This window comes from Achromobacter sp. RT286_PF, assembly GCF_059760425.1.
Genome location: NZ_JCBAMR010000009.1, coordinates 57,672 through 112,928 on the forward strand (window position 1 = coordinate 57,672; position 55,257 = coordinate 112,928).

Genomic DNA, 55,257 nt, shown 5'->3' on the forward strand with positions numbered 1-55,257 from the left:
GCATCATTCAAAAGATGCAATGCGACGGATCGGGCGGATACCGGAAAACGGTGGACGACAAGGAAGCACGGCTGACTTCCGCGCAGGCGGAAAATGCGATGTTCCGCGATTCTCTGAGCGCATTGGAGGCTCAGCGCGCATCGATCGGACAGTCCGTTAAAGAGCAGGAGAGGGCGCGTGACAACGTCGTGGCGACCACCCGCAAACTGCTTGACCGGGTTCGACAACAAAGCGGCTCGAATGCTCGGCTAAACGTGCAACTGCAATTGGCGGAGAAAGATCTCGCGGCGTTGCAGGCCCAACCCATCGCGCATGATGACAGCAGCCAAGAGATCGCGGCGCGTCAACGCAAGGTTCAAGAACTGGAACAGATGGTAAAGCGCATGCGCACCAGCGTTCTGCAAGCCCCCTAGGGCGGGAGCCGATGAGCGAGACATCGCCTCATCGGCCGAATCTATTATCAGACCAAAACTGTGCAGCGATTTAAGCGGGATATAAATCCCAGTGGTTCAACTTCAGAGCACCTCGTACGCGGCTTCGACGATCGCGTGGCAATCATCGAGCGGCATTTTCCGCCTAGTGTTGCCCAGGTCTATGCCATTCCCAAACCGGGTCGCGACGGGGCCATTGAGTGGTGGACGACACAGCAGGGGCAAGTGACGCCGTTCGCGCAGTTATCGGAGCAAGAGCAGAGCGCTCTGTTGCAACGGCATGCACAACACCTAACCCAGCTTGGCAGCCTGGCCCATACGCTGGAGTCTCGTGGCATGCAACCGCAGGCCGAATTGCTGCGCGGATTGCTGACGCCCGCCGAGCCGGCGACGATGTATAGCGTTGAAGGTCGGCTGTTGATGACGTGGTGGCCAAACAAAACGCCTGTGGCCGCCGAACCCGCGTCAAGCCCGCCGACAAACCCGATGCGGCGATGGGTGTGGCTCGGGTTGATCGCACTGCTGGCACTGGTGCTATTGCTGGCATTGCTTTGGTGGTGGTTCATGATTCGAGCAAGGGTTCCCGTGGTTCCGGTAGCCAAGCCAGTGGCTATGGAGGTAGCGAAGCCCGAGCCAGAGCCGGAGCCGACACCCGAACCCCCGCAACAATGGCCGACGCAGGTCGCCTTTGTGCTGGATACGTCCGCCGCCATGACGCGCCGGACCGGTTTGAGTTCGACCCCGCGCAAGGAACTGGCCAAGCGGGAAATCGAGCGAATCATCGGTGTGCTGCCACCGGCGACCGAAACACGTCTTGTGCGGTACGCCGGCAAAAAATGTGTAGCGGACGCGGGCCATGGAGCATTTGAAGCCAGCAGGCGCGGCGAGTTGCTGGCACTCGTACGGCAAGCCAGGAACGAGGGCAACGCTCCCTTGGGCGCCAGTCTGCGAGCGGCTGCGGCGGAAATGGATGGCAAGGAACGAGATGGATTGATTTTTGTGTTCGCGGGTGGCGATGATTCTTGCGGAGAGGACGTGTGTGCCACGGCGAAAGAAATACACCGCGAGAAGCCGCGGCTACGGATCAACCTGGTGGACTTGACCGGGTTGGAAAAGCTGGACGTCTGCATGGCGTTGTCCACGGGCGGTAGCGCATATAGCTGGGGCGAACAAAAAAGCGAGGGGGGCGGCGTCGACTTGTCTAAAGAGGCTGAACGGATGTTGAAACCTTGATCTAAGACGGCAGGTTTCGCCGAACCCTGCCGCCTTGGCGTATTACGCATAATGTGTATTATGTAAAGTACAAAATTGACCTGGTTCTGAATTCCGTCCCGTAAACGCAGACCGCACCCTCCACATTCCGACACTTCAACAATTGTTGTAGTATCCGCGAATGGATAAAACCACCGCCGTCACTGTCTTCGAATCGCTGGCCTCCGGTGTCCGGCTGGACATCTTTCGCCTGTTGGTGCGCGCGGCGCCCGACGGCTGCGTGGCTGGCCAGATCGCGGCGGAACTTGACTTGCCCCCGACCAACCTGTCTTTTCACCTGAAGGCGCTGACGCAATCGCGTTTGCTGACCGTCGAACAGGAAGGACGCTACATGCGCTATCGCGCCAACACCACCCTGATGTTCGGACTGGTTGATTATCTGACCGCCGAATGTTGCAGTGGCGTGGCGTGCGCCAAGCCGCACGACTTAACCGAACCTCACAGGACACCATGAACCCCGTCACCATCTATCACAACCCCAAGTGCGGCACCTCGCGCAACACCCTGGCGCTGATTCGCAACGCCGGCATCGAGCCGCAAGTCATTGAATATTTGAAGACGCCGCCGGATCGCGCAACGCTGGTCGATCTGATTTCCCGCGCCGGGCTGTCGGTACGAGACGCGATCCGCCAGAAGGAATCGGCGTACCAAGCGCTGGGCCTGAATGACGAATCGCTGTCCGACGCGGCGCTGATCAATGCCATGCTTGAAAACCCCATCCTCATCAACCGGCCCTTTGTCGTCACCGCTGCGGGCGTGCGGCTGTGCCGGCCATCGGAACTGGTGCTGGACATTCTTGACCAGCCGCAGCGCGCCGCGTTCACCAAGGAAGACGGCGAAGTTGTGGTCGACGACAGCGGACGCCGCGTGCGCTAGACCGTCGCCAGGCCGTCGCGGCTGCGCGCCTTCCACCTGCCCTTCCCCATCCCGTTCAAACGGAGCTCTACCCTCGATGGACGACCGCTTGCCTGCTTCAAACGAAGCCAATTACGCGTTGGACGACGCCCTGCCCGCGTTGGACGAAGCCCTGCTGGACGTGCCCAGCCACGACAAGCTTTCCCTGGCCCATGGCGCCTCCCATCCGCCGCGCATCCTGTTGCTGTACGGCTCGCTGCGCGAGCGTTCTTACAGCCGGCTGCTGGTCGAAGAAGCCGCTCGCATTCTGAACCGATTGGGCGCCGAGACGCGCATTTTCGATCCGCGCGGCTTGCCGTTGCCGGACGGCGCGCCTGCCGATCATCCCAAGGTGGCCGAGCTGCGTGCGCTGTCGCTGTGGTCCGAAGGCCAGGTGTGGTGCAGCCCCGAACGCCACGGCACGTTGACCGGCGTCTTCAAGAGCCAGATCGACTGGCTGCCGCTGGAGAGCGGCAGCGTGCGCCCCACGCAAGGCCGCACGCTGGCGGTCATGCAGGTGTCGGGCGGGTCGCAGTCTTTCAACGCGGTGAACGCGCTGCGCGTGCTGGGCCGCTGGATGCGGATGGTCACCATCCCCAACCAATCATCGGTGGCCAAGGCGTTCCAGGAATTTGACGATGCCGGGCGCATGAAGCCGTCCGCCTACTACGACCGCGTGGTCGACGTGATGGAAGAACTGGTCAAGTTCACCTTGCTGGTGCGCGACCGCAGCGACTACCTGACGGACCGGTACAGCGAACGCAAAGGCGTGGCCCAAGAGGTCGCGCGCTTGGCGCGCGAAGCAATGGCGCCTTGAAAACCTTGATCTTTGTCCAAGACTTTCGCCGGATGCAGGCCTATATTCATCGAACAATTCGGTGACAGAGAGGGTCGCGGTATCCCGTCACCGCAGAGGCATCTTGATGGCCGGTTCCATCAACCACGTCGACAGCGCTTGCCCGGACCCATGCGCGCGCTGAACCCGAAGGAGCAAGATGCGCGCGATCAAGCTGACACTGGTTTTTTCCTTGCTGCTAGTCGCGCTGTTGTGGGCGCTGGCCGATTCCCGGTTGTGGGGCGCATCAAGTCCTTATATGGTGCGCGCCGCGCTGATCCAGTTGTCCGGCTTGCTTGCCCTTGCCTGTATGAGCCTGGCGCTGGTGCTGGCGGCGCGCCCGCGCTGGCCCGAGCGACCGCTGGGCGGCCTGGACAAGATGTACCGGCTGCACAAATGGTTGGGCGTCGGCGCCCTATTCTTCTCGCTGCTGCACTGGTTGTTCAAGAACGGCTTTCGGCCGGCGATCCAGTGGGGCTGGTTCGAGCCCGGCGCCCGGCCGCCGCGCCAGCCCCCGGTTGATGTCGTCGACACGTTTCTGCATCGGTGGCGGCACGACGCGGAAGCGCTGGGCGAATGGGCGTTTTACGGTGTCGTGGTGTTGGTGGTGCTGGCGCTGCTGCGCTTTTTTCCCTATCGGCTGTTCTACAAGACGCATCGGATTATCGCGGCCCTATTCCTGGTGCTGGTCGCGCATGCCGTGGTTCTGCTGGACTACGGCTACTGGACGCAGCCGGTGGGGTGGCTTGCCGCCGCATTGATGGCGGCCGGCAGCGTGGCCGCCGTGCTTTTGCTGCTGCGGGCTTCCAACGCTGGGCGACAAGTGTGGGCGAAGGTGGTCGGCTTGACGCATTTTCCGGGGGTGGAATCGCTGGAAATCGAGTTGGAAACCAGCCCGGGGTGGCCGGGCCATCGTCCCGGTCAGTTCGTCTTTGCCATGTCGAATGCGTCGGAAGGCCCGCACCCTTATACGATTGCTTCCGCCTGGAAACCCCACGCGGCCCGCATCACCATCATCGCCAAGGCGCTGGGCGACCATACCCGCCGCTTGCCGCAAACCCTGAAACCGGGCCAGGCGGTACGCATCGAGGGCCCTTACGGCGACTTCACGTTTGACGACGGCATGCCCCGCCAGATCTGGGTGGCGGGCGGTATCGGCATCACGCCCTTCCTGGCCCGCATGGACTCGCTGGCCGATGCCAAGGCGAATGTCGATGCGAATGCCAACGGCAACGGCAACGGCAACGGCAACTCCCACCCTGCCACGCCGCCAGCAATCGACCTGATTCACGTGACCAACGAAGTCGATGACGCCGCGCTTGCCCGGCTACGGGCGCGCGCCGAGGCAGCCGGTGTGCGGCTGCACCTATTGATTCGCGCGCGCGACGGCAGGCTCAATGGTGAAAGGCTGCGTGCGCTGGTGCCCGCATGGCGCGAGGCCAGCCTCTGGTTCTGTGGCCCCTCCGCATTGGGCGAGGCGCTACGCAAGGATCTTGCCGCCCACGGCTTCCCGGTCGCGCGTCATTTCCATTTCGAGCTGTATAGGATGCGTTAGCGCATTCGTCCGGGCGCCACCGAGGCCGGTGCCCGGTTATCAAAGGAAGCGCGTGACCGTGTGCCTCCGATCACGCCTCCTTTCCCGCCGCAGTCAATCGATTGCGGCGCCCGCGGTTTTCACCACGTTGCCCAGCCGCGTGTATTCCTCGGCGCCAAAGTCCGCCAGCGACTGGCGCGATGTGGGCGACGGGATGGCGCCGCGCGATTCCAGGGCCTTCTTGACCTCGGGCTGTTGCAGCGTGCGCTTGACCGCGGCGTTCAGCTTGTCCAGCACGGCGGGTGGCGTGCCTTTCGGCGCGTACAAGCCGTCCCAGGCGAAGAATTCATAACCCTTCACGCCCGCCTCGTTCATGGTTGGAATGCTCGGGTTGGACGCGACCCGTTCAGGCGTGGTGACGGCCAGCGCGCGCAATTTGCCGGCGGCAATCTGGCCCGACACGTTCGGCATGACGTCGATCAGGAACGAGATGCGTCCGCCCAGCAGGTCCGTCATGGCCGCGCCGCCGCCCTTGTAGGGGATGTGCATGACCTTGATGCCGGCCATCTGGTTCAGCAGTTCACAGGCCAGGTGCGACGACGTGCCGTTGCCGGCCGACCCACAGGTCAAGTCACCGGGGTGCGACTTGGCGTAGGCCAGCAACTGCTCCAGTGTCTTGAAACGGTCATCCGTGCCGTTTACGACCAGCGCGGCCGCAATGACGGTAAAGCGCGAGATCGGTTCGAAGTCGCTCGGCGTGTAGCCGGGAGATTTGTACAGCCAATGGTTGGTGGCCTGCGTGCCGTTGGTGCCGTACGACAGGGTGTAGCCATCCGGGTTGGCCCGCGCCGCGATGGAGGTGCCGATATTGCCGCCCGCGCCGGGGCGATTTTCCACGATGATGGACTGGCCAAGTTCACGCGATAGCGGTTCGGCCACCAGCCGCGCCAGCGTATCGCCGCCGCCGCCGGCCGCAAACGGCACGACCAATGTGATGGCGTGCGTGGGCCAGGCGGCCTGTTGGGCTACGGATTGAGTGAACGGTGCCGCTGCACAGGCGGCGGCCACCATGAAAATCAAGGGCTTAGAGGGTTTCACTGCTTGTCTCCTGTGGGGATATCGAACGCGCCTGCGCTTGGGGTTTAGGGATATCGGGCGCGCTGTTGTGATGCCGGTGTCAAACAAAGCGACAGCTGACCGAACCAAGTGGGCCGTAGTCCACATGGAACGTGTCGCCGGCGTCGGCAAAAACGGGCCGGGTGAACGAACCGCTAAGAATGATCTGGCCGGGTTCCAGCGACACGCCGTGTTCGCCCAGCTTGTTGGCCAGCCAAACCACGCCGTTGGCGGGATGGTTGAGCACGCCTGCGGCCAGGCCCGTTTCTTCAATCACGGCGTTGCGCGACATCATTGCGCCGACCCAGCGTAGGTCCATGTCGCCCACGCGCACCGGGCGGCCCCCCATTACCACGCCCGCATTGGCGGCGTTGTCGGCAATGGTGTCGAAGACCTTGCGGGGCCGCTTGGAATCGGGGTCGATCTGGTGCGACCGCGCATCAATGATCTCCAGCGCCGGAATCACGTAGCGCACCGCGTCCAACACGTCGAACAGGGTCACACCGGGGCCTTGCAGGGCGCGGTCAAGAATGAACGCGAGCTCGACTTCCACACGCGGCACGATGAAGCGGCCGCGCGGAATCTCGGCGCCGTCGGCGAACAACATGTCGTCAAGCAGTGCGCCGTAATCAGGCTCGTCGATCTGCGATGACAGCTGCATCGCACGCGAGGTCAACCCGATTTTGTGGCCGACCAGACGGCGGCCCGACGCAAGCTTGTGCGCGACCCATTCGCGCTGAATCGCGTAAGCGTCTGCAATGGTGATGTCGGGATGGTCCAGCGATAGCTGGCGCACCTGACGGCGGCTTTGCTCGGCTTCGTGCAGCCGTAGCGCCAGTGTTCTTATGGTTGTGGCATCCATTGATGTCTCCTTGGGGGGCTGAATTTGTCTTTTTATGCGTGGGAGGGTCGCCGGCTTACTCCGGTGGCAGATGGCGGCGGCTGCTCTTGTCGGCCAGGCGCCAGCCCTCTTTTGTTGCCACAAGCACGTCCTGGCACTCACGGATGGACACCAGCCTCGGTGCCCCGCCCTGCTCTTGCGGCACGCTTTCGTAGGCGGTCAGGAAGTAGCCCACCGTGGCGTGCGTGCGGTCCGTCGATACCAGCCGAAGGTTGGTGATGACATGGCAGGTGCTGCGCTCGGGCGCGCGGGCCTCCAGCGCCGCCAGGACTTCCTGCGGGCCACTAAGCTTGCGCCCCTGGCGCATCCAGACGCCGTCTTCGGCCATCAACGCGGCGGCGGCGTCATGGCGGCGGGTGTCCAGCGCATGAAAAAAACTCAGAACGACCGCTTCGCAGGCGGCTTTGATCGGCATGACTTCTGAAAGCGGTTCCATCTGGCTTCGGCTCCGTTAGCGGATTTCGGCATTGGCCAGCGGCACGTCGGGCCGCTGCAACAATGCGGGGTTCACAAGCGCACGTTGGGCGATCCACTTGCGTAGCTGCCGCAGATCGCGCGGCGCGTTCACGGTGACGGCTGCCACTACCCGACCGCCGCCGTCCAGCGCCACCGACACCAAGGCTCCCGCGTCCGTTTGCGGGCGCAGCACTTCGCTTGCGGCAAGCGCGGGAAAGCCCACGATTTGCACCATGGCGTCGTATTGTTCGGACCAGACTGCGCCGGTGGGCAGATACGGCGCGGGTTCGCCGAGCGCGGACAGGGCCGCCGCCGTGCCTTGGTCTTGCGCGTTTTGCCAGGACTCCAGGCGCATCGTTCCCCCGGCTTCAGCATGCGTGGACACCGCCACGTCGCCCGCCGCGTACACGTCTGGCGCAGAGGTGCGGCAGTATTGGTCGACCAGCACACCGCGCTGGCAGGCGATGCCGGCCTCGCGCGCCAAGGCATCATTGGCTTGCAGGCCCACGCCCAGCACCACGGCGTCGGCGACAAGGCGTTGCCCATCGGTCAGTTCGGCCACGGGGTGGGAGCCAGTCAGCTCGGCTACGGACCGGGACTGGGACTGCGATTGGGACGGCCGCCCCGCTTGCGATTCCCCTGGTTCGCGCAGCACCGCGCGCAGCCCCACGCCCAAACGAACGTCGACGCCCTGCGCGGCGTGCATCGCGGCCAAATGCGCGGACACGGCGGGAAGCACGCTGCGGGCGCATAGCCGATCCGCTTGTTCCAGTACGGTGACGCGGGTGCCGGCCTGGCGTGCCGTGGCGGCGACTTCCAGCCCGATCCATCCGCCACCCACGATCACGATGTGCTTGCCCGGCCCCAAGCAGGCGCGCAGGCGCAGCGCGTCGTCTCGGGTCCGCAGCACGTGGACGCCATGGGCGTCCGTAGAGGCCGCTGCGCCCTCGCCCCATGCCACGCCGGGCAGCGGCGGCACGATGGGCCGGCCGCCCATGCACAGGATCAGCTTGTCGTAGGCGATTGCGCCACCGTCGGACGTATCCACCTGCTTGGCCGCCAGCCGCAATCGCGTGGCGGCGATGCCCGGGCGAAAGGAAATATCCAGGGCGGCCAGGCGTTCGGCGGAGAACAATTCGGTGCTTTCGGGCGGCACACTGCCACTCAGTACCGCCTTGCTCAAGGGTGGGCGCTCGTAAGGCGGGTGCGCTTCGTCACCTAACAAGATGATGCGGCCTATGTAGCCCCGTTCGCGCAAGGTGGTGGCGGCCCAGCCGCCCGCCTGCCCCGCGCCGACGATGACGATCGTGCCGGCGTTCACGGCGTTTGCGCCTTCAAATAAACCGTATCCGCCTCGACGCGGACCTCGTAGCGGCGCAGATCCGTGGTGACCGGCGGGCATTGCGGCTTGCCGGTGCGGATGTCGAACACGCCCTGATGCAGCGGGCATTCAATCGTGCCGTTCTCCAGGTAGCCGTCGGCCAGGCTGGCGTTGCCATGCGGACAGCGGTCCTGCGTGGCGCAGATTTCGTCGGGCAGCTTGTACAGGCAGACCGCGTCGCCCTCGTGCATCACGCGCAATGTGCCGGTGTCGGGCGAAATGTCCGCAATCCGTGCAACAGGTTTCCAGGTATCCATATCAAAGCCCCATCGCCTTGCGGTAATAGTCATAGAACGACCGGATCAGCACTTCGGTCACCATGTAGTCGGCCGGCTCGGTATCGCGCCCGCCCATCTCGACAATGCCGCGCGCCTCGGGGTATCCCGTGACGCCGATCTGCACCTGGTTCAGCATTTCGCTGTCGTCCATGGACACGAAACCGGCGGGGCCCAGCAGATTGGCGTGCTTCAAGCGCAGCCGGGTCATTTCCTCGTCGTCATCCTCGTAGCCGTAATAGGTAAAGACCAACTCGTGCTCGGTTGGACTGCGGGGGATCACATGGCGCGTCTTGAGCGAATTAGCCTGGATGCCGAATTGTGCGGCGGGAAATACCCAGGCACCCCCTACGCGGCCTCGGTTGAATTCAGCTCGCGGGGTCACGGTCTCCAGGTCCAGGAGTTCCAGGTCGTCCCGAAAACGGCTCATTTCGGTGGTGGCTTCGGTCTTCTTCTTGCCTTCGTTGTGCGACACCATGACGCTATGCGCGCCGCCGCCCGTGGGGATGCACTCGGACTTGGAATCCGCGCGCCACAGGCCGAACGTGATGTAGAACGTGTGCAGCAAGGTGGCGTGGTACGGGTCTTTCAGGTTTTCCAGGTACATCTTCCAGTTGCTGGGAATCAACTGGCGGCTGTATCCCAGCAGCTTTAGCGGCTTGCCCGGCAGCATGTGGTCGATTTCGGCCAGCACTTCGGGGCCGCAATAGTCTTCAAAGCTGGGCGCTTCTTCAGAGAACGTGGCCCAGATGGACCCGCCCCGATTTACGCTGCGCAGCTTGCGGATGCCGTTCTGCTTGGGGTCGAAATCGCGCGGCATGCCGCCCTTGCCCATGGCGCCACGTCGGAACGGCACGCCTTGCAGGTTGCCGTGCAGATCGTAATTCCATTGGTGATACGGGCAGGTGAAGTCGGTGACGCGGCCGGTGTTCTGCCAGCAGATCTGCGCGCCGCGATGGGCGCAGCGGTTTTCCAGCACATTCACATCACCGGTTTCGGTACGCACCATGATGACCGGGCGGTTGCCGATCCAGTTGCGCTTGTAGCTACCGGTCTCGGGCACTTCGCATTCCAGGCCCACGTAGTTCCAGGTCTGGCCCGCGAAGAACACGTCCATTTCTTTTTGAAAGATCGCGGGGTCGGTGTAGACCCAGTTGGGAATACGCGTGTAGCCCTCTTTGGGCCAGCGGCGTTCCAGGTGAATGGGGGCCGTGGCAGCGGTGTCCAGCACGGCGGAATCGGAACAGGTCATGGCTTTTCCTTAGCAGATTCAGATGGGCACGATCAGCGACGTGCGCACGCGATAGTTGTCGTACACGCAGTCGCGGCGGCTGATCGCCAGGCCGTCGGGGGTGACGCGCAGCACGTCCAGATAGCGCCCCACCATGTTCAAGGTGGGTTCGCGGTCGGACAGCGACTCCATCACGGCGAAGTTCGCTTGCGACACGATGTGGTCGCCCTGTAATTCCATGACGCGCACGCCACTGATGAAATGGCGCAGCGAACGCGGTTCGAACATGGTGGTTTCGCGCAGCGCGGTCACTCGGTCGCGCACCATGTTCTTGTTCATGCAATAGATCAGGCCCAGCGGCAGGCCGGCGTCGTGGTTCTCGCGAGACAACACGCGGTAATGGCAGTCTTCGGTGAAGAAGTCGGGCCACTCTTCAAGCCGGCCTTCGTCCAGGCAGAAGGCATAGTCGTCGTAGAAGTCCCGTAGTTGGGCGCGCAAGGCCGGCGCGTCGGACAGGTCAGTCAGAGTCATGGTGGATCCGGATGGCGTTGGATGAAAAGGCGCGGTGATGGCCGGGGTGTGGCGGTGCCCGGCAGTGTTTGACGACGACTGTCAGGACGCCGCGGCCAGCTGCGCGCGGTTGCTTTCAAAGCCGCTCTGGCTGCCCAGCGCCAGGATGGGTTCCTGCATGCGCTCCTGCCAGATCAGCGATTCCATGGCGATCTGCAGCGGGTGGTCCTGTACCGTCAGCGCGGACGTGGTCTCGGTACCGGAATGGTGCGAATGCATCGCCCAGCCGGGCGCCGACAGGATCAGGTCGCCCGCCTTCCAGTCCAGCCGCACGCCGTTGACCTTGCTGTAGCCGTTGCCGCGCAGGTAGTAGTTGATGGCCGACGAGCTGTGCCGATGCGGCACGTGGTGGTTGTCCGGCGGTGATGACGAGATGGTGGCGAAGAAACTGTGCGTGGTGCCGATGCGCCGCTCGGTGGCCGGGTTGTACAGCACGAACAGGCGGCGGCCGTTGTAGCCGCGTGCCATGTCTTCCACCGTCGGCAGATAGCGCGACACCGCCTGCCACGGCCAATGCAGCGCCTTGGATTCCAGCACGTCGATATCGATCAGCCATTCGTATCCCATCAGCCAGGCGCCCTCGGGCGTGATCTGTTCGCGCAGCGCCAGATCGCGCGAGCGAGCCGCGTCAGGGGCGCGGGGCGGCACGGGGCGGGTGTTGGCGTCCGCAGGCGGCACGTCGCCGTCAAACTCCTCGACGTAATGGATTTCGAGCTTTTCCAGTAACGGCGCGTTCGAATACGACAGCCGCACCCAAGGGGTCTTGCCCTCGTTGCGGTAAGCGTGCACCTGCATCGCGGGCGTGTTCCAGACGTCCCAGTGCCCCACGCGGATATCGCGCCCGGCCACCGTCGCGATGCCCTCGCCGCTGATACAGATTTCCAGCATGTTGGAGTTCTTGCGCAGGTTGTAGGTGCGTTCGCCGGGGTTGACGACGTTGATGGTCACATCGGTACCTGGCGCCAGGCCCAGGCCGGGTGCGGTGGCCTGTGGGTGCGTAATGAGCGAGGCGCGGCGGCCGTTGTCGGGCCGGGGTGCGTCAATCAACCGCGCGATTTCCAGATCGATGTCCTCTTTCGGGATCACGATCGACGGCCACTTGTTCTGTTCGCGGGGGCTGGCCCCACTGACGTCGACGAACATGTTTGTTTCCTCTGTTTTGTTGATGGATCGGGGTCAGGGCTGCGCCAGCAGCAGGTTTTCGCGGGTCTGCGGGGGCAGCGCCACGCCCAGGCCGTGTTCGCGGGCGTGCTCATAGACCACGCGCGCCATCGCCAGGTCGGACAGGCCCATCCCCATGCCCTTGAATATCGTCAGCCTCGCGTCCCTGGGTCGTGCCTTGCCGTCCGCCAGCCACTGGCCCAGCACCGACACGCTGTCCCACGGCGCGGCATCGGATCCAAAGCGATCGCGCAGTTCGCGCGAGCCCTTGCGGGCGTTTTCAAGGTCGTCGACCACTACCTCGTCGGCAAGCTCGAACACGTCCTGGGCAAACTCGGCCTTGGCGGGCAGGATGGCGCCCACGGCGTTCAGGTGCCGGCAATCGGCCAACATGGCAGCATTGACGAACGGCTCGACGGCGCGGGTGATCAACGTGACGATGTCGCCGCCCTCCAGCGCGTGCTCAAGGCTTGGCGACTCCTGGACGTCGAACCCATACTTGTCCGCCATGCTGGCCACGAAGGCGCGGCGCTTGTCGGGGGTGGGGCTGTAGACGCGGACTCGTCGTAATGGACGCACCGCCGCCAGCGCAGCCAATTGCGTGACGGCCTGCGGGCCGGTGCCGATCAACGCGGCCCGCGTAGCGTCGGCCGGGGCCAGCGCCCGTGTGGCCACGCCGCTGATCGCCGCAGTGCGCAACATGCCCAGCGCCCGCGCTTCGATCACGGCGCGCAAGGTGCCGGTCTGCGCGTCGAACAGACTGAACAGCGACCCGCCGCCCGCCTTCGTGTGCACCCAGGTCTTGAAACCGGCGTAGCCGCCCCGCCCCGTCTGCACGGAACCCAATGCATGCATTGAGCTGCCGTCGCCCCAGGTGGCCAGTGTTTTGGGCAGGTTGCGGGCTTGCTCACGGGCTTGCGCCACCAGCATGCTGTGCAGCGCGTCGATGGCGCGGGGGATGTTCAACGCCGAGACGACGTCCCGCTCTGTCAGATACAGCAGCGCATCATTCATGCGCGTCTCCCGATGCATGGGCCGGTTCGTCGGCCACGGTGTTGACCAGCGTGCCCACGCCGGGAATGTCCACTTCCAAGGTGTCGCCCGCGGCCATGAATCGCGGCGGCTTGCGGCTGGAACCCACCCCTTCGGGCGTGCCGGTGGCGATGATGTCGCCCGGCGATAAAGGGGTGAATGCGCTGATGTAGGCGATCAATTCTGGAATGGGGAAGATCAGGTCCGACACGTCGCCCTGTTGCATCAGTTCGCCGTTCAACCGGGACTGCACCTGCAATCGGCTCGGGTTGCCCACTTCGTCCGCCGTGACCAGCCACGGTCCGACGGCGCCGCTGCGTTCGAAGTTCTTGCCAGGCGTGACCTGCGCGTTGTGCTTTTGGAAGTCGCGCACCGAGTTTTCGGCCATGCAGGTGTAGCCGGCCACATGCGCCAGCGCGTCCGCGGCAGCGATGTGGCGTCCACCACGCCCGATTACCACGGCCAGTTCGCCCTCGTAGTCGAAGCGGTCGGAGGCGCGCGGCTTCCACACCGCCTGCCCATGGCCCACCACGCTATCCGCAAAGCGCACAAACAAGGACGGGTGCGCGGGAAGTTCGCGGCCGGCTTCGGCCACGTGGCGTCCGTAGTTCAGCCCGACGCACAAGATTTTGCGAGGGGCCGGCACGGGCGGCAGCCATTGCAGATCAGCCAAAGACCGGCGCGGCATGCCGTCGGCCTGTGCAGCGCCCGCGATCTGGTCCACGCCGGCTTCCAACGCCGCGATGACGTCGGGCCATACGTGAGTCAACACCACGACGTCGGGTCCCTGTACCACGCCCCAGGCTTGGCACCCGGCATCCAGGAAGCTGATCAGCTTCATTTTGTCTCCTGTACGTTTGGCGGCTAAGGCATGCAGCGGAATATCCCGTTGCATGCATTGGGCTGGTTATTTGCCCGCCTTCCGTTGTTTTTCCGAATTATTGCATGCAATTTTGAGGAATCGCAATACGCAACCTGTTTTTATCCGTGCGATTGCATGCAATTTTCTGGGTACACTTGAGCCCTTCCGACACTCTTCAGCCTTTGCCACCGCTCTATGGCCGCTCAGATCGATAAAGTCATTTCAGAACTTCGGGACATGGTGCTTTCGGGCGCGTTGCAGCCCGGCGAGCGTGTCGTGGAATTGCAGTTCTCGGCGCGTCTGGGCGTTTCCCGCACCCCGCTGCGCATTGCCCTGACCGAACTTGAAAAAGAGGGCCTGCTTGAACGCCTGCCTTCGCGCGGTTTTCGCGTGCGGGCCTTTACCGTGGACGAGATCGGCGACGCCGTAGACGTGCGCGGCGTGCTGGAAGGGATGGCGGCGCGGCTGTTGGCTGAGCGCGGGGCTTCGCAAGAGGTGTTGGATCAACTGACGCAGGCGGTGGATGAAGGCCGCGCGCTGTTGGCCCCGGCGCGCCGCGACCCCAACACCACGGTCGACGCCCGCGCCTGGGGGCAAATCAACCGCCGGTTCCACGAAATCCTGTGCGCCGCCGCAGGCAATCGCGCCTTGTTATCGGCGCTCGAACACAACAACAAGACGCCGTTGGCAGGCCCCGCCGCGCTGACATTGCCGTCGACCCCTTCGCTGTTGGAAACGCCGTTTGTGCTGCGTGCGCAAGCCGATCACGAAGATCTGTTGCGCGCCATCTCGCGCCGCGAAGCGGTCCGCGCTGAAAATCTGATGCGCGAACACGCCTACCGAAGCCGGGAGAACAAACGCGTATTGCTGGAATCCCTGCGCGGCGCGTTGCCTGCGCAACCCCTGCTGGCCGACAGCAGCGCGTAGGCGGCCGGCGTCTATGCGCGCGCAGTCAAGCCCGGATCTGCGCGCGTATTTGAGACCGTATTTGAACTCGTATCTCAGGGGCCACACGGCCCCACAGGCACAACATTTGCTGCTTCCTCGGCATCGCCGCCCCAGCGCGGCTTAGGTGTTGTCGCCACGATGTCGGATATTGCTGAAATTTTTGCGCTTCAAGCCGGGTTCGCGGAAATGATTGTCCGCGGCACCACCATGTATTGGGTGTTGTACGCGTTGCTGCGCATATCGGGGCGCCGCGACATGGGCTCGTTGGGCGTGGCGGACATGCTGGTGTTGGTGCTGGTGGCCGACGCCGCGGGTAATGCCATGTCGGGCGATTCTTATTCCATGGGAGACGGCATCATCGTCGTCACGACGATTGTCGGGTGGAGCTATCTGCTGGATCGCCTGTGCTATTACATCCCGCCCTTGCAGCGCTTTCTGGAACCGCAGCGTATCTGCCTGATCCGCGATGGCCGCATCCTTGTGGCGGGCTTGAAGCGCGAACACATCAGCCGGGGCGAACTGATGGAACAACTGCGTCTGAAAGGCGTGGGCGACATCAGCCGCGTCAAGCGCGCGTACCTGGAACCTACCGGCGAATTCAGCGTGATCAACCAGACCGAACACCCCGCGCCCGAAAATTCCACGCTTGAGGAATCCGAGAACAAGCCATGACGGCGGGAACGCGGTTTGCTGGATAGCACAAGGGTAGTTCTTATCAACGGCGCGCCGCGCCACCCCCTTGGGAGACGTACATGAAAACTCGCACCCTTACTGCCGCCCTGCTTTCGGTTGCCGCGATTGGCGTGGGCACCGCCGCTGTTGCGCAGCAGACTTCGCCCACCGCGCCCGCCGCGCCGATGGCCGCCGATTCCAAGCTGGACAGCAAAGACCGCGATTTTCTGGAAAATGCCGCACAGTCGGGTCATATGGAAGTGGAAGGCAGCAAGCTTGCCCTGCAGAAGTCGCAGAACGCTGAAATCAAGAGCTTTGCGCAGAAGATGATTGACGACCACGGCAAGGCCGGAGAGAAACTGGCCAGCTTGGCCAAAAGCAAGGGCTATGACGCGCCGACCGAGCCGTCGTTGATGCAGCAAGCCAAGCTGAAGACGCTGGGCATGCGCGACGACGGGTTTGACAAGGCCTATGCCGAAGGCGTGGGCGTGTCGGCGCATGAAGATGCGGTCAAGCTGTTTGAAGACGCATCCAAGAATGCCAAGGACCCGGAGATCAAGCAGTTCGCGACCGAAACCCTGCCCACCTTGCAGCAGCATCTGCAAATGGCAAAGACGCTGGAACAAGGCGTGAAAAAGTAGCCTTGAAGCCAGGCCGCTAGCCGCAGGCGGCAACCAGGAAAACCGGCACGGTCTGCCAAACGACCGCCAACGCCGACAACACGCACAACGCCCCGGTCAGCCAAGCGCGAAAGCGCGCGCCGTCCGGGGCGTTTTCATGCCTGGACCGGCGGGCCGCGTGGCGCGCGGCCACCGCCATTGCCATCCACGCGGCGATGCTCGCGGCAATGATCACCCAGGACGACACCGGCAGGCCAGCCGCCTGCATCGCGAACGCGGAATCGGGCCGCGCGCATGCCAATGCGTTGACGATGTAGATACCTAGAAAGTGCACCATCCAGATGAGGGGGCCGGCGATCAGCAGCAACAAGTCGCGGCCGAATGGCGCGGTCAGGCGCGGGGTCAGAGGCAGCTTCATTGCCCTACCCCACCAGCCGAGGAAAGGCGTGCACCAGCCCCAACCCCAACAGACCCTGTGCCACGGTGTAGTGCCACATCATCATCGTGGCGTGATAGCAGGCGCGCCGTGTGTAAGACAGCCTGCCCGCAACCGAGCGTGCCACCGTGAACGCGCCCATCGTCATGGCGATCAATGCAAAAAATGCCTGCAAGCCAGACACCGCGTACACGGCCGCCGCATAGGCAGAGGCCTGCGGCCGCAGCCCATGTGCCCAGTGTCCATGGAGCTCAAGCCCGGAGGCCACGCCCAGCAACACCGCGCCCGTCACCATGCCGGCCCTGAACAGGCCATGCTGTCTCACGCGCAGCCAATGCCCGCAGCGCGCCACCAGCGCGGAGCCGCCCAACAGCAGGCAGGCCGATAGCACGGGGCGCCCCACGCCGGCCAGTTCCGCAACGTCCGGCCAGGCGCCGGGCGCCGTGGTCCACAGGAACAGATACGCAAAGCACAACGATCCGAAAATGCTGGCGCAGACGATCACCAGCAGCGTCATGGCCCAGCCGTAATGGGATGCCGCGCCCGAGCACATCATTGGCACGCGCTCGCCCGCCCCGATGTCTACGGGCGCGTAGTCCGGCTCGGTGTCGGCGTCCCACAACCAACGCCACAACGATGCCACCGCCAGCACGCCGCAGGCCGCTGCCAACGCATGCATCTTGAAGGTAAGCAGCAAGAAGAATCCCGCCGTGCCCAGGGCAGCGAACAGCGGCAACCACCCTGGGCCGGGCAGCGGCAATACGTAGTCGGGCTGCGCGTCCACGGCGCTGGTTACCAGCGTTGAGCGCGTTCCCGATGGTGCGGAAGGCAGGAAATAGCGGCCGGCGGCCACGTCGCGCGCCAGGCCAGGCTGGTCCCACAGAGGTTCGCGCGAGGTCACGCGTGGAATGCTGCGCACGCCATAGATTTCGCTGGGTAGCCATTCCAGCGTGCCCGCGTTCCAGACGTTGCCGGCGTTACGGCCGATGGCCGGGCGGAAGTTGCGCGCCAGGTCCCAGATGAACACCAGCACGCCGGCCGCGATCAGGTAGGCGCCCACGGTGGACACCATGTTAAGCAGGCCCCAGCCTTGGCTCTCGGCGTAGGTATAGACGCGGCGCGGCATGCCGGCCAGGCCCGTGAAATGCATGGGAAAAAACGTGACGTTAAAGCCCACGAACATCAACCAGAATGCCCAGCGCCCCAGGCGTTCGGACAAGGCGCGCCTGCTGACCAGCGGCGTCCAGTAATAGAACGCCGCGAACAGCGGGAACACCATCCCGCCGAACAGCACATAGTGCAAATGCGCGACGACGAAATACGAGTCGTGCGCTTGCAGGTCGAACGGAATCACGGCCACCATCACGCCGGTCAGTCCGCCCAGCACAAAGATGAAGAAGAACCCCAGGATAAACAGCATCGGCGTCTTCAAAGGCCGCAAGCGCAGCGCCGCCGCTATCGTCGCGATCCAGGCGAATACCTGGATGGCCGTGGGCACCGACACGGCCATGCTTGCCGCTGACGCAAAGCTTAGCGACAGCGCCGGGATGCCGGTGGCGAACATGTGGTGCACCCACAGGCCGAAGCTGAGAAACCCGGTGCCGACCACCGCCATGACCACCCAGCGGTAGCCCACCAGCGGCACGCCCGTCATGGCGGGCACCATCATCGACACCATGCCGGCGGCGGGCAGGAAGATGATGTAGACCTCGGGGTGGCCAAAGAACCAGAACAAGTGCTGCCACAGCAAGGGGTCGCCGCCGCGTTGCGCGATGAAGAACGGCATGTCGAAGGCGCGTTCCAGTTCCAGCAGCGCCGTGGCCACGATGACCGCGGGAAACGCAATGATGACCATGCCGCAGAACACCAGCATCACCCACGCAAAGATCGGCATCTTGTCCAGGCTCATGCCCGGCGCGCGCGTGCGCAGAATACCCACGGCCAGCTCGATGGCCCCCGCGATGGCCGATATTTCGATGAAGCCGATGCCCAGCAGCCACAAGTCCGCGTTCATGGCGGGCGAATATTGCGAGCCGGTCAGCGGGGGGTACATGAACCAGCCGCCGTCGGGCGCCAGGCCAAAGAAGATGCTGCAAAAAAACACCAGCCCGCCCACCGCATAGGCCCAGTAGGCATAGGCCGATAACCTGGGAAACGGCAGGTCGCGCGCGCCCAGCATGTTGGGCAACAACAATACGGCAATGGCTTCCACGGCGGGCACGGCGAACAGGAACATCATCACGGTGCCGTGCATGGTGAACAGCTGGTTGTACAGCGCGTGCCCGATCAGGTGGCTATCGGGCGCGGCCAATTGCGTGCGCATCAATAGCGCCAGTACGCCGGCTAACAGGAAGAAGAGAAAGGCCGTGGCGATATAAAGCAAGCCAATCGACGCGTTATCCACCACGGTAACCAGGCGCCAGCCACTGGGCCGCCACCACGCCCGCAACAGCGCGCCCTCTTCTTCCTGCGGGCGCGGCGAAGGATTGGGCAGCTTGGGGGTCAACAAGGCGCCCACGGGTGGCGCTTGTGGGGTGGCGGTCGCGGGGGGCTGGGCGTTATCGCTCACTTCAGGCTTTCCAGGTAGCGGGCCACGGCGCGCAGATCTTCGCCTGGCAGTTGGTTGAAGGACGGCATGGGGTTGCCCGGTTTGATGTGTTGGCTGTCGGCGATCCACCCGGCCAGCGCGCCTACGTTGTTAGGCAGCACACCGGCTGCCAGTGACAGGCGGCTGCCTACGTGGGTCAGGTCTGGGCCCAGCGTGCCCCGGGCCGCCGTGCCGCGCACGGTGTGGCATTGCGCGCACGCTTGCTGGAAGACTTGCTCGCCCTGATGCAGCGTGGGCGCGGACGCCTCAGCCGGCGGCGCCTCAGCCGGCCGCACCTCAGCCGGCCGCACCTGAGCCGGCCGCACCTCAGCCGGCCGCGCCTGAGCCGGCCGCACCTGAGCCGGCCGCACCTGTGCGTCTTGCCATGCTTGGTACGCGTCGGGTTCCAACGCCACCACGTTGAACTTCATGTTGGCGTGTTGCGCGCCGCAATATTCGGCGCATTGCCCGGTAAACGTGCCTGCCGCCTGCGCGCGTACCCGCAGGCGGTTCACGCGGCCGGGAATCATGTCCAGCTTGCCCGCCAGTTCGGGCACCCAGAAGCTGTGGATGACGTTGTCGGAACTCAGCTCGAACTCAACCCATGCGCCAACGGGTATGCGAATGTCGTTGGCGGTGTCGAACAAGACGGCGCCCGACGCGTCGTGGTAGCGCACCCGCCACCACCATAGTTCGCCCTTGACGGCGATACGCACCGCAGGCTTGGCGCCGTCGCCGGCCATGGAAGACCCCGTGCTCAACACGTAGACCAGCAACGCAGTCAGCGCGACTACCGGAAACGCGATGCCCGCGCCGACGATCAGCGCGGGGCTGGACAGACGCCGACGCGCGGCGGCCGGGCCAAACAGCGCCACGGCCACCAACGCGAACACCACCACGAAAATCGCCGTGGCGCCGATGAACAGGACTTGGCTGATGTCGGCAATGACATGCGCGCCGTCGCCTGCCGGCCCGCGCGCCATGGCAGCGGGCAAGCGCGTCCCGGCGGAATCCGCCTGCGCGGTGGCAAGCACGTAAGAAAGGATGGCGGCCATGCCGCGCGTCAGCACGTGGCATACCTGGGCAGCCTGTGGCATACCCCGGGGCCTTGCAACGCGTTGTATTTTCACGCTGCCGAACGCGGTGAGCGCGCGAGGTCAGCGTCGGGCGGCACGACACTTGCTGGCGCTCGGCAGGTATCTCAGCCGCTGGACGTCAGACCCTCTTGCGCCTTACCGCTCGCCCTCCCCTCATCCTGCTTGGCGCTGCCGCGCTGTCGTTGCTGGCGGCGTGCGGGGACGAGCGTCCGCCATTGGCGCAGAACCTGTCCGCTAACGCCCTGCCCAGCACTGCCAACGCGGTGCGCGGGCGGCAACTGGTGTCCAACCACGGTTGCCTGGCCTGCCACGCCGTGCCGACGGTGCGCGGTCCGGCATCCGCCGTGGGGCCGCCCTTGGACAATCTGGGGCGGCAGGCCTATTTGACTGGGCTGCTGCCCAACACGCCCGCCAATCTGGTCCGCTGGTTGATGGACCCACCCGCCATCAATCCGCGCACCGCCATGCCGAACGTCGGCCTGAGCCAGGCCGAGGCGCAAGACATTGCGGCGTTCCTGCTGAGCTTGCCCAAGGGACAGGAGGCGCAATGAGACGCTGGCCACGTATCGCTGCCTGGTGTGTCGCTGCGTTGGCCGTTGCGGGCGCGGCGGTCGGCGGCGCGGTTGTCTACTTCGGCTGGTATGACGTCAGCGCCACCGGCCCGCACACCATGCCCGTCTATGCCTTGCTAGACGTGGCGTCCACGCGGTCGGTGAAGTTGCGGTCGGCGGACATCAAGGTCCCGGACCTGGACAGCCCGCAGCGCATACGACGCGGCGATGCGCTGTACCGCGCGCAATGCGCGCAGTGCCACGGTGGGCCGGGCCAGGCGCCCGAACCCTATGCGCTGGGGCTGAATCCCCCGCCCCCGCCGCTGGTGACCAGCGCTCGGGAGCGTCCGGCGGCCGAGGTCTACTGGATCATTCGCCAGGGCATCAAGATGACCGGCATGCCGGCCTGGCAGTACCGCATGACGGACGAGCAGATTTGGGACGTGGTGGGATACCTGCGGGTGTTGCCGACGCTATCGGCGCAGCAATATCGCGACGCCGCGCCGCCCGGTGACCCGGCTTCGGGCGCGGCGTCCTCCGCGTCGATTGCGCCTACAGAGGCGCGGCCAAGCGACGGGCGCGCAGGCGAAATGGGCGTAGGCAACATGCCCGCAGGCGACGTGCGCGTAGGCGACATGCGCGCAGGCGACATGCGCCTGGGCGATGCCAAGGCCGGGCGCGATGCGTTGCAGCAGTATCTGTGCGTGACCTGCCACGCCATCCCCGGCGTGCCGGGCGCGCGCCACTATGTTGGCCCGTCGCTGGATGGCATGGCGGACCGTTCGCGCATCGCCGGCGTTGTGCCGAATTCGCCTGATTCCATGCAGCAGTGGTTGATGGACCCGCAACGTATCAAGCCGGGCACTGCCATGCCCGCCCTGGGCCTGCGCGAACAGGACGCGCGCGACATCGCGGCGTTTTTACAGACCCTGTCCAATGTTGAATAACTTTGAATAGCGGGCACGCGGCGGCTCAGGCTTGCAACGCTTCCGCCCCAACCTGCAACAACTTTCGGTCGGCCACGCGCAGCGCCGTCAGCACGCCTCCCGTCACGCAGCCCGTGTCCAGGCAGGTGACGTCACGTCGTACCAATAACCCTAGCGTGGCCCAATGGCCGAACAGGATGGGGGTGTCGACGCAGGCCCGCCCGGGCACGTCGAACCACGGCAAGGTGCCTTGCGGCCAATGGCCCGGGGTGGCTTTGGCGCCCAGCGCCATGGCCCCATCGCGCGAGCACAGCCGCATGCGCGTGAACGCACCTACGATGAATCGCAACCGCGAGTCGCCATGCAGTTTTGGCGACCAGGCGCGCGGCGAGCCGCCGTGCAATGCGTGCATGACGGCCCGCCAGCGATCTGCGCGCAGCGGCGCCTGCGCTTCATCCGCCAGCGCCTGGGCGGTGCGCACGTCCCAGCTGGGGTAGATGCCGGCGTGCACCAGCACGTGGCCGGCTTCCACGTGCATCAGGGGCCGCTGACGTAGCCAGTGCAGCAGCTCGTGCGCGTCGGGTGAGGCGAACAGCTCGTCCAATGTGTCGCGCCGCCCGGGGCGGATGCAGCCGGCAGCAATCCCCAGCGCACGCAGATCATGATTGCCCAGTACCACTGTGGCTCGTTCGCCCAGCGCCATGACGCGCCGCAATGTGGCGGCGGAATCCGGACCCCGGTTGATCAAATCGCCCACGAACCACAGGCGGCAATGCGGGTCATCGGCGATCTCGGGGCGTGCCAGCAAGGCGTCCAGCGAATCCGCGCAGCCGTGGACGTCGCCGATCACCCAGATCGACGGCGCATTTGGTGGTGCCTGGATGTCCATGTTTGCCCCGCCGTCGCCGCGAGTCCGTCAGGCGAAATCGCCCTCGCCCAACTGGATGGGGCCGTCGGCGGGCACCCCCTTTGCGCGTTGGGCGGCGTCTTGCAGCGCCTGGGCGGCGTTTTCGAACGCGTGCAGCAGTTCGGTGGCAGTGTCGTCCGCCGCGCCAAAACGGCGCCGCAAGACGTCGCCCGAGATCTCGAATTGCCGCGTGACGCCGGCCGTTTCCATGTTGAACAGGACAGCGTCGCCTTGCGTGTGCGCACCGGTGGCTTTGGTGAATTTCATGGGATCGATCCTCCTTGATCGTTAGGGCTGGGCAGATTGGTTGTTGCTTGTGGCGGGTGGCTTGTCGCGGGTTGCTGGCTTGTTGCTGGACTTGTTGCTTAGCTCGTATGGCTTGTGCCGGCCGCTGCGCTACCCGCCTTCGTCGGCCAGCCGCTTGGCGCGCGCCAACGCCTTGACGATCGCCTGGTAGGCGGCGTCCCGGCTGTCGTGGCTGGGGCTGCGCAGCGCAAATGACGGATGGTAGGTGGCCAGCACCCGGCTGTTGCCGCGCTTCATCACGTGGCCCATCGCGTCCTTCAACGTCCGCTTGGCGTCCTGCATGACGGCGCCCAGGGCCGTCGCGCCCAGCGCCACGATGACGCTGGGCCGGATGTCGTCCAGCTCTTGATCCAGCCAGTACGAACAGGCGCGAATCTCGACCTGCGCGGGCGACTTGTGCATGCGGCGCTTGCCGCGCAGCTGCCATTTGAAGTGCTTCACGGCGTTGGTCACATAGACGGCCTGGCGCTCTACCCCGGCTTCGGCCAAGGCCTTGTCCAGCAAGGCGCCGGCCGGGCCAACGAAAGGTAGCCCGGCCAGGTCTTCTTTGTCGCCGGGTTGTTCGCCGACCAGCATGATGCTTGCGCGGCGTCCGCCTTCGCCCCCCACCGCCTGCGTGGCGTTGCGCCACAGGCCGCAGCGCCGGCAGTCGTCCAGGGCGCGGGGCTGCTGATCGGGGTCGATGTCCCCGTCAGCGCCGTGGGTGGGGGTGGGCTCGGCGTTCATGGCATGGCCGCCGTTATTCCCGGCCGCCGCCAATGGCGGTGTCGCCGGTGGCGGTTGATTCCCCGGCGCCGCCCTTGCCCGCGATGCGGATGCGGTTGTCGACGTCTTGCACGCCCGCGCACGCGTCGGTGCAGTCTTCAATGCGGTGCTTGGTGCGGCGGTCCGGCGCGGTGCCTTCCAACGTGACGCGGCCATCGGTCACGCTGACCGACACGTCGCTGACGTCCAGACCGCTGTGCGCCAGGTATTCGCAGACGTTTTCGCGCACGCGCTCGTCAGACCGGGTGTAGCCCTTGGGGTCGGTGCGAAACGAGCCCCGGTCGCGCCAGGCGGTGGGCCCACGGTTGTAGCCGCCGCGTTCAGCCGTTTCGAAGGACACGCCGGTCTCGTCGCCCCAACGCGGGCGGTCGCCGTAGTAGCCGCCTTCTTCGTCGCCATAGGACGTGGGGCCGGAGTAGGACGGGTTGCGCGATCCATACACCTGTTCACGCTGGTAGGACGGGTCTTCGTTGCGAAACCCGCCGTAGCTGCTTTGGCCGGGGTCGGCGCTGCGGCTGCGCAGGCCGCCGCGCGACTCGCGTGCACCAGGCGCGGGCCGATTGCCATCGCCCTGGTAGCCGTACGAGGGCGCGGGGTCGTGCCAGGGTTCCTGGTCACCCGCGCCCCGGTTGCCCCGCCCTTGGCCTTGCGAGCCGGGATTGCGATAGGGGTCACGATTGGGATCACGATTGGGATCACGATATGGGTCGCCCTGCGAGCGCCCGCGCTGGTGGGCCTGCCGGTACGGATCACCCCGCCCGGCGTCGGCGCCCGGATCGCGTTCGAAGTCATCGTCATACCGGGGCGTGTACCTGGGGTCACGGTTCATTGTGAGTCTCCTGTGAAGGTGGGTCCTGCCTCGCACGAACCGGGGTGTGGCCCGTGCGGGCGCCTGCCGGGTACGCAGCAAGTGGTGTGCCGCGCAGCGAGGCAACATGCGTTGCGGGGTGCGCCGGGTCCCTTCCGGCCGCCGGGGCCGGTTGGTTTTTGGCGGGGCTACCCTGCCCTGCACTTCTTACAACGGCGGTAATAAGTGCCGGGTCGGCCGGGGGGCTACGAGCGACGGCACTACGCGAGTGGGCTGCGCGAGTGGGCTGCGCGAGTGGGCTGCGCGAGTGGGCTACGCGAGTGGGCTACGCGACTGGACTACACGACTGGACTACGCGCGTGGTGGCGTCCAGCCTATCGGCACCACGCTGCCGTGAACGCAGGCGGCCAACTGCTGTCCGCCTTGCCCCGTCCGCCCCGCCTGCCCCGCCTGCACGGACACGGCGTGGCCCCCTGTGAAATCCGAGAACGCCGGCAGCACGGTGACACCCGCTTGCAGCCAGAACGCGGGCCAATGGCGGGGCACGCCGGGCAATCGGGTTTTGGGATGCACGTGGCCCGCGATCACGTGGCGGCCTTGCGCGTCGGGCTTGGGCAGGTGCCGGAACAGAAACGGGCCGTCGGCCTGCTCGTCGCCCAGTTGTCGCATGCCCAGCACATCGCCCTCCAGGGCGCGGTCGTGATTGCCGATCAGCACGGCCACGTCCAGCCCCGCGTGGGCGCGCCGCCATTGCGCCCAGTCAACGCGCCAATCGGCTTGCGACATCGGCCCATGCAGCACATCCCCCACAATCCACAACTGCCGCGCGCCCGTGTCGTGGACCAGGCGCGTCAGCCGGTCCAGGTCGGCCTGCGTGGCGCCGCGCGGCACGGCGATACCGGCCTGCCGAAACACGTGGCCCTTGCCCAGATGCAGGTCGGCGATGACCAGCCGCGCGCGCGCCGGCCAATACAACGCGCGCTCGCCCAGCAGCAGCACCGGCTCGCCGGCCAGCGTCGTGGGCAAGGCGTGCGCCGAGGGGTCATCCTGCAATTCGGGCATAGCGTTTCTCTAGTTGGGCGGCAGCGCGCTTGACCCGGGCCTGCCAGGTTTCGGTACTGAGTTGCCCGCGCAGGCTTTCGGTCCACAGCGGAAACGACAGTGGCGTCAGCGCGCGCGGCGTGCAGAGGTCCAGCGTACGCGTCTGGCAATCTTGCAACGCCGCCATCAGCCGGGGCGCTTCCAGCTGGTTGTCGAACACCTCGCGTTCGGCCTGCGCCAGCAAAAGATGGTCGGGATCGTAGCGGCGCAGCACGTCGTACAGCAGGCCGCTGGACGCCTGCACCTGGCGCAACGAACGGGCGGCCCTGCCCGGCAGCGACGGCGTCAGCAATCCGGCCACGCGGGCAATCTCGCGAAACTGCCGCCGCGCCAGTTCGCCCAGGTTCACGCCGTCGCGCAAATCAGCGGCCATGTGTTCGGGGCTGAGCAATTGGCGCAGCAAGGCGTCGTCCAGCAGCGCGGGCTCGGCCAACGTCAGCATCAGGCCGTAGTCATTGACCGTATAGGAAAAGGTATTGGGATGGCGCCGGCCCCAGCGCAGCGCCATCATGGCAGCCATGCCTTCGTGCACGGCGCGGCCCGCGAACGGGAACAGGAACAGATGCATGCCGCGCCGCGTGGCAATCTGTTCGGCCAGCAGGCGGCCCGGCGCCGGCAGCGCACTGGCCTGGCGCTGGATGCGCAGCAGCGGCTCAACGGCGCGCATCTCGGGGTGATCGCCGGGATCGGCATACAGGCTTTGCACTTCGCGCGCCAACTGGGTGGACAGCGGCATGCGGCCGCCCTGCCACGTGGCCACCGGCCCGTCGCCGCCCTTGGCACGCCGCACGTAGGCCGTCATGCCTTCCAGCCGCGCAAGCTCCAGCGTGCGGCCGGCGAACTGGAAGCGGTCACCGGGGCGCAGCCGGGCCAGAAAGCCCTCTTCCACCGACCCCAGGCTGCCGCCGCGCAGGTACTTCACCGACACCGCGCCGTCGGCCGTGATGGTGCCGATGGACAGCCGATGGCGCAGCGCGATGCGGCGGTCGTGCACGCGGTAGCAGCCGTCGTCGCCCCTTTCCACGCGGCGAAATTCCGGGTAGTTCGACAAGGCGCGACCGCCCTGCACGATGAAGTCCAGCACGGCCTGCCAAGTGGGCACGTCCAGGGCGGCATAGGCGTGCGTGCCGCGCACCTCTTCGTACAGCGCATCCGCCTGGAAACCGCCGCCCAATGCCAGCGTGACGGCGTGCTGGGCCAGCACGTCAAGGCTGCCACGCGGCGGTGGCCGCGACTCGATATCGCCGCGCGCGATGGCCTGGCGGGCGGCGGCGTATTCGACCAGTTCCAATGCCTGCGCCGGCACGCACACCACATGGCCTGATTCGCCGGGCCGGTGTTTGGCGCGGCCGGCCCGTTGCAGCAGCCGGGCCACGCCTTTGGGGCTGCCCACCTGCAAGACCTGATCCACCGCCGGAAAATCCACGCCCAGGTCCAGGCTGGACGTGGCCACCACGCAGCGGATGCTGCCGTCGCGCAGGCCCTGTTCCGCGCGGGTGCGCAGCTTGGGGTCCAGCGAGCCGTGGTGCAGCGCCAGCGTGGCCGGGTCTTCGGGCCAGATCGATTCCAGCGCACGATGCCATAGCTCGGCCTGCGCGCGGGTGTTGGTGAACAGCAGGCTGGCGCGCACGTCGAACAGGCGCTTGTACACGCGCGCCAGTTGCGACAGGCCCAGATGCCCCGCCCACGGCAACGCGCCGCTGCGCTCGGGCAGCAAGGTGGACAGCGTCACCTTGCGCGGCCGTGCGCCGGACACCACCGCGCTGTTCGGCTGATGCGGCAACAACACGTCGCGCGCTTCATCCAGATTGCCCAGCGTGGCGGACAGGCCCCACATGCGCACGTCGGGCGACAGGCGCCGCAGGCGCGCCAAACACAGCTGCAACAACACGCCGCGCTTGTTGCCCAGCAGCTCGTGCCATTCATCCACCACGATGCACCGCAGCGCCCGAAAGCGCGACGACGCGTCCGCGTACGACAACAGCAGCGCCAGGGATTCGGGGGTGATGACCAGCACATCGGCCTTGCCCTGGCGCGCCAGCCGTTTGTCGCGGGCGCTGGCGTCGCCGGTACGCAGGGCCACGGTCCAGCCCAGGTCCAGGTCCGCCACCGTGTCGGCCAGGGCGCGCGCCGTGTCGGTGGCCAACGCCCGCAGCGGCGTCACCCACAGCACGCGCGGCCCCGCGCCGGCCGTGGGTGTGGCACCGGCCCGATCGGCCAGCGCTTGCAGCATCGGCCCGCCAAACGCCGCCAGCGTCTTGCCGCTGCCGGTGGGGGTATGCAGCAGGCCGGATTCCCCTGCCAGGTAACGCTTCCAGGTCTCTTTCTGAAAAGCCGCCGGGCGCCAGCCGCGCGCTTTGAACCAGGCCGACAGCGGCGCGTCCCAGCCGCGCGGGGGAGCCGTCATCGCGCCAGCGCCTTCAGCGTGTCGAGCTGGTCGGCCTGATCCGCGGGCTTGTCGCGCCGCCATCGGAGGATGCGCGGAAAGCGCACCGCCACGCCCGATTTATGGCGCTTGGACAGGTTGACGCCTTCAAACCCAAGCTCAAACACCTGTACCGGGTCCACCGAGCGCACGGGGCCAAAGCGTTCGCGCGTGTGGGCGCGCAGCCAGCGGTCCAGCTCCAGGATTTCCTTGTCGTCCAGGCCCGAGTAGGCCTTGGCGATGGGCACCAGCGCATCGCCCTGCCACAGGCCGAAGGTGTAGTCGGTGTACAGCGTGCTGCGGCGGCCATGGCCCGATTGGGCGTACAGCAGGACAGCGTCGATGGTCAGCGGGTCGATCTTCCACTTCCACCAGTCGCCGCGCCGGCGCCCGCTTTGGTAGGGGGCCGACGCCCGTTTCAGCATGAAGCCTTCGACATCGCGTTCGCGCGATTCCATGCGCAAGGCGGCGGCCGCCTCCCAACTGGCGGGCGACACCGCCGGCGATAAGGACAGGCGCGGGTCGGGGTGCTGCCGCAGCAGCGTTTCCAGCATGGCGCGGCGTTCGGACTGGGGCCGGTCGCGCAGGTCGGCGCCGTCTAGCTCCAGCAGGTCATAAGCCAGCATGCGCACGGGCGCTTCCGCCAGCCACTTGGGGCCGGGCTTAAGCCGCTGGATGCGGGTTTGCAACGCGGAAAACGGCATCGGGCCGGCGGCGTCCTCCTGCCAGGCCAGCAGTTCGCCGTCCAGCACGCAGTCCACCCGCAAGGCGTGTGCGGCGGCCTCCACTTCGGGGAACCTTCCGTCCAGCCGCTCTTCTCCGCGCGACCACAGCGCCACTTCGCCATGGCGGCGAATGAGCTGGGCGCGGATGCCGTCCCACTTCCATTCGATCAACCAGTCGTCGATGGGGCCGAGCGTGGCCGGGTCCGCTTCCAATGGCGAGGCCAGGAAGAACGGGTACGGCTGCTGGCGGTCGCCGGGCAGTGCTTCGGCGCTGAGCAGATCGCGCAGGAACGCCGGGCTGGGCGTCCATGTGCCCAGCATGCGCTGCGCGATCCGGGCGATGGGCACCCCCGACATTTCGGCCAGCGCCTGCTGCACCATGCGTTGCGACACGCCGACCCGCAGCGCGCCGGTCAGCATCTTGTTGAACACCAGCCTTTCCGACAACCCCATGCCGCGCCAGGCGGTCACGATGATGTCGCGGCGTTCGGACTCGTCGCGGTTGGCGATGGGCAGCAGCACTTCTTCGATCCAGTCGGCCAGGCCGCGCTCGGGGTCGGCATGGGCGGGGTCCGGGTCGGGCATCAACAAGGCCAGCGTTTCGGCCAGGTCACCGACCTGGTCATAGCTGGCGTCCACCAGCCACGCCGGGGTATCCGAGGCGGCCGAGATCCACGCGCGCAATTCGGCCGACCCCGCGATCTTGCGCCGCGCGCTGGTGATCTTGCCGCCCGCCAGCAGGTACAGCGCCCACACGGCGTCGCGCGGCGGTGCGTCGCGAAAATACGTGACCAGCGCCGCCCGCTTGTCCAAGGTGGCGGTACTACGGTCCAGTTCCTGATACAGCGCTGCAAATCGCTTCATGCCGGGGTTGGCCTCCTGGGGGTGGGCTTCGCCGTGTTAGTCATCTTCGCCGTACTGGGTCGCCAGGGTTTCGGCCGCCGTACCGGTCTCGTTCAGGATGCGGACCAGTGCGTCCGTGTCGCCATGCGTGGCAATGACGCGGCGCGCGCCGGTCTCGCGGATGGTGCGCAGCAAGGCCGGCCAGTCGGCGTGGTCCGACACGACAAAGCCCCGGTCCATGTTGCGCCGCCGACGGTTGCCGCGCAGCCGCATCCAGCCGGACGCAAACCCATGCTGCGCCTTGCGAAAGCGCCGCAGCCAGCTGCTGCCAGCGGCGGACGGCGGCGCCAGGATCAGTTCACCGGCAAAGCCGGATTTGGCGACGTCGGCCGCGTCGGTGATTGCGTCAGCGACGGCTGCCGCAGCATCGGCTGCCGCAGCGTCGGCTGCCGCGACCCCCGCCTGCGCGGGTGCGGCGCGCGTACCGCTCGCGTCAATCACCAGGCGCGTGTCTGCCATGGCGATGCCGGCTTGGCGGTACACGTCCACCCCGGCCGCGATGGCGCCGTGCAGGTAGACGGGCCGGTCGATCCATGGGGCCAGTTCCGCCAACACCCGCTGCGCCTTGCCCAGCGCGTAGCAATACAGGATGGCGGCCTCGCCACGGGCCGCGCAATGGTCGCGCCATTGAACGATGTCGCGCGCCACGTCGGACGTATCGGGCCACCGGTAGATGGGCAGGCCGAAGGTGGCTTCGGTGATGAACGTGTCGCAGGGCACGACTTCGAACGGCGCACACGTGGGGTCGGGCTGGCGCTTGTAATCGCCCGACACCACCCACACCTGGCCGTCGACTTCGATGCGCACCTGGGCCGAGCCCAGCACGTGCCCCGCCGAATGCAAGGACACGCGGGCGTTGCCCAGCGTGAAGGTTTCGCCGTATTCATGCACGCGGTAATCCTGCTGCCCCAGGCGCCATTGCAGAATCGGCAAACCCTGCGCGCTGGTGTGATAGCAGCCCATGCCCGCGCGGGCGTGGTCGCCGTGGCCGTGCGTCAACACGGCGGCGTCCACCGGCCGCCAGGGGTCGATATAAAACCGGCCAGCCGGACAGTACAGGCCTTCAGGCCGTAGTTGCACGACGTCTTGCATCGAACGCCTCCGGGCATGAGTTGTGCTGATAACGGGGTTGTCTGTCTTTGTCACGATACTTCAAGAGGTCTTATGCGCACGAAGCACATCCTGCTGTTCCTGGTACTGGTTGTCGTTCTGTCCGTGGCGATGTCGATGGCGCCATGGTGACGTGAGCGGCGATGCGGGTGCGGGGCGCTAGCTGGTGCTGTCGCCCGCGCTCCAGCCGCCGCGCAGCGCGCTGGCAAAGCCGCCTTCCACACGCGAATGCGGGCGTGCACTGGTCACGACGCGAGGCAGGTTCGACCAGGCGATGCGCGCCCCACCCTGCTGCAATCGGTCTACCAAGGCCTGGTCTTCGCTGCACGGCAGCGCATCAAAGCCCCCAATGCGTCGGTACGCCCGCGCGGCCACGCCCAGGTTGGCGCCGTGCACGTGGCGGTGGCCATCCTTATCCTGATAAGCCCTTTCAAACGCTTGTCGCGCGTGCTGGGCATGCACGCCGTGTTCGCTCCAGCCGGACACGCCGACCGTGCCGCAAACCACCTCTGCATTCAATGACAACTGATCCACCAGCCAGCGTGGCGACACGCGGGTATCGGCGTCGGTAAACGCCAGCCACCGCGCGCCCGCGCGCAGCAGGTGGCGGGCGCCCCGGGCACGCGCCACGCCAACGTTACGCGCGTCAATTGCCAGGCAACGCACGGGATGGTGGCGCAGCCGTTCGGCCGTGCCGTCTACGCAGTGGTCCAGCACCACAACGATGCGCACCGTCTCGGCACGCAGTTCAGGGTGCCGCGCCGCGCGCAGCACGGCCTGCACACAGGCGTCGATGTGCTGCTCTTCGTTATGCGCCGGAATACAGATACCGATCATGCGTCATCCTTGTGCTGTCGTTGCCAGCCGTTCAACAGGAAAACGTCTTCCCGGTGTTCGAACAGCGGGCTCATGCCGGGCAGCGAGCCCAGCGCCTGGTGCAAGGCGTCGGTGCCCTGCTGGCGGTCGTCGAAGTCAAGCCGCAAATGGCAGGCGACCAGTTCCCCGCCGGGGGCGAGGCAACCGTCGATGCCTTGCAAAAACGCCGCCAGGGCGGAGTCGTCAAGGTAGTACCCCAGTTCGGACACGATGATGAGGTCGAAGCCGCCTTCAGGCACGGGCGGCCATTGGCGGGGCAGATCCAGCGCCAGCGCCTCGACGTGGGCCATGCCCTGCTCCTGGGTGCGTGCACGGCATCGTTCAATGGCGATGCCGGCAAAATCCACGGCGCAAACCTGCCCGCACCGGCCAGCCAGCGGCAGGGTCAGGTCACCGTTGCCACAGCCCGGCTCGAAGGCATGCGCGTATTGCTCGCGGCTCAGCGAGGCCAGCAGCAATGCGCGCTTGCGCCGTTCGTACCAGGCGCTGGCGATACGCCAAGGGTCGGGATGCTGCCGGTACAGGGCCTCGAAATGGTCCACGCCTACAGTTGCCATGGTGTCTGCTCCGTGCGCACGATTTGGCCCAGCGCGGCCTGGTCGCGTTCGGCGTGGCTTTGCCGGATGAACACCGGCAGGTCCGCCATCACCTGGGCAAAGCCGGCGTCGCGGCACAACGGCCCGGCGCCCAAGGCCCGCCCTGCCCGGGTGATGACCTCGGTGGCGGCGGCTTCCACCGCCAGTCGCGCGCGGCCACAGGCCAGCGAGCAGGCGTCATGGGGGTTTGCATCGATGGCGGCGGCGGTCTCGCGCAGGACGGCACGCGCCTGGTCCAGCGCGACGTCGATCGCACCCAGATGCGCCAGACGGTGCGGGTCGGCGGACTGCGCCGGTGTTGCCGCCTGGACGGCGGCGGCGATCCGCGTCAGCGCGCCATACCAGCACGCCGCCACACCCGCGCCACCGTGCTGGAAGCCGGGTCTGTCCACGTACGCGCCGGGCGCGCCCACCGGCACACAGACGGCGTTGTTGAACACCACATTCACGCTGGCCGATGCGCGCATGCCCACGGCTTGCCAGCCGTCTTCGGTGACGCTAACGCCAGGCTGGTCCATCGACACGGCGGCCAGGCAGGGCCGGCCGGCCTCGTCCCACGCGCTGACCAGGGCGTGGCTGACCGTGGCCGCGCCGGAACACCAGGCTTTCACGCCGCGCAGGCACGCGGTGGTGTAGGGGTCGGGGGTGTGTGGGTTCCCGCCCTCAGCCCCAACATGCAGGCTGACACGGAAGTCCGGCGGTTCGGCGCACCACACGCCCCAGATACTGCCCGGCGCGGCGAGGTCCGCTGCGTTCAATTCGGCCAGAATCGCCAACGCGTCAGTGTGACCTTCAACCAGTTTGACCAGGCTCAGGTCGACGGCGGCCACCGCGGCCAAGGCCTGCCAGCGGGCCAGCGTTGCGCCGCCACCCGGCAGCGGCAGCTGGTCATATCCCGCCTGTACCAGCAGGCGCAATGCCCGCCCGGGGTCGACCGGAGCGGTCAGTTCGCCAAGCAGTCGGGTGATATGCGACGGCAATCTTGCGGCGCTCGTCATGAGGCCCCGCGCTTGAAACCCAGCGCGTCCATGGCCTGCCCCACAGATTGCGGCGCATAGTCGTCCCACGGCGCATTGGCGGCATCCAGCCGTTCGTGAATGTTGCTGATGGTCCAGTGCGCGCCGCTGGAAAGCTTGTCCAGTTCGTCCCATGCCACAGGCACCGACACGCCCAGGCCGGGCCGGGCGCGCGCCGACCAGGCCGACACGGTAGTGGCGCCAAAGCCGTTGCGCAGGTAGTCGACAAAGATCTTGCCCACGCGATTCTTCGGCCCGCTCTTGGACACGAATAACTGCGGCAACGTACGGGCAAGATGCACCACGATGGCTTGCGCGAATGACTTGATGGTGTCCCAGTCGTATTGGCGGCGCAGCGGCACGACGACGTGCAGGCCCTTGCCGCCGCTGGTTTTCAGCCAGCTTTGCAGGCCCAGTTCGTCCAGCATGGTGTGCACCAGCCGGGCGGCCTGCTGCATCGTCGCCCACTTCACCCCTTCGCCCGGGTCCAGGTCGAACAGGACACGGTCGGGCTTGTCGATGGCCGTTTTCACGGCATTCCAGGTATGGAATTCCACCACGTTCATTTGCACGGCCGACATGATGGCTTCAGGCGTGGGCACCTCCAGCAACGGCGGATGATCCGGGTCCAGCCGCTTGGGCAAGGGCTTGACGCCCGGCATCGCGGCTTCCAGGTGCTTCTGAAAGAACAGCTGCCCGTCGATGCCGGCGGGCGCGCGCAGGAAAGACACGGGGCGGCCCTTCAGATGTTCCAGCATCAGCGGGGCAACCAGCCCGTAATAGCGCGCCAGGTCCAGCTTGGTAAGTTTGGTGGACGGGTCGATCACGCGGTCCGGGTTGGTCAGCCGCGCGGGCTTGGCGCGCGTGGGCGCCGCCGCCGTTGACCGGGCCGGCGCGGGACCGGCAGCTGTCTTTGTGTTTGTCTGTGTTTTTGCTTTTGCTTTTGCCTTCGCCTCTGTCTCTGTCTTTGCCTGGCGCGCGGTCTTTTTGCCCGACGCGGACGCCGGCTCCTCCTTGGGCGGGGGCGACGGCCGCTCGCGGGTAATCTGGCGGGCGGGTTTATCCTGCCGCAGCCCTCGGAAGACGGAATGGCGGATATGCCCGCCACTGGTCCATTCGCTGAACGAGACCTCGGCCACCAGCTCAGGCTTGACCCACTGCACGCCGCTGGCCTGCGCGCCACTGACCGTTTTTTTGTCGGTCTGGATGGCGGCAAGCTGCTTGTGCAAGGCAAGCAGGCCCTGGGTATCAAAACCGGTGCCGACCTTGCCCGCATAGCGCAGCGAGCCATCGTCTTCATGCACCGCCAGCAACAGCGCACCCAGCCCTTCCCGGGAGCCCTGCGGCGCGGTGTACCCAACGATGACGAACTCCTGCCGCTGCGCGCACTTGATCTTCAGCCAGCTGTCCGTGCGCCGCGACACATAGGGCGCCGACGGCCGCTTGGCCATGATGCCTTCCAGCCCCATCTTGCAGGCCGAGGCCACCAGGTTCGACGGCGCTTCCTTGAAGGCCGCGCTAAAGCGCAGGTGGTCGTCGTCAGCGGTTTCCATCAACTGCGCGAGCAGGTCGCGACGCACGGTCAGCGGTTCGTCGCGCAGGTCTCGCAAGCCGATATAGGGCAAGTCGAAGGCGTAAAAGACGATGTCGCCAGTGCGGTCGTTGTCGAACGCGTTTTGCAGCGCCTGGAAGCTGGGCACGCCCTGCTCATTCAGCACCACCACTTCGCCATCCACCCATGCCCATTTGGCGGGAAGCTTGGCAAAGGCCTGGACGATGTGCGGCAGCTTGGCGCTCCAGTCGTGGCCGTTGCGGGTGTATAGCCTGACCGAATCGCCCTCGATGCGCACCAGCAGCCGGTAGCCGTCGAACTTCAATTCGTACAGCCATTCTTCGGGGCTGGGCGGCATCCCCTCGACCAGCGTGGCCAATTGGGGCTTGAACGTGTCTGGCAGGTCGGACGGGCGGCCGGGCAGCCGGGCGTCGGCGGCGGAATCCGTGCCGGAGCCGGGCTTCTGCGCGTCGGGAGTGGCCCGGCGAGCGGCGGGCTGGGTGGTGGCGGCGTTGTCGCGCAGCGGCACCACGCTGTCCGGCATTTCGTCGACCACGCTGAATTCGCGTTCGGGGCGGGCATAGGCGTCGCGGTCTTTGATCAGCAGCCAGGGCGGCTGTTTGTCGCTTTCCTTGCCCTTCATGCGCACCAGCGCCCAGCGCCCCTGCATCTTTTTGCCTTGCAGGTCGAACTTCAGGTGGCCCTCGCGATACCCCTTGCGGGCGTCGCCCACGGGGGCCCACACGCCCTCGTCCCAGATGATGACTTTGCCGGCGCCGTACTGCCCTTCAGGTATCTGGCCTTCAAACTGGTTGTAGGCAATCGGGTGGTCTTCGACCTGCACCGCCATGCGCTTGACCGACGGATCAAAGCACGGCCCCTTGGGCACCGCCCAGCTTTTCATGGCGCCATCCAGCTCCAGCCGAAAGTCGTAATGCAGCCGGCTGGCCCAGTGCTTCTGGATCACAAACGCGCGCGCCTCCTCATTGGCCTGCCCGCCCTCCATTGGCTCGGAGGTCACCTGGAAATTGCGCTTTTGACGATAGGTTTTCAGGCTGTCGGCCATATCACGCCGCCTTGCGCGACCGGGTCGAGGTCTTCGCGCTCTTGGTGGTCTTCTTTGAGGTCGACTTGGTGGCCGAGTTAGTGGCGGTCTTGGCGGAGGCTTTGGTGGCGGTCTTCGCAGAGGTCTTGGATGGCGTCTTGCCCGACGCCGATTTCTTCGCGGCGGGCTTTTCCTTGCTGCCGTCCCCGGTCGTATCGCCGGACTTCTTTGCCCCACCCTTCAGGCTGCGTTGCAGCAACTCCGTCAGGTCGATGACGTTATCCGCGTACGCGGGCGCCTCCTCTTGCGGCTCGATCACCGTTTCGGTCTTGCCGGCCTTCACCTTCTTGTCCACCAGCTCCATGACGGCGGCCTTGAACTCGTCCTTGTATTGCTCCGGGTCCCATTTGCCCGCCATATCCTCGACCAGCATCTGCGCCATTTTCAATTCGCTGGCGCTCGGCGACATGGCCTTGGAGCCCGCCTTGGGCAGGTCCAGGTCGTCCATGGATTTGACTTCGTCGCCCCACCGCATGAGGTTCAGCACCAGCGCGTCGCCAGACGGGATCAGCGCGGCCAGATGCTGCTTGGTCTGGATCACCACCTTGGCGATGCCGATCTTGCCGGTCTTGGTCAGCGTGTCGCGCAGCAAGGCGTACACCTTCTGCCCTTTGTTGATGGGGGCGATGTAATAGGGGCGCTCCAGGTAGACGAACGGCACGTCGCCGGCATCCACAAATTGCTGGATCTCGATGGTTTGCGTGGTGCGCGGATAGGCGTCGTTGATTTCGTCAGGCGACAGGATGACGTACTGGCCGTCTTCGTATTCCACGCCCTTGACGATGTTGTCCTTGTCGATTTCCTTGCCGGTCCGCTTATTGATGCGCTTGTAGCCCACCGGGTCCATCGAGCGCTTGTCCAGCCAATCGAAATCCACGCCGGAGTCCGTGGTCGCCGTGTGCAGGCCAACCGGGATATGGACGAGGCCAAACGAAATTGCCCCTTTCCAGATGGTTCTAGTTGCCATGATCAGCTCCTCTTTTTTACGCCCCTCTCAGCAAGTGGCGTGCCTGCGCCCGCGCGTAAACAAAAGGAAAAGCAGAACGATTGTCGGGCCAAGCAGCCATGTACAGGCCAGGTACAAGCCATGTACAGCCCTAGAAATTACTTTAACTATTTCACTTCAACAACATCATTTATTAACGTTGAATCAATGGGTTATGCCTTGATTATCAGGTGATTTCTACGCACCGGAATGCAACTGTCGCCGCCCCAGCCCCCTCCCCAAGGGAAAACCCGCAGAAACTTTTTCTGCCACCGTCCAGTCGCAATTTGTTCTTGTTCAGGCAATTGTCAGGCGGGTTCAACGAGCCCGCTTTCGCCCCTTTTCCTAGAGGTTTCCATGACCCTGCCCTGCCCGCGTGTTGTGACGCCGCGTCCGCCCACATCCAGCGACGCGTGGGAGGTCAGGCAATGACCGGCGCCGCCAAGACCATCGGCGGCGTGACGCCCGCCGGCTTGTCCGTCATGGACGCCACCGTCGTGCTGATTGGCGTGGTCGTGGGCATCGGCATCTTCGGCTTTCCGCCCCTGGTGGCCCAGCACGCCACCTCTGAAGCGATGTATATCGCGCTGTGGTGCGCGGGCGGGCTGGTGATGCTGGTGGGCGCGCTGTGCTATGCGGAACTGGGGTCCGCCTACCCCGGCGCGGGCGGCGAATACCTGTACCTGACCCGGGCCTGGGGCGCGCGCGTGGGGCTGATGTTCGCCTGGGCGCGGTGCACGGTGATCCAGACCGGCGCCATCGCGGTCGTGGCCTACATCTATGGCGACTACGCCCAACGCTTGATGCCGCTAGGCGCGCACGGGCCCGCCTTGCACGCGGCAATGTCCGTGGTGGCGCTGACCGCGCTGAACGTGGTGGGCACCCGCTATTCCAAACGGCTGCAATGGGTATTTACGGTGTTGACGCTGCTGGCGCTAAGCGCGGTGCTGGTGGCCAGTTTGTCGGCATCGGGCGGCGACACGGCGCCCTTGGCCGCCCCAACGGCGTTGGTGGGCAACCCGGCCGGGCTGATGGGCATGGGCATGGTGTTTGTGTTGCTGACTTACGGCGGCTGGAACGAAGCCGCTTATCTCAGCGGCGAACTGCGCGATCCGGGACGCAACATGAGCCGGGTACTGCTGATCGGCACCGCCGTGGTGACGGGCGCCTACGTGCTGACAAACTTGGCATTGCTGGAGATCTTCGGCTTGCAGGGCTTGCGCGATACCCCCGCGCTGGCCGCCGACGTCATGCAACTGGCCGCCGGCCCCTACGCCGCCGCGCTGCTCAGCCTGACGATCTGCGCCACGGCCTTGAGCACCATCAACGGCACCATCATTACCGGGGCACGGGTGTATTACGCGCTGGGCCGCGACGTGCCCAAGCTGCACGCGCTATCCGGCTGGAGCGCGCGCAATGAAACGCCGGTGGCCGCGCTGCTGGTACAGGGCGCGATCACGCTGGCGCTGGTGGGCTTGGGCGCGTTCAGCCAGAACGGCGTGCAGACGCTGGTGGCTTATACGGCGCCCGTGTTCTGGCTGTTCATGCTGCTGGTGGCGGCGTCCGTGTGGCGGTTGCGCCAGCGCGACCCGCAGCGCGCCCGGCCGTTTCGCGTGCCGCTATACCCCCTTCCCCCTTTGCTGCTGGGCCTGACCTGCGCCGGCCTGGTGGTGTCCAGCGCCGTGTACGCCGGCGCAGGCGCGCTGATCGGCCTGGCGGTGCTGGCGGCAGGTGTGCCGTTGCTGCATCTGCTCAAGCCGGCCCGCTTGCCGGGTTGATTGATGAGTTACGCCCTCTGACCGCTGACCTTTCGCTATCCGATCCACAAGGAGCCATCATGCAAGCCTCGCCCCGCCCAGCCGTTTCCGTTCGCCGCTCGCCCGCCGCCGACGCCCAGGCCCGGTCACGATTGCGCCTGATTGCCACCGCCACCGCCATGGCGCTATCCATTGCCTTCGCGGCGTCGGCACTGGCGCAGACCGCCGCCAAGCCCGCAGGCCAGAACGCGCCGCAAGGCGCGTCCAAGGATGACTACGTGCCCAACGTGGGCCAGGACGGCAAGGACGTCATCTGGGTGCCCACGCCGCAGTCGCTGGTGGACAAGATGCTGGACATGGCCAAGGTGACGCCGCAGGACCGCTTGATGGACCTGGGTTCGGGCGATGGCCGCACCGTCATCACGGCCGCGCAGCGCGGGCTGACCGCGCAAGGCATTGAGTACAACCCCGACCTGGTGGAACTGTCGCGCCGCAATGCGCAACGCGCCGGCGTGGCCGACCGGGCCACGTTTGTCGCGGCCGACCTGTTCCAGACGGACCTATCCAAAGCCGATGTCATCACCATGTTCCTGCTGTCCACCATCAATGAAAAGCTGCGCCCGACGCTGTTGCAGCTAAAGCCGGGCACGCGGGTGGTGTCCAACACGTTCCGCATGGGCGACTGGGAGCCGGACGCGTCCGAGACTGTCACCAAAGAATGCTCGACCTACTGCACGGCGCTGCTGTGGATCGTGCCGGCCAAGGTGGAGGGTAAATGGGAGGTCGACGGGCAGACGCTGCGCCTGACCCAGCGCTACCAGATGCTGTCCGGCAAGCTGGGTTCAAACGACATTTCGGATGCGCGGATGGATGGCAACGCCATCTCGTTCACCGTCAACGGGGTGCGCTACAGCGGCCAGGTCAACGGCAAAACGATGAGTGGGACCGCTGACGGCAAGGGCGCATGGACGGCCAGGCGGGCATGATGGCTGCGCGGGTTTGACCCCGCGCCTTCTCATGCAATAGCATCCGTTGCATGAGAAGAGACAGCAAACTTTCCGGCGTGCTTCACGTCCTGCTTCATATGGCCGAGGCGCCCGGCCCGATGACGTCCGAAGACCTGGGCCGGGTGATGCAGACCAACCCGGTCGTCATCCGCCGCATCATGGCGGGGCTGCGCGACCAGCGGTTGGTCAGCTCTGAAAAAGGCCACGGCGGCGGCTGGACGCTGTCATGCGACTTCAACGCCGTGACCCTGCGCGACATCTATGAAGCGTTGGGCGCGCCGGAGATTTTCGCCATGGGCAACCGCAGCGAATCGCCGGGCTGCCTGGTGGAAGCCGCCGTGAACAAGGCACTGGACGGCGCATTTGAAGAAGCCGAAGCCTTGCTGATGGCGCGTTTTGGCGGCGTCACGCTGGCGGCGCTAAGCCGGGATTTTCACGAGGGCATGCTTAAGGATGGGCGCCAGGTAGATTGGCATGGGCCAACGGCGGGCTGACACTTACCGCCCGGCGCGCCACGCCGCCAAGGTGGATTCGACCAGCGCGATCTCTGTCGGCGCCATGCCGGCAGCCTCGTAATAGCGGTGGCGCTCGGCCACCACGCCGCGCACCGCGTCCACGATGGACTGCGCGGCGGCCTCGGACCGCAGGCCAAAGCGGCGGTACTGCGTCAGGCAGTTGTCAAAGGTGCTGTCGCGCCCGTGCTCGCCGATATGCAGGTAGTGGCGCGCCGAGCCTTCCTGCGTCACCACGTCAAAAAGCGGCGATAGCCGATAGGTGTGCGCGTTCTTGTCCTTCAGGAAACCCACGTTTTTCAAGTGGTCGTCGGTGTTGTGCACGGCCACGTTCAGCACCATGCGCGCGTATAGCTCTTTCAGGTCCTGCACGGGGTTGGACGAAATGCGGCGCGTCACGTCCGCCAGCCGCGCATAGGAATACGTTGCCCTGCCCTCCGGGCCATCCAGATCGCGTTTGCCGATGCGCACGGGCGGACTGATCAAGGATGCGCCGCTAAGAAAATGGCGGCGGGCTACGACCGGCGCGGCGCCAGGCGCCGGCGGCAGCAGCTCGCGGTCAAAGCGGTGCGTCAGCAGCACGGCGCCCAGATGCGTTTCGGTCAGCCGGATGTCCGGCACGGTCAGGCCGATGGCGCGAGCCATTTGAAGGTTGGCGAATTCGATACGCTGGCGGTCATAGGAATCGCCCCGGCGCGGAAACTTCGCGATCCACATTTCGCCGGCTTCGTCGCGCACGATGGTCTTGGGCCGTGCCCCGCCGATATCCCACGAACTGCCCAGGATGTCGCGGTACAGGCCCTTGGGCTTGACGCCCTGGTCGATGTCGGTCAGCAGATCGGCCAGGGATTCCAATTGGCTGACTTCGGGCAGGCGGTAGGTTTTGCGCATGTTGGGCGTCAACAGGCGCGCGCTGAAGAACAACGCCCCGACGCCCATGCCCCGGCCGCGCAGCAGCACTTCGTCTTCCGTGACCCGGGCGCCGGCCTTGTCCACCCGCATCACATTGCGGCCCCAGGCGTCGGGCGCGGCGTCGAAAATGGCGCCCAGCGTTTCATAGCGGCTTTCGGTGCGAAACGTGGTCTTGGCGTCGATCAGCGGCAGGTTCAAGGGGTCCAGCGCGAAGGCGCGGGGGTCGTTCACATAGGACTGCACATAGGTGAATTCGGCAAAGAAAAGCGATTCCGATGAGTCGTCCAGCGTCAGTACGCCGGCCAGCACCGCTTCGCCGCGTATGTCGACGTAGACGAAGAGCTCGCTTTCTACCGATTTGAGTTTGCGGGCGCGTGCCATCCCGGGTGCGTCCTAGAGCTTGGAGGGATCGGCGCGATGCGCGTGCAGCGCGCCGCCGCTGCCCCGGCTTGGCCGCCGCAGCGCGTCCAGGCGCTTGCCCACGCCATCCTGCTCGGGGTCGCCCAAGGCGAATACCTGCTCGCTGTAGCCGTATTGCAGCAGCGCTTCAATGGCCAGGGCCAGCGACACGCCGCCATCGCCGCGTTCCAGCCGCGCGACGGTGGCGCGCGACACGCCAAGCCGATCGGCCAACGCGCTTTCGGATTCCGCTCGGCGCAGGCGGGCGGTTCGGATGTTGGCGCCCAGGCGTGCCAGCGCCTCGGCGGCGTCGAAACTGGGGGCTAGCTTCTTTTTCATGAGGCAATAATAGAACCGTGCGGGGGAAAATGCACGATTAATGAGGCATTGAATCGGCGGTTATGAATCATTAATAGCGCAAAAAGTAGACTTCTGCGCTATTAACGATGCAATGCATAAGGACGAAACTCAGCCCTTACACCACCACCGCCTGGTCCAGCCGCAATGCCCCCCGCGCGGTGTCCAACGTCACCTGTGCACCGAGGGGCAGCGTCAGATTGGGGTCGCCATGGCCGCTGGGCCATGCGCCAAGGATCGGTATGTTGCGCGCCCGAAACTGCTCAAGGATCAGCGGGTACAGCAGGCCTTGCGCTTGATCGTCGTCCATGCGCACGCCGAGCCGCGTGAAATTGCCGACCAGCAAGCCCTTCACGCCATCAAACTTGCCCGCTGCCGCCAATTGCGCCAGCAGGCGGTCCACGCGCGGAATGGCTTCGTTGACGTCTTCGATGAACAGGATGGCGTCGCGCGTGTCGATGTCGTTGCGGGTGCCGGTAAGCGCGGCGATCAGCGCCAGGTTGCCGCCCACCAGCCTGCCGCTTGCCACGCCCGGCACCAGCTCGGTAGGCAGCGCGTCTTGCGGGGGCGCGATCCACGAGCCTGGTCCCATCTGCCCGCTGACCATCGCCCACAAATTGGATTCCGTGGGCTCGCGTTTGCCGGCCAAAAGGTCCTGCGCCAGCATCGGCCCGTGAAACGTCACAAAGCCGGCATGGCGCTGGATGGCCAGGTGCAGCGCGGTGATGTCGCTATAGCCAATGAAGGGCTTGGCATGCCGACGCAGCAGCCCGTAATCCAGATGATTCAGCAGGCGCCACGAGCCAAAGCCGCCTTGCAGGCACCAAACGGCGCCCACGCCGGGGTCGGCAAAGGCCGCGTGCAGATCGGCCAGGCGGTCGGCATCGCTGCCGGCCAGATATTCGTAGGGAGGGTCCAGGCGGGTGCGGCTGGCGGGCATGACCTGGGCGACAAAACCCCGGGCTTCCAGCCATTCGGCCGCATCGTCACTGGCATTGGTGGCGGCCGAGGCCGGCGCCACAATCGCCACCCGCGCGCCGGGCCGCAACGCGGGCACCGGCGTCGCGCCCTTGCCATTCGGGGGCGGTGGCGGCGTGGGCCGCTGCGAGGCCGGATTGGTCGGCGTGTGGCGGCCGCTGGGCGCGCGGCCGGCGCAACCGGCCAGCGCCAACGCCAACGCCGACAGGCACAGGGCCCCGCCCTGTTTCAAAAATCCGCGGCGTCGGGAATCGGCAGGGAACGGGGGCATGCCAGGCAGGGTCATGGTTGCGGTTCGCTTGTGCTGAGTGCTGGCAGTGGCTTGCTGTGCTTGCTGTGCATTCAGTGCGTTCGGTGTGTTCAGTGGTGCTTGCTGCGGCTTAAAACCGCTCGTAGTCCAGCCGATAACGCCACTGGCCGGCCGCCATGCCCGCCAGCGGCAGGCGGCCGATGCGGATGCGGCGTAGCTGCTGCAACTGCAAGCCGGCGGTATCGCACACATATTCGATAAAGCCCAGCGGCGGCGTCTTCAGTGCAAAGCGCAGATGGGTTTCGTTCTGCCAGCTGACCTTCATGGGCGTGGCGGCGCGGCCTTCAAAAGCCATGCCGCGTTGCAGGCGGGCCAGGTCGCTGTCGCTGAGTTTGCCCGTGACTTGCGCCACGTATTCCTGCTCGACCAGCTTGCCCTCTTCCATCAGCTTGCGCGACACCGCGTATTCCTGCGTGTAAACGACCAGACCGCTGGCCGCGCGCTCCAGCGGCGTGACGAGCTTCAGGCCGTTGAACATGCGCTTCAGATAGCGCCGGCCCGAGCGGTCGCCGGGCATCAGGTTCTTGGGAATGATCAGGTCCAGCGCGGACCCGGGCTCGTTGTCGGCATAGGTGCCGGCCGGTTTGTGCACCAGCACCGTCACGGGCTTGATGTCTTCCAGCTTGGCGCCGGGCAACAGAGCAACGGTCTGGCCGGGGGCCACGCGCGCGCCGGGTTCTTCAACCGTCTTGCCATCCACGGCCACCCATCCGCCTTCGATATACCGTTCGGCGTCGCCGCGCGAGCAAGACAGATCCGCGGCCAGTCGCTTGGCCAGGCGTACGCTTTCGGTCATTGTTGCGGCCCCCGGGCGGCGGGCGTGGCCGGGGTTTGAAGAAGGTAAAAACTGCTTGTGTAGGACAAAAGCGGGTGCATCGTCATGGGGTATTGCGCGGGGCGTTGCAAAAAAGCGGGCTGAGCGCCCGCCGTGTCAGGCAGATGTTACGCCTTTTCGCCGGCCGACCCCGCACGAGCCAGCACGTCGCCGGGCGCAGCGGCAGCCGTCGTAGCGGGAATGTCGATGGGCGTGGCGGGCGGCGGGACTTCGTCGATCCAGGCATTGAGCAAGGTCGAGGTCACCGCCAGGATCACCGGACCGATGAACAGGCCGACGATGCCAAACGCGACCATGCCGCCCAGCACGCCCGACAAGATCAGCAGCAAAGACAGGTTCACACCGCGCTTGATCAGTATGGGCCGCAGCAGGTTGTCCAGCATGGCCACCAGCAGCGCCCAGATCAGCAGCAACGTGGCGGCCAGCTTCATGTCATTTTGGAACAGCCAGATCACCCCGCCCAACATGGGCAGGAACGGGCCCAGTTGCGCCAGGCACAGCATCACCATCAGCGCGGTCAGGATGCCGGCGGCCGGCACCCCGGCAATCCACAGCCCTACCCCGCCCAGCACGGATTGCACCACGGCCGTCACCACGATACCCAGCGCCACGGCACGCACGGCGGCGCCGGCCAGCCGTACCGCCGCAACGCCGCGTTCGCCCGCCAGGCGGTTCGAGAATCGCTTGACGAATTCGGCCGCCGCGTCGCCCTGGCTATAAAGAATGCCGGCGATGACGATGGTGACCAGCATGTGCATGACGAACACGCCGACGATGGCCGCATGGCTCAATAGCCAGCGCGCCGCCATGGTCAGATAGGGTTCGAGCCGCGCCAGCAGGCCGCCCGCGCCGGCATCGGACAAGGTCTGCCATTCCTGCGCCAGCTTGGGGCCGGCCACCGGCACACTGCTGATCCAGCTGGGCGGCGCCAGCAAGGTGTAGTCGGGTAGGCTCTTGACGGCCGCCATGATCGCGCCGCTATGCTCTGCCAGCGTCGCAATCGCCTGATACAGCGGCAGCACGATGACGAACAGCAAAATCAGCAGCATGACGATTGTGGCCGCCCATCGGCGTCCGCCGCAGCGCGCTTGCACCGCCCGCAGCACCGGCCACGTCGCCACCACGATGGTGGTCGCCCAGATCAGCCCCGGCAGGAACGGGCTAAGCACATAGAGGCTGCCGATCATCAGGGCGGAAAGAATGACAATCAGAAGCAGAATGCGGGCTAGATCAACCGTTGGACGTGGATTCACCCGATGCTCCCGGCAGGACGACTGAAGCGCCCCGCATGACGACGCATCGCTACGAATGGGCGGATGCCCGTGAGGCGTCGTGGATACGTCTATCGGAATTTATCCCAAATTCATGCTGACTTACAGAGGCAATCGCACGGGTGGGAATGCAGCTTGCTAGGCAGCCGTTTGCCGCCGACGTTGGGTGGCGACGGCCCCAGATTGTCTGGCGGCCGCACCCGTGGCGGCATCTCTTTGGAGGTATGCCATGAGGCCCTTGACCCTTTTTGCCGCCATCCCCGCCGCGCTGCTGGCCGTGACGCTGACCGGCTGCACCGCGCCTAGTTCCTATAGTTCGACGCAGCAAGGCGCGCCGGCCATGCAGCGGGATCACGCCAACTACCATTCGGAGAACTTCGGCGAACCGGACAATACGCCGTTCCAGGGCACCTACCCCGGGCGGTAGTCGCGGGTAGCTGGAAGCGGGACGTCACGGGCGTCTTCGCAAGTCCGTCGCCAAGACTAGGCGGTCGGGCGCTTGAACTGGGCGGCGTCGGCCATCAGATGGCGGGTCAGCTCGGCCAGTTGCTGGTCCTTTTGCTGCAATTGCGCGAGCAGCGTTCCCGCTTGCGCGTCAGACGCCGCCAAACGCGCCAAGAGCGCCTGCTCGTTCTGCCGGGCCGTTGCCAGCGCTTCCTGGGCGGAACTCAGCGCGCCCTGCAATGCGGCTTGGGCGGCCTCGCTGGTTGCCTGCGCGGTGGCGTACCGCGCCTGCCCAGCCATGGTTTCCGCCCGCGCGTCTTGCGCCGCCTTTTCGGCCATGCCCCTGGCCTCCTGCGCCTGACGCAATGCCGCCGTGTGTTGCTCCCCCTGTTTTTGCGCGGCCAGTTGGGCCTCGTCCAGCCGCGATTGCAGCTTCTTTGCGGCGACGCGTTCGGCGTCCAATTCGTTCAGCCAGCGCCTTTCGTGCGCCGCATGGCGCGTTTGCAGCGCGTCCAACGCCTGCGCATGCACGCCTCGCATCTTTTCGGCTTCGGTCAGCAGCGTCTGCACCGCGCTTTGTGCGTCTTGCAACTGCCCGCGCGCCTGCTTGAGTTGTTCGTCGCGCTGGCGCACCGCTCGTTCGGCGGCCTGTAGCCGCTCTTCGGTGGCCGCCAGCTGGGCCGTTGCCACCCGTAGCCCCTCTTCCAGGTCTTTTTCACGATTCGCCAATTGCGCGTCGCGCTGCTGCAATTGTTCGGCTTGTTCGGCCAGCCGCTCCCCCTCGTCCGCCAATTCCTGCCAGCGTTCGCGGTAGGCATCTGCCTGTTGCGCGCGGGCTTCGGCCAAAGCAGCTTCCCAGAAATGGGTGGCGGCTTGCGCAATGGGGTCGGGCACGGCGGGTGGCGCGGCAAACGCGCCGGGGTCCTTGATGCGGGCGCCCAAGGCGCGAAACCAGGTTTCCAGGTGCGGACTGACGGTGTTGGGCGAGCCACGGCCGATTTTCTGCCGTACGCGCTCGATGGTGGGGCGCGCCCCTTCCAACAGCAGCGCATCCGCAGCGGTCCAGACGTCGTTTTGGGTGATTCCTGTGGCCATCGCCAGTTCCTTGTCATCGCCGCATTTCGCGCGGCGTCTCGGCTGAATTACCCACGATAATGGAACCTTATCGTGACCTATCCGGCCATACTGTTAGATATCATACAGCATACATATGTATAAATACATATGACGGGGCGACGGGCTTCCGTGGAGGAGCGGTGCAAAAAAGCCTCAAAAACCGCCTCTTCGCTCGTGCCAGGGGCCGCGCCGCGCCCGAAACCCGCCCGCTTCCGTATAGTGCTGAAGTCTTTCCCGTTTGCCGCCCCTGCCCGTTCCGATGTCGTTGAAATTGCTGGCTTCGCTGCCCCTGCTTGACCCGCACGCCCTGGATACCCAGGCGGACGCCGCCGTTCGCAGCCTGATGCGCGAAGGCAGTTCCGCCAACACGGCGGCCAGCTACCGGGCCGCGATCCGCTACTGGACCGCCTGGTTCGAACTGCGCTACGGCCAACGCTTCGCCCTGCCCTTGCCCGAGGCGGCCGTCGTTCAGTTTGTGGTGGACCATGCGCAGCGCACGACGGATCAAGGCTTGAAATGGGAGCTGCCCTTGGCGTTGGACCAGGAACTGGTGCGCTTGAAAGCCAAAGGCCGACCAGGGCCTCCCAGCTTGAACACGCTGCTGCAACGCCTGTCGGTACTGTCGAAGGCGCACGAGCTGCACGGGTATCCGAACCCGTGCCGCGCGCCTTCCGTACGCGAATTGCTGGCCAAGACGCGCCGCGCCTATGCCCGCCGGGGCATGGCGCCCGCCAAGAAAGCCGCCCTGACGCGCGAACCCTTGCAAGCCATGTTGGCCACCTGTGATGCGTCGCTGCGGGGCATGCGCGACCGCGCCCTGTTGCTGTTCGCCTGGGCCAGCGGCGGCCGCCGCCGATCCGAGGTGGTGCGGGCCACCGTTGAGAACGTGGTGCGCACGGCGGACGGCTATCTATATAGCCTGACCCAATCCAAGACCAATCAGGCAGGCGCCCGCCGTGCGGACGACCAAAAGCCCATTACCGGGTCCGCCGCCAAGGCGCTGGACGCCTGGCTTGCCGCCAGCGGCATCCGCCAGGGCCCGATTTTCCGGCGCGTACGGCGCGGCGACGTCGTGGGCGAACCGCTGGCCGCCGCCGCCGTGCGCGACATCGTGCTGGAACGCTGCAAGCTGGCTGGCCTGGATGGCGAGTTTTCGGCGCATAGCCTGCGGTCTGGCTTTGTCACCGAAGCGGGCCGGCAGAACGTGCCGCTGGGCGACACCATGGCGATGACCGGCCATGCCAGCGTTGCCACGGTCATGGGCTACTTCCGGGCCGGCGCCGCGGCCCACTCGCCGGCCGCCCGCCTGTTGGACGAACCGGACGTCAACGCCCTATAGATGCCCGCCGCTTTTGCCGTAAACCTCGGGTTGCGCTACCAGCCACCCGCATCGCGCGTCACCGCCGCGCCGTCGTTGCCCTGTCGTCCTTGTCCTTCCCTGATTCCCGCCTAACCAAAACTCCATGCGAATCAATCTACGCGGGCTTGTGCTTGCGCTTACCGTCCTTAGCGCCATCGCGGCCACTGCCAATGCCCTGTACGCCAGCTACCTGGTGCAGCGCGACCAGCTCATCACGAACACGCTGGAGTCCAACCGGGTCTACGCGGCCAAGCTGGCCGAAAGCACCACGAATTTTCTGAAGTCGGCCCAACAGCAGCTGGCCTACAGCGCGCGGCACCTGGCAACGCAGGTTGATGCGCCCGATGTGCTGGCCGCCGAAGTCGCGCGCTTGCAGGAACAGGCCAACGACTTCAACTCGGTCGGCGTCATTAGCGCGGACGGCACCCTGCTGGCCACCACGCAGACGTTCCGGAACTTTCTGGGCACCCGGCTGGACAGCCCGGGGACTCGCGCCGCGCTGCGCGCACGACAGCCGCTGATCAGCAAGCCGTATGTGTCAGTCGCCGGCAACATGCTGGTCAACCTGTCGCACCCCATCTATTCCAATGACGGCAAATACCTGGGCTACATTGCGGGCACCATCTACCTGCGCAACGACAGCGCGCTGCAACAGCTGCTGGGCAAGCATCATTACCTGGACGGCTCATACCTGTTCGTGGTGGATAGCGACGGCCACCTGATCTATCACGTCGACTCAACCCGTGTCGGCGAAAACGTGATGCGCAATCCGGTCGTCGCGGCCGTCACCCAAGGCAAAGCGGGCTCGCAACGCGTCGTCAACACCAAGGGCGTGGACATGCTGGCGGGCTACGCGCCGGAACCGCTAAGCGGATGGGGCATCATCGCGCAACGCCCCGCCGAGGTGACGCTGGAGCCGATATACGAACTGATCTGGGCATTGATCGGCTACGCGGCGCCCCTGGCCGTGGCGTTCCTGCTGGCCATCTGGTGGTGTGCCCGGCTGATCTCCCTGCCCCTGTCGCAACTGGCCACCAATGTGGAACACCACGACGTGGCCATCGCCATGCAGCGCGTGCAGTCGGTCAGGGCCTGGTACTTCGAGGCGGAACGGCTCAAGCGCGCGGTGATGTCCAGCATTTCAAGCCTGCAGGACAAAATCGGCAAGCTGAACCAGGCCAATATGACCGACCCGCTGACCGCGCTACGCAACCGGCGCGGCATGCAGGAGGCGGTGGACCACCTGCAAACCGCCGGCACGCCCTTCACGGTGGTAGCGCTGGACATCGACCACTTCAAGCGCGTGAACGATACCTACGGCCACCCCAAGGGCGACGAGGTGATACGCGGCATGGCCGACCTGATGCGGCAATGTTCGCGCCCGTCAGATGTGCTTTGCCGCAGCGGCGGGGAAGAATTCTTGATGCTGCTGCCGAATGTGGGCGTGAAAGAAGCGGCCAACGTGGCCGAGCGCCTGCGCAAGCACACGGCCGGCCAGCCTGTGTCCGGCGTGGGCGGCGTTACCGTGTCGGCCGGCGTGGCGCAATGGCGCACCTCTGTCGGCGATGTCGCGCAGGTTTTCCAGGCGGCCGACGCTGCGCTGTATGCCGCCAAAGCGGAAGGACGGAACCGGGTGGTTGTGCACGGCGCGTAAGGCGCCGGGCTTGCCCCGCCCCGCGGGGCCTCGCACCGGACCCAGGATGCGCAACGCATCCTGATTTGACGACCGTGTCTGCCACGGTCGTTGTTTTCTTGCGCTGATTTCGTCCTGCTTAAGGGCAAAGACGACATTCATGCTGCCCCCTGACACTCATATTCGTAGTCGTCTTATTTGATTACGCGGCGACGCTCACCATAATGCGCCATGGTCATTGCGATGTTAATGACTAGCCGCTGACGGGCGAACGCGTTCCCGGTTTTTTCTGCGTTTGCCGTCGTGTTCACGCGGCTTCCCGGTTTCGGCTTCAGGGCCGGCCCCCGTTCTTTTCGCGTTCTTTTCGCGTTCTTTTTTTCGCCCTCTTTCCACGCGCTTTCCACGCGTTTTCCACGCCCTTAGCGACCCGCCTTTTGGCCGGCCGCCGGGGAGCCTTTTGTCCAACGCAACACAACATAAAACCAGGGGTACTTATGAAAGCAGCAAGCATGAAGCGCTGTGCGCTGGCCGTCGCATTGGCCGCCTTGACGGGCGGCATGGCCCACGCTTCCACCACCAGCGTCACGCTGTATGGCGTCATCGACCTAGGCCTGGCCTTCGAACGCCGGCATGACAACGCCGAAAGCGCGTCGCGCTCGCATGTGGGCATGCGCGACGGCACGCAATCCGGGTCACGCTGGGGTCTGCGCGGCGTCGAAGACCTGGGCAACGGCTACAGCGCCTTCTTCCGGCTTGAAAGCGGATTTCACGCTTCGGACGGCACGCAGGCGCAAGGCCGGCTGTTCGGACGCTGGGCGTATCTGGGCCTGCGGGGTGATTTTGGGGAATTGCGCGCGGGACGCCAGCAGGTCCTCAGCGACAGCTGGGGCGGCATCGCCTCGCCATTCGGCACCTCGTGGGGCGGCGCGTCGGCATCCGTCACGTCGGGCTACAACGACGGCGACTTCGGCACCGGCGGCCGCGTCAATAACGCCTTTATCTATCGCACGCCCGTCTGGGCGGGATGGCAGGCGGGCGTGGGCTACAGCTTCGAGGCGCACGACAACGATCAATTTTCCACCGCCAACCACGACCGCGTCTGGACCGCCGGCCTGCGTTATCGCGACGGGCCTTTGTCCACCGCGCTGACCTATGAGCATTTGAATCCGGACGCCAGCGTGCCGGGCAAGCTGACCTCGCGCAACGTACAGTTGGCCGCCGCGTATGACTTCGATTGGATGAAGTTGCATGCGGGCTACGGCAATCTGCGCAATCCGAACGTGGGGCCGTCGGCGGGCGTACGCCGCGTCAATACCTTCGTGGGCGGCGTCAGCGTTCCGGTCAGCGGCAGCAGCAAGGTGTTGGCTGCCTACCAGCGCGCCACCAGCTCGCACATCAAGGGCTGGGGCCTGGGCTACGAACATGATCTGTCCAAGCGCACGAACTTCTACGCGCTGCTGGACCGCGTGGACCGCAACCAGTCCCATACCCTGCAATCAGTGGTGGGCATCCGCCACCACTTCTAAGCGCTACCCTGCCCGGCAGCCTGCCGGGCTTGGTTAACAGCGCTGCCCCAGCCGCGAAAGTGGCTGGGGCAGCGGGCTACAGCATGGCCGACAAGCGCGGGCGCTAGACCAGCATTGGCCAGTACGTGGGCGACAGGCATAGCCACATGTCGGCGCTCATGCCGTCGGGCTTGCGCTTGGGCAGGCCCGTGCGCCGTTTAAGGGTGTCGCCCCGGCACGCGAAGACGATGCTGTGCGCGCAAGACGTATCGCTGACTTCGATGACCGAGCCCAGGAACTGCTTCTTGATGCGACCCAGGTACGTGCTGAACTGAAAGTTCGAGGCATGGAAGTTGCACACCATCATGCCATCGGGTGCCAGGGCGTTGAAGCAGGCTTCATAGAAGGCGTCGGTCGTCAGCTGCGTCGGCAGACCATTGATGTCATAGCCATCGACCAGCACCGCGTCGTACTCGTTTTGATATTGCCGAATCAATTCCGCACCGTCGCCTTGCAGCACCGCAAAGCGGTCGTCGTCGCGCGGCACATGGAAGGAATCGCGCAAGGCGATGACATGCGGGTTGATTTCGTAGACGTCGATGCGCGCGGACGGCAGATGCTGGTAGCAGAATTTGGCCAACGATCCGCCGCCCAGCCCCACCATCGCGATGCGACGAGGGTTCGGGTTGAACAGCAAGAACGCCATCATGATCCGGGTGTATTCCAGATTGAGCGCCGCCGGGTCTTTCGTCCACATGCGGCTTTGGATCTCAGAGTGCGAAAACATCAATGACCGTGACGTCGACGTGGCATACACGAAAGGTCGGACTTGATGATTGCTCGAAGTGTTTTCAGGCATTCCAGGCTCACTGGCAAAGAGGTGATGCTGCGTGCGACGCTTGCGCCCAAACGAAAAGCCGCCGACGCGGCAAGGCGTTGACGGAAGTCGGGCAAAAGGGGGAAGAGAAAGTCGCGCGCTACACGTTCAAACGGCGCACACAAGGCGCGCCGTCTGGGTGTTTGCTAGGCAAGAACTACGCCCGCGTAGGCGGGCGCAGCTAGAAGAACTACTTGGATGACCGCGACGTATCGCTGTCTTCAGAGGTTTCGGAATCCGCGTCGATGGAATCGATTTCCGATTCCTTGTTCGCGTCAGGGGCCGTCCAGTTCAGGGGCGGAACCTCGAAGCGCCACTTTTTACCAACCAGTTGATGCGACATGAGCGTTCTCCTATGCGTGGGTGCGTGGCTTTCCCGCCAAAGCAATGCACCACGGGTTCAAGCGTGCCAAGAATGCCCGGTAATTGCGGGGTGGGTGCGCAAGGTACTGCGTAGTATTGCGTGGTCTTGCGCGGGGTACTACTGGATGGCTTAGGCAAAAACTGCTGCGTCAGCCGGGGCATTCAAACGGGGGCAATGCAAAACAAAAAGCAAAATAAGTTTGCCGGCCAAAAATTCCTGCAACGGTTGTTTTTAGTTGTTCTTGGTTTTTTTCAGCGTTGGTTTATTTTGGCTGGCAATTAAAAGATCTTAACATATTTATCAGTGAAAAAGCAAGCAGATAATGGATTAACCCATAAAGCTTGACCCCTGAGAATGACCGTTCTACGATTCCTGAATCCCACGCAGAATGATCGTTCTCCGCCATGAACTCCAGTTTGGACATGCCCTCTTCGACCGCCGCCGCCGCTGTCACCGCCCCCGAACCCATGACGCAGACGCAGGAACGGCTGCTGCGCGCCACCGAACATTTGATTTACCAAGGCGGCATCCATGCCACCGGTATGGATCTCATCGTGAAGACCTCAGGCGTGGCGCGCAAGACGCTGTACAAGCACTATCCCAATAAGGACGCGCTGGTGGCCGCGGCGCTGGCCGCGCGCGATGAACGCTGGATGCAGTGGTTCGTTCACGCCACCACGCGGGCCGACGCGCCGCGCGACCGGCTGTTGTCCCTCTTCGACGCGCTGCAAGAATGGTTTGAATCCGACGGCTTTCGCGGGTGCGCCTTCATCAACGCGGCAGGCGAAATCAGCGATCCGGCCAATCCCATCCGCCAGGTATCGCGGCTGCACAAAGCCCGTTTGCTGGACCATGTACGCGGCCTGGCGCAACAGGCCGGCCTGGCCGACCCGGACGAAGCCGCGCGACAACTGCTGGTACTGATCGACGGCGCTATCGCCGTGGCGCTGGTCACGGGCGACGTGTCCGTGACCGCCACTGCGCAACGCGCCGCCGCCGCCCTTTTCCCCCCACAAGAGGTTCGCCCATGACATCCCAACCCAATGTCCGCCCGCCGCTGCCGCCTTTCACGCACCAGAGCGCCGTGCAAAAAGTCCGGCTGGCCGAAGACGGCTGGAACAGCCGCGACCCCGACAAGGTGGCGCTGGCCTATAGCCTGGACACGCAGTGGCGCAACCGCGCGGAATTCGTCAAGAACCGCGACGAGGCCCGCGCCTTCCTGGCGCGTAAATGGGCGAAAGAACTGGACTACCGCCTGATCAAGGAGCTGTGGGCCTACACCGGCAACCGCATCGCCGTGCGTTACGCCTATGAATGGCATGACGACTCCGGCAACTGGTTTCGCTCATACGGCAATGAAAACTGGGAGTTCGGCGAAGACGGGCTGATGATCCATCGTTACGCTTGCATCAACGACTTGCCGATCAAAGAAGCCGACCGAAAATTCCGCTGGCCGCTGGGCCGCCGTCCGGACGACCACCCCGGCTTATCCGAATTGGGGCTGTGACAAGATCATTGCGGGCGGGGCACCCGGGCGCCTTTCCCACGGGCGCAATCCGCTACCCGCCCGCGACCCTGCTCCATCGCAATCATTCATCGCAATCATTCATACGCCTTCAGCAACTTTCCCAACAGGCGGCTCAGCTGCTCCTGTTCAGCCTGCGTCAACGGCGCCAGCACGTCGGCCTGATTTTTCAGGTGGGCCACCAGCGCCTCGTCGATCAGCTTGATGCCGGCGCGCGTCAGCATCACCAAGGTGGCGCGGCCGTCGTTGGGGCTGGGCGTGCGGGCCACCAGGCCCGCCTTCTCCAGGCGGTCGATGCGGTTGGTCATGCTGCCCGACGAAATCATGGCGTCTTCGTAAAGCGCCGTCGGGGTCAGCGCGTACGGCTTGCCACTACGGCGCAACGTGGCCAACACATCGAATTCACCCGGCTGTAGGCCAAATTCAGCAAATAGCGGGTTGATGCGGTCGCGCGTGATCACCAGCGCGCATTCGCCCAAACGCCCCAGCACACGCATCGTTGATACGTCCAGCTCGGGGCGTTCACGGTTCCATTGCTCGACGGCACGGCTTGCTCTGTCCACGGTTTTCTCTCTCCATTTATCTTGACGTCAAGATAAAATCCAAATATCTTGACGCCAAGATACTTTACCGGACGGCATTGCGGCAACTCCCGCCGTGCATGCCGCCGCCCACGGAGCTGTTGTGTCATCGACTTATTTGAACGCCTGGCGCGTTGCCGCCATCATCCTGGTGGGCTTGAACCTGCGCCCCGTCCTGGCCTCCGTTCCCCCTTTGCTGGACCGGTTGCAAGCCGCTATTGCGCTATCCGACAGTGCGGCCGGCCTGTTGACGGCGCTGCCCGTATTTGTGATGGGCCTGGGCGCATTGAGCGTCGCGCCACTGCGCCGCATGATGCGCGAACACCACGCCATCGCCGTCGGCGTAGCGCTGGTGATGGCGGCCACCGCATGCCGCCTGTGGGCCCATGACGCCAACTTGATGTTGCTGACGGGCGTTATCGCCGGGCTGGGCATCGCGGTGACGCAGGCGCTGCTGCCCTACACCATCAAGGCGCAATTCTCGTCCGGCGTCAGCGCCATCATGGGCCTGTATTCCACCGCCATCATGGGCGGCGCGGCCGTGGC

The 55,257-nt window shown here is 65.4% G+C and carries 56 protein-coding genes (2 of these 56 running past the window's edge); 21 read left to right on the forward strand and 35 right to left on the reverse strand.

Translation table 11 applies throughout. The annotated features are described in order from the left end of the window. The 6 genes from AC6LJY_RS10180 to AC6LJY_RS10205 form a co-directional block, all read left to right on the forward strand. On the forward strand, positions 1-413 hold the 3' portion of the coding sequence (locus AC6LJY_RS10180; RefSeq protein WP_314361998.1) for a hypothetical protein. 97 nt of this gene lie to the left of the window's left edge; 413 of the gene's 510 nt are visible here — the last part of the coding sequence; its start codon lies beyond the left edge, outside the window; its stop codon occupies positions 411-413. A gap of 135 nt (positions 414-548) precedes the next feature. Continuing rightward, positions 549-1,664: a vWA domain-containing protein gene (locus AC6LJY_RS10185; protein WP_146073942.1), complete on the forward strand. Its 1,116-nt coding sequence runs from the start codon at positions 549-551 to the stop codon at positions 1,662-1,664. A 160-nt stretch (positions 1,665-1,824) separates the two neighbouring features. Beyond that, entirely contained in the window at positions 1,825-2,157 is a 333-nt protein-coding gene (locus tag AC6LJY_RS10190) for a helix-turn-helix domain-containing protein (protein WP_314362000.1), read from the forward strand. Further along, positions 2,154-2,579, forward strand: a complete 426-nt coding sequence (gene arsC, locus AC6LJY_RS10195) for an arsenate reductase (glutaredoxin) (RefSeq protein ID WP_498135854.1) — start codon at positions 2,154-2,156, stop codon at positions 2,577-2,579. Before AC6LJY_RS10190 ends, arsC begins: the two co-directional genes overlap by 4 nt. Positions 2,580-2,655: 76 nt before the next feature. Continuing rightward, on the forward strand, positions 2,656-3,414 hold the full coding sequence (gene arsH / locus AC6LJY_RS10200) for an arsenical resistance protein ArsH (protein ID WP_485131728.1): 759 nt from the start codon (positions 2,656-2,658) through the stop codon (positions 3,412-3,414). Positions 3,415-3,592: 178 nt separating this feature from the next. Then, positions 3,593-4,987 carry a ferredoxin reductase family protein gene (locus AC6LJY_RS10205; protein WP_498135855.1) on the forward strand — a complete coding sequence of 465 codons (1,395 nt, stop codon included), beginning with the start codon at positions 3,593-3,595 and terminating at the stop codon, positions 4,985-4,987. 93 nt (positions 4,988-5,080) lie between these two features. Here the strand turns inward: AC6LJY_RS10205 and AC6LJY_RS10210 are convergent, their stop codons facing one another. The 10 genes from AC6LJY_RS10210 to AC6LJY_RS10255 all read right to left on the reverse strand — a co-directional run bounded on the left by AC6LJY_RS10210 (position 5,081) and on the right by AC6LJY_RS10255 (position 13,930). Beyond that, positions 5,081-6,037, reverse strand: a complete 957-nt coding sequence (locus tag AC6LJY_RS10210; protein ID WP_498135896.1) for a Bug family tripartite tricarboxylate transporter substrate binding protein — start codon at positions 6,035-6,037, stop codon at positions 5,081-5,083. Between the two features lie 106 nt (positions 6,038-6,143). Then, the gene (hpaH, locus tag AC6LJY_RS10215) at positions 6,144-6,944 is read right to left on the reverse strand and encodes a 2-oxo-hept-4-ene-1,7-dioate hydratase (RefSeq protein WP_104145477.1); all 801 of its coding nucleotides are present in this window, start codon (positions 6,942-6,944) and stop codon (positions 6,144-6,146) included. Positions 6,945-6,999: 55 nt separating this feature from the next. Further along, positions 7,000-7,419: a nuclear transport factor 2 family protein gene (locus AC6LJY_RS10220; protein ID WP_498135856.1), complete on the reverse strand. Its 420-nt coding sequence runs from the start codon at positions 7,417-7,419 to the stop codon at positions 7,000-7,002. Between the two features lie 15 nt (positions 7,420-7,434). Beyond that, entirely contained in the window at positions 7,435-8,760 is a 1,326-nt protein-coding gene (locus AC6LJY_RS10225; RefSeq protein ID WP_498135857.1) for an NAD(P)/FAD-dependent oxidoreductase, read from the reverse strand. Continuing rightward, positions 8,757-9,077, reverse strand: coding sequence for a non-heme iron oxygenase ferredoxin subunit (locus AC6LJY_RS10230; protein ID WP_498135858.1), 321 nt, complete (start codon positions 9,075-9,077; stop codon positions 8,757-8,759). Before AC6LJY_RS10230 ends, AC6LJY_RS10225 begins: the two co-directional genes overlap by 4 nt. A gap of 1 nt (position 9,078) precedes the next feature. Continuing rightward, entirely contained in the window at positions 9,079-10,347 is a 1,269-nt protein-coding gene (locus AC6LJY_RS10235) for an aromatic ring-hydroxylating dioxygenase subunit alpha (protein WP_104145481.1), read from the reverse strand. An 18-nt stretch (positions 10,348-10,365) separates the two neighbouring features. Next, positions 10,366-10,857 (reverse strand): aromatic-ring-hydroxylating dioxygenase subunit beta, encoded by a 492-nt coding sequence (locus tag AC6LJY_RS10240; protein WP_498135859.1) that lies wholly within the window; start codon positions 10,855-10,857, stop codon positions 10,366-10,368. Positions 10,858-10,938: 81 nt separating this feature from the next. Then, positions 10,939-12,039: a cupin domain-containing protein gene (locus AC6LJY_RS10245; RefSeq protein WP_120155643.1), complete on the reverse strand. Its 1,101-nt coding sequence runs from the start codon at positions 12,037-12,039 to the stop codon at positions 10,939-10,941. Positions 12,040-12,072: 33 nt separating this feature from the next. Further along, entirely contained in the window at positions 12,073-13,071 is a 999-nt protein-coding gene (locus AC6LJY_RS10250; protein WP_498135860.1) for an ornithine cyclodeaminase family protein, read from the reverse strand. Beyond that, positions 13,064-13,930, reverse strand: coding sequence for a fumarylacetoacetate hydrolase family protein (locus AC6LJY_RS10255; protein ID WP_498135861.1), 867 nt, complete (start codon positions 13,928-13,930; stop codon positions 13,064-13,066). Before AC6LJY_RS10255 ends, AC6LJY_RS10250 begins: the two co-directional genes overlap by 8 nt. 216 nt (positions 13,931-14,146) lie before the next feature. On the opposite strand from AC6LJY_RS10255, the gene AC6LJY_RS10260 reads away from it, so the two are divergent. From AC6LJY_RS10260 to AC6LJY_RS10270, 3 genes are all read left to right on the forward strand, one after another. Beyond that, on the forward strand, positions 14,147-14,878 hold the full coding sequence (locus AC6LJY_RS10260; RefSeq protein ID WP_104145486.1) for a GntR family transcriptional regulator: 732 nt from the start codon (positions 14,147-14,149) through the stop codon (positions 14,876-14,878). A gap of 207 nt (positions 14,879-15,085) precedes the next feature. After that, entirely contained in the window at positions 15,086-15,571 is a 486-nt protein-coding gene (locus AC6LJY_RS10265) for a DUF421 domain-containing protein (protein WP_314362007.1), read from the forward strand. A gap of 80 nt (positions 15,572-15,651) precedes the next feature. After that, positions 15,652-16,212: a DUF4142 domain-containing protein gene (locus tag AC6LJY_RS10270; protein WP_485858855.1), complete on the forward strand. Its 561-nt coding sequence runs from the start codon at positions 15,652-15,654 to the stop codon at positions 16,210-16,212. Positions 16,213-16,228: 16 nt separating this feature from the next. Here the strand turns inward: AC6LJY_RS10270 and AC6LJY_RS10275 are convergent, their stop codons facing one another. From AC6LJY_RS10275 to AC6LJY_RS10285, 3 genes are read right to left on the reverse strand one after another with little or no spacing between them, the layout of a single operon-like run. Beyond that, the gene (locus AC6LJY_RS10275; RefSeq protein ID WP_498135862.1) at positions 16,229-16,609 is read right to left on the reverse strand and encodes a hypothetical protein; all 381 of its coding nucleotides are present in this window, start codon (positions 16,607-16,609) and stop codon (positions 16,229-16,231) included. A 4-nt stretch (positions 16,610-16,613) separates the two neighbouring features. Continuing rightward, positions 16,614-19,145 carry a cbb3-type cytochrome c oxidase subunit I gene (locus AC6LJY_RS10280; protein ID WP_498135897.1) on the reverse strand — a complete coding sequence of 844 codons (2,532 nt, stop codon included), beginning with the start codon at positions 19,143-19,145 and terminating at the stop codon, positions 16,614-16,616. A 47-nt stretch (positions 19,146-19,192) separates the two neighbouring features. Beyond that, positions 19,193-20,311 carry a cytochrome c oxidase subunit II gene (locus tag AC6LJY_RS10285; protein ID WP_498135863.1) on the reverse strand — a complete coding sequence of 373 codons (1,119 nt, stop codon included), beginning with the start codon at positions 20,309-20,311 and terminating at the stop codon, positions 19,193-19,195. Between the two features lie 128 nt (positions 20,312-20,439). Here AC6LJY_RS10285 and AC6LJY_RS10290 point away from each other — a divergent pair, with 128 nt between their 5' ends. Both AC6LJY_RS10290 and AC6LJY_RS10295 read left to right on the forward strand, forming a co-directional pair. Further along, on the forward strand, positions 20,440-20,862 hold the full coding sequence (locus AC6LJY_RS10290) for a c-type cytochrome (RefSeq protein WP_498135864.1): 423 nt from the start codon (positions 20,440-20,442) through the stop codon (positions 20,860-20,862). Then, positions 20,859-21,809 (forward strand): c-type cytochrome, encoded by a 951-nt coding sequence (locus AC6LJY_RS10295; RefSeq protein WP_498135865.1) that lies wholly within the window; start codon positions 20,859-20,861, stop codon positions 21,807-21,809. Before AC6LJY_RS10290 ends, AC6LJY_RS10295 begins: the two co-directional genes overlap by 4 nt. A gap of 25 nt (positions 21,810-21,834) precedes the next feature. Here AC6LJY_RS10295 and AC6LJY_RS10300 read toward each other — a convergent pair whose 3' ends face one another. The 13 genes from AC6LJY_RS10300 to ku all read right to left on the reverse strand — a co-directional run bounded on the left by AC6LJY_RS10300 (position 21,835) and on the right by ku (position 36,950). Next, entirely contained in the window at positions 21,835-22,677 is an 843-nt protein-coding gene (locus AC6LJY_RS10300) for a symmetrical bis(5'-nucleosyl)-tetraphosphatase (protein ID WP_314362012.1), read from the reverse strand. 27 nt (positions 22,678-22,704) lie between these two features. Further along, positions 22,705-22,962, reverse strand: coding sequence for a DUF1488 family protein (locus AC6LJY_RS10305; RefSeq protein ID WP_046805685.1), 258 nt, complete (start codon positions 22,960-22,962; stop codon positions 22,705-22,707). A gap of 129 nt (positions 22,963-23,091) precedes the next feature. Next, entirely contained in the window at positions 23,092-23,727 is a 636-nt protein-coding gene (locus AC6LJY_RS10310) for a UdgX family uracil-DNA binding protein (RefSeq protein ID WP_485798541.1), read from the reverse strand. A 13-nt stretch (positions 23,728-23,740) separates the two neighbouring features. Next, on the reverse strand, positions 23,741-24,595 hold the full coding sequence (locus AC6LJY_RS10315; protein ID WP_498135866.1) for a BON domain-containing protein: 855 nt from the start codon (positions 24,593-24,595) through the stop codon (positions 23,741-23,743). A gap of 330 nt (positions 24,596-24,925) precedes the next feature. Continuing rightward, positions 24,926-25,636: a ligase-associated DNA damage response endonuclease PdeM gene (gene pdeM / locus AC6LJY_RS10320; RefSeq protein WP_498135867.1), complete on the reverse strand. Its 711-nt coding sequence runs from the start codon at positions 25,634-25,636 to the stop codon at positions 24,926-24,928. After that, positions 25,617-28,082, reverse strand: coding sequence for a ligase-associated DNA damage response DEXH box helicase (locus tag AC6LJY_RS10325; protein WP_498135868.1), 2,466 nt, complete (start codon positions 28,080-28,082; stop codon positions 25,617-25,619). Before AC6LJY_RS10325 ends, pdeM begins: the two co-directional genes overlap by 20 nt. Then, on the reverse strand, positions 28,079-29,689 hold the full coding sequence (locus AC6LJY_RS10330) for an ATP-dependent DNA ligase (protein WP_498135869.1): 1,611 nt from the start codon (positions 29,687-29,689) through the stop codon (positions 28,079-28,081). The genes AC6LJY_RS10325 and AC6LJY_RS10330 overlap by 4 nt, the downstream gene beginning before the upstream one ends. 36 nt (positions 29,690-29,725) lie before the next feature. Further along, a complete protein-coding gene (locus AC6LJY_RS10335) occupies positions 29,726-30,820 on the reverse strand; it encodes a ligase-associated DNA damage response exonuclease (protein WP_498135870.1) in 1,095 nt (364 codons plus the stop codon). Between the two features lie 177 nt (positions 30,821-30,997). Next, positions 30,998-31,675: a glycosyltransferase family 2 protein gene (locus AC6LJY_RS10340; RefSeq protein WP_498135871.1), complete on the reverse strand. Its 678-nt coding sequence runs from the start codon at positions 31,673-31,675 to the stop codon at positions 30,998-31,000. Then, on the reverse strand, positions 31,672-32,271 hold the full coding sequence (locus tag AC6LJY_RS10345) for a class I SAM-dependent methyltransferase (RefSeq protein ID WP_498135872.1): 600 nt from the start codon (positions 32,269-32,271) through the stop codon (positions 31,672-31,674). Before AC6LJY_RS10345 ends, AC6LJY_RS10340 begins: the two co-directional genes overlap by 4 nt. Then, positions 32,259-33,308 carry an acyl-CoA dehydrogenase family protein gene (locus AC6LJY_RS10350; RefSeq protein WP_498135873.1) on the reverse strand — a complete coding sequence of 350 codons (1,050 nt, stop codon included), beginning with the start codon at positions 33,306-33,308 and terminating at the stop codon, positions 32,259-32,261. The genes AC6LJY_RS10345 and AC6LJY_RS10350 overlap by 13 nt, the downstream gene beginning before the upstream one ends. After that, positions 33,305-35,944: a DNA ligase D gene (ligD, locus tag AC6LJY_RS10355; protein ID WP_498135874.1), complete on the reverse strand. Its 2,640-nt coding sequence runs from the start codon at positions 35,942-35,944 to the stop codon at positions 33,305-33,307. The genes AC6LJY_RS10350 and ligD overlap by 4 nt, the downstream gene beginning before the upstream one ends. A gap of 1 nt (position 35,945) precedes the next feature. Further along, positions 35,946-36,950 carry a non-homologous end joining protein Ku gene (gene ku, locus AC6LJY_RS10360; protein ID WP_498135875.1) on the reverse strand — a complete coding sequence of 335 codons (1,005 nt, stop codon included), beginning with the start codon at positions 36,948-36,950 and terminating at the stop codon, positions 35,946-35,948. 446 nt (positions 36,951-37,396) lie between these two features. Between ku and AC6LJY_RS10365 the strand changes: the two genes are divergently transcribed. The 3 genes from AC6LJY_RS10365 to AC6LJY_RS10375 are packed head-to-tail and all read left to right on the forward strand — an operon-like array spanning position 37,397 to position 40,226. Then, complete coding sequence (locus AC6LJY_RS10365; RefSeq protein WP_498135876.1) at positions 37,397-38,746, forward strand: APC family permease; 1,350 nt, start codon at positions 37,397-37,399, stop codon at positions 38,744-38,746. Between the two features lie 59 nt (positions 38,747-38,805). Further along, a complete protein-coding gene (locus AC6LJY_RS10370) occupies positions 38,806-39,711 on the forward strand; it encodes an SAM-dependent methyltransferase (RefSeq protein ID WP_498135877.1) in 906 nt (301 codons plus the stop codon). A 50-nt stretch (positions 39,712-39,761) separates the two neighbouring features. After that, on the forward strand, positions 39,762-40,226 hold the full coding sequence (locus AC6LJY_RS10375) for an Rrf2 family transcriptional regulator (RefSeq protein WP_104145501.1): 465 nt from the start codon (positions 39,762-39,764) through the stop codon (positions 40,224-40,226). A gap of 3 nt (positions 40,227-40,229) precedes the next feature. Here AC6LJY_RS10375 and AC6LJY_RS10380 read toward each other — a convergent pair whose 3' ends face one another. The 5 genes from AC6LJY_RS10380 to ydiK form a co-directional block, all read right to left on the reverse strand. Next, positions 40,230-41,537 carry a HipA domain-containing protein gene (locus AC6LJY_RS10380; protein ID WP_314362026.1) on the reverse strand — a complete coding sequence of 436 codons (1,308 nt, stop codon included), beginning with the start codon at positions 41,535-41,537 and terminating at the stop codon, positions 40,230-40,232. 12 nt (positions 41,538-41,549) lie between these two features. Beyond that, positions 41,550-41,894 (reverse strand): helix-turn-helix transcriptional regulator, encoded by a 345-nt coding sequence (locus tag AC6LJY_RS10385; protein ID WP_046805671.1) that lies wholly within the window; start codon positions 41,892-41,894, stop codon positions 41,550-41,552. A 136-nt stretch (positions 41,895-42,030) separates the two neighbouring features. Then, a complete protein-coding gene (locus AC6LJY_RS10390; RefSeq protein ID WP_120157482.1) occupies positions 42,031-42,969 on the reverse strand; it encodes a S66 peptidase family protein in 939 nt (312 codons plus the stop codon). Between the two features lie 301 nt (positions 42,970-43,270). Further along, entirely contained in the window at positions 43,271-43,996 is a 726-nt protein-coding gene (locus tag AC6LJY_RS10395) for an RNA pseudouridine synthase (RefSeq protein ID WP_104145503.1), read from the reverse strand. Between the two features lie 146 nt (positions 43,997-44,142). Continuing rightward, positions 44,143-45,288, reverse strand: a complete 1,146-nt coding sequence (gene ydiK / locus AC6LJY_RS10400; protein ID WP_104145504.1) for an AI-2E family transporter YdiK — start codon at positions 45,286-45,288, stop codon at positions 44,143-44,145. Between the two features lie 247 nt (positions 45,289-45,535). Between ydiK and AC6LJY_RS10405 the strand changes: the two genes are divergently transcribed. Continuing rightward, positions 45,536-45,733, forward strand: coding sequence for a hypothetical protein (locus AC6LJY_RS10405; RefSeq protein ID WP_046805668.1), 198 nt, complete (start codon positions 45,536-45,538; stop codon positions 45,731-45,733). Positions 45,734-45,789: 56 nt separating this feature from the next. Here the strand turns inward: AC6LJY_RS10405 and AC6LJY_RS10410 are convergent, their stop codons facing one another. Beyond that, positions 45,790-46,845 carry a DNA-binding protein gene (locus AC6LJY_RS10410; protein WP_498135878.1) on the reverse strand — a complete coding sequence of 352 codons (1,056 nt, stop codon included), beginning with the start codon at positions 46,843-46,845 and terminating at the stop codon, positions 45,790-45,792. Between the two features lie 280 nt (positions 46,846-47,125). On the opposite strand from AC6LJY_RS10410, the gene AC6LJY_RS10415 reads away from it, so the two are divergent. The 3 genes from AC6LJY_RS10415 to AC6LJY_RS10425 all read left to right on the forward strand — a co-directional run bounded on the left by AC6LJY_RS10415 (position 47,126) and on the right by AC6LJY_RS10425 (position 51,385). Further along, a complete protein-coding gene (locus tag AC6LJY_RS10415) occupies positions 47,126-48,205 on the forward strand; it encodes a site-specific integrase (protein ID WP_498135879.1) in 1,080 nt (359 codons plus the stop codon). A 124-nt stretch (positions 48,206-48,329) separates the two neighbouring features. Continuing rightward, a complete protein-coding gene (locus AC6LJY_RS10420; RefSeq protein WP_120155581.1) occupies positions 48,330-49,880 on the forward strand; it encodes a sensor domain-containing diguanylate cyclase in 1,551 nt (516 codons plus the stop codon). Positions 49,881-50,353: 473 nt separating this feature from the next. Further along, positions 50,354-51,385 carry a porin gene (locus tag AC6LJY_RS10425; RefSeq protein WP_498135880.1) on the forward strand — a complete coding sequence of 344 codons (1,032 nt, stop codon included), beginning with the start codon at positions 50,354-50,356 and terminating at the stop codon, positions 51,383-51,385. Positions 51,386-51,488: 103 nt separating this feature from the next. On the opposite strand, the gene AC6LJY_RS10430 is transcribed toward AC6LJY_RS10425, so the two are convergent. Further along, a complete protein-coding gene (locus AC6LJY_RS10430) occupies positions 51,489-52,121 on the reverse strand; it encodes a fused MFS/spermidine synthase (RefSeq protein WP_240434106.1) in 633 nt (210 codons plus the stop codon). Between the two features lie 310 nt (positions 52,122-52,431). Further along, positions 52,432-52,584 carry a hypothetical protein gene (locus AC6LJY_RS10435; protein WP_162941212.1) on the reverse strand — a complete coding sequence of 51 codons (153 nt, stop codon included), beginning with the start codon at positions 52,582-52,584 and terminating at the stop codon, positions 52,432-52,434. A gap of 425 nt (positions 52,585-53,009) precedes the next feature. On the opposite strand from AC6LJY_RS10435, the gene AC6LJY_RS10440 reads away from it, so the two are divergent. Together AC6LJY_RS10440 and AC6LJY_RS10445 are read left to right on the forward strand one after the other, a co-directional pair. Then, the gene (locus AC6LJY_RS10440; RefSeq protein ID WP_104145511.1) at positions 53,010-53,636 is read left to right on the forward strand and encodes a TetR/AcrR family transcriptional regulator; all 627 of its coding nucleotides are present in this window, start codon (positions 53,010-53,012) and stop codon (positions 53,634-53,636) included. Beyond that, on the forward strand, positions 53,633-54,112 hold the full coding sequence (locus AC6LJY_RS10445; RefSeq protein WP_314362033.1) for a nuclear transport factor 2 family protein: 480 nt from the start codon (positions 53,633-53,635) through the stop codon (positions 54,110-54,112). Before AC6LJY_RS10440 ends, AC6LJY_RS10445 begins: the two co-directional genes overlap by 4 nt. Positions 54,113-54,207: 95 nt before the next feature. On the opposite strand, the gene AC6LJY_RS10450 is transcribed toward AC6LJY_RS10445, so the two are convergent. Further along, positions 54,208-54,693, reverse strand: a complete 486-nt coding sequence (locus tag AC6LJY_RS10450) for a MarR family winged helix-turn-helix transcriptional regulator (protein WP_120155574.1) — start codon at positions 54,691-54,693, stop codon at positions 54,208-54,210. Positions 54,694-54,814: 121 nt separating this feature from the next. On the opposite strand from AC6LJY_RS10450, the gene AC6LJY_RS10455 reads away from it, so the two are divergent. Further along, a protein-coding gene (locus AC6LJY_RS10455; protein WP_498135881.1) for an MFS transporter crosses the window boundary here: on the forward strand, positions 54,815-55,257 show its beginning. The gene runs 826 nt beyond the window's last position; the window shows 443 of its 1,269 coding nt (coding positions 1-443); its start codon is at positions 54,815-54,817; the stop codon falls past the right edge of the window.

Excerpts from the sequence above, each read along its gene's own strand:
- AC6LJY_RS10190 (WP_314362000.1), top strand. The coding sequence starts at position 1,825 with ATGGATAAAACCACCGCCGTCACTGTCTTCGAATCGCTGGCCTCCGGT.
- arsC (WP_498135854.1), top strand. The coding sequence starts at position 2,154 with ATGAACCCCGTCACCATCTATCACAACCCCAAGTGCGGCACCTCGCGC.
- arsH (WP_485131728.1), top strand. The coding sequence starts at position 2,656 with ATGGACGACCGCTTGCCTGCTTCAAACGAAGCCAATTACGCGTTGGAC.
- AC6LJY_RS10205 (WP_498135855.1), top strand. The coding sequence starts at position 3,593 with ATGCGCGCGATCAAGCTGACACTGGTTTTTTCCTTGCTGCTAGTCGCG.
- AC6LJY_RS10210 (WP_498135896.1), bottom strand. The coding sequence starts at position 6,037 with ATGGTGGCCGCCGCCTGTGCAGCGGCACCGTTCACTCAATCCGTAGCC.
- hpaH (WP_104145477.1), bottom strand. The coding sequence starts at position 6,944 with ATGGATGCCACAACCATAAGAACACTGGCGCTACGGCTGCACGAAGCC.
- AC6LJY_RS10220 (WP_498135856.1), bottom strand. The coding sequence starts at position 7,419 with ATGGAACCGCTTTCAGAAGTCATGCCGATCAAAGCCGCCTGCGAAGCG.
- AC6LJY_RS10230 (WP_498135858.1), bottom strand. The coding sequence starts at position 9,077 with ATGGATACCTGGAAACCTGTTGCACGGATTGCGGACATTTCGCCCGAC.
- AC6LJY_RS10235 (WP_104145481.1), bottom strand. The coding sequence starts at position 10,347 with ATGACCTGTTCCGATTCCGCCGTGCTGGACACCGCTGCCACGGCCCCC.
- AC6LJY_RS10240 (WP_498135859.1), bottom strand. The coding sequence starts at position 10,857 with ATGACTCTGACTGACCTGTCCGACGCGCCGGCCTTGCGCGCCCAACTA.
- AC6LJY_RS10245 (WP_120155643.1), bottom strand. The coding sequence starts at position 12,039 with ATGTTCGTCGACGTCAGTGGGGCCAGCCCCCGCGAACAGAACAAGTGG.
- AC6LJY_RS10250 (WP_498135860.1), bottom strand. The coding sequence starts at position 13,071 with ATGAATGATGCGCTGCTGTATCTGACAGAGCGGGACGTCGTCTCGGCG.
- AC6LJY_RS10255 (WP_498135861.1), bottom strand. The coding sequence starts at position 13,930 with ATGAAGCTGATCAGCTTCCTGGATGCCGGGTGCCAAGCCTGGGGCGTG.
- AC6LJY_RS10260 (WP_104145486.1), top strand. The coding sequence starts at position 14,147 with ATGGCCGCTCAGATCGATAAAGTCATTTCAGAACTTCGGGACATGGTG.
- AC6LJY_RS10265 (WP_314362007.1), top strand. The coding sequence starts at position 15,086 with ATGATTGTCCGCGGCACCACCATGTATTGGGTGTTGTACGCGTTGCTG.
- AC6LJY_RS10270 (WP_485858855.1), top strand. The coding sequence starts at position 15,652 with ATGAAAACTCGCACCCTTACTGCCGCCCTGCTTTCGGTTGCCGCGATT.
- AC6LJY_RS10275 (WP_498135862.1), bottom strand. The coding sequence starts at position 16,609 with ATGAAGCTGCCTCTGACCCCGCGCCTGACCGCGCCATTCGGCCGCGAC.
- AC6LJY_RS10285 (WP_498135863.1), bottom strand. The coding sequence starts at position 20,311 with ATGCCACAGGCTGCCCAGGTATGCCACGTGCTGACGCGCGGCATGGCC.
- AC6LJY_RS10295 (WP_498135865.1), top strand. The coding sequence starts at position 20,859 with ATGAGACGCTGGCCACGTATCGCTGCCTGGTGTGTCGCTGCGTTGGCC.
- AC6LJY_RS10300 (WP_314362012.1), bottom strand. The coding sequence starts at position 22,677 with ATGGACATCCAGGCACCACCAAATGCGCCGTCGATCTGGGTGATCGGC.
- AC6LJY_RS10305 (WP_046805685.1), bottom strand. The coding sequence starts at position 22,962 with ATGAAATTCACCAAAGCCACCGGTGCGCACACGCAAGGCGACGCTGTC.
- AC6LJY_RS10310 (WP_485798541.1), bottom strand. The coding sequence starts at position 23,727 with ATGAACGCCGAGCCCACCCCCACCCACGGCGCTGACGGGGACATCGAC.
- AC6LJY_RS10315 (WP_498135866.1), bottom strand. The coding sequence starts at position 24,595 with ATGAACCGTGACCCCAGGTACACGCCCCGGTATGACGATGACTTCGAA.
- pdeM (WP_498135867.1), bottom strand. The coding sequence starts at position 25,636 with ATGCCCGAATTGCAGGATGACCCCTCGGCGCACGCCTTGCCCACGACG.
- AC6LJY_RS10325 (WP_498135868.1), bottom strand. The coding sequence starts at position 28,082 with ATGACGGCTCCCCCGCGCGGCTGGGACGCGCCGCTGTCGGCCTGGTTC.
- AC6LJY_RS10330 (WP_498135869.1), bottom strand. The coding sequence starts at position 29,689 with ATGAAGCGATTTGCAGCGCTGTATCAGGAACTGGACCGTAGTACCGCC.
- AC6LJY_RS10335 (WP_498135870.1), bottom strand. The coding sequence starts at position 30,820 with ATGCAAGACGTCGTGCAACTACGGCCTGAAGGCCTGTACTGTCCGGCT.
- AC6LJY_RS10340 (WP_498135871.1), bottom strand. The coding sequence starts at position 31,675 with ATGATCGGTATCTGTATTCCGGCGCATAACGAAGAGCAGCACATCGAC.
- AC6LJY_RS10345 (WP_498135872.1), bottom strand. The coding sequence starts at position 32,271 with ATGGCAACTGTAGGCGTGGACCATTTCGAGGCCCTGTACCGGCAGCAT.
- AC6LJY_RS10350 (WP_498135873.1), bottom strand. The coding sequence starts at position 33,308 with ATGACGAGCGCCGCAAGATTGCCGTCGCATATCACCCGACTGCTTGGC.
- ligD (WP_498135874.1), bottom strand. The coding sequence starts at position 35,944 with ATGGCCGACAGCCTGAAAACCTATCGTCAAAAGCGCAATTTCCAGGTG.
- ku (WP_498135875.1), bottom strand. The coding sequence starts at position 36,950 with ATGGCAACTAGAACCATCTGGAAAGGGGCAATTTCGTTTGGCCTCGTC.
- AC6LJY_RS10365 (WP_498135876.1), top strand. The coding sequence starts at position 37,397 with ATGACCGGCGCCGCCAAGACCATCGGCGGCGTGACGCCCGCCGGCTTG.
- AC6LJY_RS10370 (WP_498135877.1), top strand. The coding sequence starts at position 38,806 with ATGCAAGCCTCGCCCCGCCCAGCCGTTTCCGTTCGCCGCTCGCCCGCC.
- AC6LJY_RS10375 (WP_104145501.1), top strand. The coding sequence starts at position 39,762 with ATGAGAAGAGACAGCAAACTTTCCGGCGTGCTTCACGTCCTGCTTCAT.
- AC6LJY_RS10380 (WP_314362026.1), bottom strand. The coding sequence starts at position 41,537 with ATGGCACGCGCCCGCAAACTCAAATCGGTAGAAAGCGAGCTCTTCGTC.
- AC6LJY_RS10385 (WP_046805671.1), bottom strand. The coding sequence starts at position 41,894 with ATGAAAAAGAAGCTAGCCCCCAGTTTCGACGCCGCCGAGGCGCTGGCA.
- AC6LJY_RS10395 (WP_104145503.1), bottom strand. The coding sequence starts at position 43,996 with ATGACCGAAAGCGTACGCCTGGCCAAGCGACTGGCCGCGGATCTGTCT.
- AC6LJY_RS10405 (WP_046805668.1), top strand. The coding sequence starts at position 45,536 with ATGAGGCCCTTGACCCTTTTTGCCGCCATCCCCGCCGCGCTGCTGGCC.
- AC6LJY_RS10410 (WP_498135878.1), bottom strand. The coding sequence starts at position 46,845 with ATGGCCACAGGAATCACCCAAAACGACGTCTGGACCGCTGCGGATGCG.
- AC6LJY_RS10415 (WP_498135879.1), top strand. The coding sequence starts at position 47,126 with ATGTCGTTGAAATTGCTGGCTTCGCTGCCCCTGCTTGACCCGCACGCC.
- AC6LJY_RS10420 (WP_120155581.1), top strand. The coding sequence starts at position 48,330 with ATGCGAATCAATCTACGCGGGCTTGTGCTTGCGCTTACCGTCCTTAGC.
- AC6LJY_RS10425 (WP_498135880.1), top strand. The coding sequence starts at position 50,354 with ATGAAAGCAGCAAGCATGAAGCGCTGTGCGCTGGCCGTCGCATTGGCC.
- AC6LJY_RS10430 (WP_240434106.1), bottom strand. The coding sequence starts at position 52,121 with ATGTGGACGAAAGACCCGGCGGCGCTCAATCTGGAATACACCCGGATC.
- AC6LJY_RS10435 (WP_162941212.1), bottom strand. The coding sequence starts at position 52,584 with ATGTCGCATCAACTGGTTGGTAAAAAGTGGCGCTTCGAGGTTCCGCCC.
- AC6LJY_RS10440 (WP_104145511.1), top strand. The coding sequence starts at position 53,010 with ATGAACTCCAGTTTGGACATGCCCTCTTCGACCGCCGCCGCCGCTGTC.
- AC6LJY_RS10445 (WP_314362033.1), top strand. The coding sequence starts at position 53,633 with ATGACATCCCAACCCAATGTCCGCCCGCCGCTGCCGCCTTTCACGCAC.